Source organism: Microbacterium album (genome assembly GCF_014643695.1).
Lineage (GTDB): Bacteria > Actinomycetota > Actinomycetes > Actinomycetales > Microbacteriaceae > Microbacterium > Microbacterium album.
In genome coordinates this window covers 170,190-214,946 of sequence record NZ_BMJY01000004.1, presented here as the reverse complement: position 1 = coordinate 214,946, position 44,757 = coordinate 170,190, and the positions used below count along the sequence as shown (strand labels likewise).

Annotated in this window: 48 protein-coding genes (1 of these 48 cut by a window edge); 28 read left to right on the top strand and 20 right to left on the bottom strand. The window is 70.8% G+C overall.

The window, feature by feature from the left end; all coding sequences use genetic code 11:
* Positions 1-470: 470 nt before the first annotated feature.
* Positions 471-1,682: a Fic family protein gene (locus IEX37_RS07510; RefSeq protein ID WP_188755629.1), complete on the bottom strand. Its 1,212-nt coding sequence runs from the start codon at positions 1,680-1,682 to the stop codon at positions 471-473.
* Positions 1,683-2,027: 345 nt separating this feature from the next.
* Here IEX37_RS07510 and IEX37_RS07505 point away from each other — a divergent pair, with 345 nt between their 5' ends.
* Both IEX37_RS07505 and IEX37_RS07500 read left to right on the top strand, forming a co-directional pair.
* Positions 2,028-2,555: a gluconokinase gene (locus tag IEX37_RS07505; protein WP_188755628.1), complete on the top strand. Its 528-nt coding sequence runs from the start codon at positions 2,028-2,030 to the stop codon at positions 2,553-2,555.
* A 41-nt stretch (positions 2,556-2,596) separates the two neighbouring features.
* A complete protein-coding gene (locus tag IEX37_RS07500; RefSeq protein ID WP_188755627.1) occupies positions 2,597-3,712 on the top strand; it encodes a glycerate kinase in 1,116 nt (371 codons plus the stop codon).
* A 25-nt stretch (positions 3,713-3,737) separates the two neighbouring features.
* Here IEX37_RS07500 and IEX37_RS07495 read toward each other — a convergent pair whose 3' ends face one another.
* Positions 3,738-4,376 carry a hypothetical protein gene (locus IEX37_RS07495; RefSeq protein ID WP_188755626.1) on the bottom strand — a complete coding sequence of 213 codons (639 nt, stop codon included), beginning with the start codon at positions 4,374-4,376 and terminating at the stop codon, positions 3,738-3,740.
* A gap of 86 nt (positions 4,377-4,462) precedes the next feature.
* On the bottom strand, positions 4,463-4,918 hold the full coding sequence (locus IEX37_RS07490; RefSeq protein WP_188755625.1) for a MarR family winged helix-turn-helix transcriptional regulator: 456 nt from the start codon (positions 4,916-4,918) through the stop codon (positions 4,463-4,465).
* Positions 4,919-5,016: 98 nt separating this feature from the next.
* Between IEX37_RS07490 and IEX37_RS07485 the strand changes: the two genes are divergently transcribed.
* From IEX37_RS07485 to IEX37_RS07470, 4 genes are all read left to right on the top strand, one after another.
* Entirely contained in the window at positions 5,017-6,219 is a 1,203-nt protein-coding gene (locus IEX37_RS07485) for a cation:proton antiporter (RefSeq protein WP_188755624.1), read from the top strand.
* Complete coding sequence (locus IEX37_RS07480) at positions 6,216-6,524, top strand: hypothetical protein (RefSeq protein WP_188755623.1); 309 nt, start codon at positions 6,216-6,218, stop codon at positions 6,522-6,524. The genes IEX37_RS07485 and IEX37_RS07480 overlap by 4 nt, the downstream gene beginning before the upstream one ends.
* A gap of 147 nt (positions 6,525-6,671) precedes the next feature.
* Entirely contained in the window at positions 6,672-8,081 is a 1,410-nt protein-coding gene (locus tag IEX37_RS07475; RefSeq protein WP_188755622.1) for a hemolysin family protein, read from the top strand.
* Positions 8,078-9,106, top strand: a complete 1,029-nt coding sequence (locus IEX37_RS07470; RefSeq protein WP_188755621.1) for a CNNM domain-containing protein — start codon at positions 8,078-8,080, stop codon at positions 9,104-9,106. The genes IEX37_RS07475 and IEX37_RS07470 overlap by 4 nt, the downstream gene beginning before the upstream one ends.
* Positions 9,107-9,205: 99 nt before the next feature.
* Here IEX37_RS07470 and IEX37_RS07465 read toward each other — a convergent pair whose 3' ends face one another.
* Complete coding sequence (locus IEX37_RS07465) at positions 9,206-10,483, bottom strand: ABC transporter substrate-binding protein (RefSeq protein ID WP_188755620.1); 1,278 nt, start codon at positions 10,481-10,483, stop codon at positions 9,206-9,208.
* A gap of 206 nt (positions 10,484-10,689) precedes the next feature.
* Here IEX37_RS07465 and IEX37_RS07460 point away from each other — a divergent pair, with 206 nt between their 5' ends.
* The 3 genes from IEX37_RS07460 (at position 10,690) to IEX37_RS07450 (ending at position 13,503) form a co-directional block, all read left to right on the top strand.
* Complete coding sequence (locus tag IEX37_RS07460) at positions 10,690-11,631, top strand: LysR family transcriptional regulator (RefSeq protein ID WP_188755619.1); 942 nt, start codon at positions 10,690-10,692, stop codon at positions 11,629-11,631.
* Positions 11,632-11,756: 125 nt separating this feature from the next.
* Complete coding sequence (locus tag IEX37_RS07455; protein WP_188755618.1) at positions 11,757-12,965, top strand: acyl-CoA dehydrogenase family protein; 1,209 nt, start codon at positions 11,757-11,759, stop codon at positions 12,963-12,965.
* Between the two features lie 7 nt (positions 12,966-12,972).
* On the top strand, positions 12,973-13,503 hold the full coding sequence (locus IEX37_RS07450) for a flavin reductase family protein (protein WP_188755617.1): 531 nt from the start codon (positions 12,973-12,975) through the stop codon (positions 13,501-13,503).
* Positions 13,504-13,558: 55 nt separating this feature from the next.
* On the opposite strand, the gene IEX37_RS07445 is transcribed toward IEX37_RS07450, so the two are convergent.
* Positions 13,559-14,419 (bottom strand): IclR family transcriptional regulator, encoded by an 861-nt coding sequence (locus IEX37_RS07445; RefSeq protein ID WP_188755616.1) that lies wholly within the window; start codon positions 14,417-14,419, stop codon positions 13,559-13,561.
* Between the two features lie 117 nt (positions 14,420-14,536).
* Here IEX37_RS07445 and IEX37_RS07440 point away from each other — a divergent pair, with 117 nt between their 5' ends.
* On the top strand, positions 14,537-15,907 hold the full coding sequence (locus IEX37_RS07440) for an aminomethyl transferase family protein (protein ID WP_188755615.1): 1,371 nt from the start codon (positions 14,537-14,539) through the stop codon (positions 15,905-15,907).
* Between the two features lie 73 nt (positions 15,908-15,980).
* Here IEX37_RS07440 and IEX37_RS07435 read toward each other — a convergent pair whose 3' ends face one another.
* The 7 genes from IEX37_RS07435 to IEX37_RS07405 form a co-directional block, all read right to left on the bottom strand.
* Complete coding sequence (locus tag IEX37_RS07435) at positions 15,981-17,660, bottom strand: thiamine pyrophosphate-dependent enzyme (protein WP_188755614.1); 1,680 nt, start codon at positions 17,658-17,660, stop codon at positions 15,981-15,983.
* Between the two features lie 292 nt (positions 17,661-17,952).
* Entirely contained in the window at positions 17,953-18,363 is a 411-nt protein-coding gene (locus IEX37_RS07430; protein ID WP_188755613.1) for a hypothetical protein, read from the bottom strand.
* 465 nt (positions 18,364-18,828) lie between these two features.
* Positions 18,829-19,233, bottom strand: a complete 405-nt coding sequence (locus IEX37_RS07425) for an arsenate reductase ArsC (protein WP_188755612.1) — start codon at positions 19,231-19,233, stop codon at positions 18,829-18,831.
* Between the two features lie 78 nt (positions 19,234-19,311).
* Positions 19,312-20,964 (bottom strand): ABC transporter permease, encoded by a 1,653-nt coding sequence (locus tag IEX37_RS07420; protein ID WP_188755611.1) that lies wholly within the window; start codon positions 20,962-20,964, stop codon positions 19,312-19,314.
* Positions 20,961-21,884, bottom strand: coding sequence for an ABC transporter ATP-binding protein (locus IEX37_RS07415; RefSeq protein ID WP_188755610.1), 924 nt, complete (start codon positions 21,882-21,884; stop codon positions 20,961-20,963). The genes IEX37_RS07420 and IEX37_RS07415 overlap by 4 nt, the downstream gene beginning before the upstream one ends.
* A complete protein-coding gene (locus IEX37_RS07410; RefSeq protein WP_188755609.1) occupies positions 21,881-22,606 on the bottom strand; it encodes a TetR/AcrR family transcriptional regulator in 726 nt (241 codons plus the stop codon). Before IEX37_RS07410 ends, IEX37_RS07415 begins: the two co-directional genes overlap by 4 nt.
* A 91-nt stretch (positions 22,607-22,697) precedes the next feature.
* The gene (locus IEX37_RS07405; RefSeq protein ID WP_188755608.1) at positions 22,698-23,567 is read right to left on the bottom strand and encodes a metalloregulator ArsR/SmtB family transcription factor; all 870 of its coding nucleotides are present in this window, start codon (positions 23,565-23,567) and stop codon (positions 22,698-22,700) included.
* Positions 23,568-23,667: 100 nt separating this feature from the next.
* Between IEX37_RS07405 and IEX37_RS07400 the strand changes: the two genes are divergently transcribed.
* The 4 genes from IEX37_RS07400 to IEX37_RS07385 are packed head-to-tail and all read left to right on the top strand — an operon-like array spanning position 23,668 to position 25,487.
* Positions 23,668-24,018: an ArsR/SmtB family transcription factor gene (locus IEX37_RS07400; RefSeq protein WP_188755607.1), complete on the top strand. Its 351-nt coding sequence runs from the start codon at positions 23,668-23,670 to the stop codon at positions 24,016-24,018.
* Between the two features lie 5 nt (positions 24,019-24,023).
* Entirely contained in the window at positions 24,024-24,773 is a 750-nt protein-coding gene (locus IEX37_RS07395) for an aquaporin (RefSeq protein WP_188755649.1), read from the top strand.
* Positions 24,774-24,826: 53 nt separating this feature from the next.
* A complete protein-coding gene (locus IEX37_RS07390; protein WP_188755606.1) occupies positions 24,827-25,036 on the top strand; it encodes a hypothetical protein in 210 nt (69 codons plus the stop codon).
* Positions 24,999-25,487 (top strand): DUF6098 family protein, encoded by a 489-nt coding sequence (locus tag IEX37_RS07385; RefSeq protein WP_229663133.1) that lies wholly within the window; start codon positions 24,999-25,001, stop codon positions 25,485-25,487. The genes IEX37_RS07390 and IEX37_RS07385 overlap by 38 nt, the downstream gene beginning before the upstream one ends.
* A gap of 3 nt (positions 25,488-25,490) precedes the next feature.
* Here the strand turns inward: IEX37_RS07385 and IEX37_RS07380 are convergent, their stop codons facing one another.
* The 3 genes from IEX37_RS07380 to IEX37_RS07370 all read right to left on the bottom strand — a co-directional run bounded on the left by IEX37_RS07380 (position 25,491) and on the right by IEX37_RS07370 (position 28,794).
* Positions 25,491-26,441 (bottom strand): carbohydrate ABC transporter permease, encoded by a 951-nt coding sequence (locus IEX37_RS07380; RefSeq protein WP_188755605.1) that lies wholly within the window; start codon positions 26,439-26,441, stop codon positions 25,491-25,493.
* A complete protein-coding gene (locus IEX37_RS07375; RefSeq protein WP_373286256.1) occupies positions 26,438-27,328 on the bottom strand; it encodes a carbohydrate ABC transporter permease in 891 nt (296 codons plus the stop codon). The genes IEX37_RS07380 and IEX37_RS07375 overlap by 4 nt, the downstream gene beginning before the upstream one ends.
* Before the next feature lie 77 nt (positions 27,329-27,405).
* Complete coding sequence (locus tag IEX37_RS07370; RefSeq protein WP_188755603.1) at positions 27,406-28,794, bottom strand: ABC transporter substrate-binding protein; 1,389 nt, start codon at positions 28,792-28,794, stop codon at positions 27,406-27,408.
* A gap of 237 nt (positions 28,795-29,031) precedes the next feature.
* Between IEX37_RS07370 and IEX37_RS07365 the strand changes: the two genes are divergently transcribed.
* The gene (locus IEX37_RS07365; protein WP_188755602.1) at positions 29,032-29,514 is read left to right on the top strand and encodes a YciE/YciF ferroxidase family protein; all 483 of its coding nucleotides are present in this window, start codon (positions 29,032-29,034) and stop codon (positions 29,512-29,514) included.
* 56 nt (positions 29,515-29,570) lie between these two features.
* On the opposite strand, the gene IEX37_RS07360 is transcribed toward IEX37_RS07365, so the two are convergent.
* Together IEX37_RS07360 and IEX37_RS16055 are read right to left on the bottom strand one after the other, a co-directional pair.
* Positions 29,571-30,242, bottom strand: a complete 672-nt coding sequence (locus tag IEX37_RS07360) for a DUF6766 family protein (protein ID WP_188755601.1) — start codon at positions 30,240-30,242, stop codon at positions 29,571-29,573.
* 1 nt (position 30,243) lies between these two features.
* Positions 30,244-30,375, bottom strand: a complete 132-nt coding sequence (locus tag IEX37_RS16055; protein ID WP_268236526.1) for a hypothetical protein — start codon at positions 30,373-30,375, stop codon at positions 30,244-30,246.
* A gap of 180 nt (positions 30,376-30,555) precedes the next feature.
* On the opposite strand from IEX37_RS16055, the gene IEX37_RS07355 reads away from it, so the two are divergent.
* Both IEX37_RS07355 and IEX37_RS07350 read left to right on the top strand, forming a co-directional pair.
* Positions 30,556-31,020 (top strand): SRPBCC family protein, encoded by a 465-nt coding sequence (locus IEX37_RS07355; protein WP_188755600.1) that lies wholly within the window; start codon positions 30,556-30,558, stop codon positions 31,018-31,020.
* Positions 31,021-31,140: 120 nt separating this feature from the next.
* Positions 31,141-31,464, top strand: coding sequence for a DUF7882 family protein (locus IEX37_RS07350; RefSeq protein WP_188755599.1), 324 nt, complete (start codon positions 31,141-31,143; stop codon positions 31,462-31,464).
* A gap of 60 nt (positions 31,465-31,524) precedes the next feature.
* Here IEX37_RS07350 and IEX37_RS07345 read toward each other — a convergent pair whose 3' ends face one another.
* Positions 31,525-31,875: a DUF7882 family protein gene (locus tag IEX37_RS07345; protein ID WP_188755598.1), complete on the bottom strand. Its 351-nt coding sequence runs from the start codon at positions 31,873-31,875 to the stop codon at positions 31,525-31,527.
* A gap of 163 nt (positions 31,876-32,038) precedes the next feature.
* Between IEX37_RS07345 and IEX37_RS07340 the strand changes: the two genes are divergently transcribed.
* From IEX37_RS07340 to IEX37_RS07330, 3 genes are all read left to right on the top strand, one after another.
* Positions 32,039-32,743: a GTP pyrophosphokinase gene (locus tag IEX37_RS07340; protein ID WP_188755597.1), complete on the top strand. Its 705-nt coding sequence runs from the start codon at positions 32,039-32,041 to the stop codon at positions 32,741-32,743.
* A gap of 73 nt (positions 32,744-32,816) precedes the next feature.
* Positions 32,817-33,923 (top strand): 5-methyltetrahydropteroyltriglutamate--homocysteine S-methyltransferase, encoded by a 1,107-nt coding sequence (locus tag IEX37_RS07335; RefSeq protein ID WP_188755596.1) that lies wholly within the window; start codon positions 32,817-32,819, stop codon positions 33,921-33,923.
* A gap of 129 nt (positions 33,924-34,052) precedes the next feature.
* Positions 34,053-34,547, top strand: coding sequence for a glutaminase (locus IEX37_RS07330; protein WP_188755595.1), 495 nt, complete (start codon positions 34,053-34,055; stop codon positions 34,545-34,547).
* 28 nt (positions 34,548-34,575) lie between these two features.
* Here IEX37_RS07330 and IEX37_RS07325 read toward each other — a convergent pair whose 3' ends face one another.
* A complete protein-coding gene (locus tag IEX37_RS07325) occupies positions 34,576-35,292 on the bottom strand; it encodes a substrate-binding domain-containing protein (RefSeq protein ID WP_229663132.1) in 717 nt (238 codons plus the stop codon).
* Between the two features lie 49 nt (positions 35,293-35,341).
* Positions 35,342-35,752 carry a transferase gene (locus IEX37_RS07320; protein ID WP_188755594.1) on the bottom strand — a complete coding sequence of 137 codons (411 nt, stop codon included), beginning with the start codon at positions 35,750-35,752 and terminating at the stop codon, positions 35,342-35,344.
* A 310-nt stretch (positions 35,753-36,062) separates the two neighbouring features.
* Between IEX37_RS07320 and IEX37_RS07315 the strand changes: the two genes are divergently transcribed.
* From IEX37_RS07315 to IEX37_RS07280, 8 genes are all read left to right on the top strand, one after another.
* A complete protein-coding gene (locus IEX37_RS07315; protein ID WP_188755593.1) occupies positions 36,063-37,400 on the top strand; it encodes an aminotransferase class I/II-fold pyridoxal phosphate-dependent enzyme in 1,338 nt (445 codons plus the stop codon).
* Positions 37,401-37,554: 154 nt separating this feature from the next.
* Entirely contained in the window at positions 37,555-39,168 is a 1,614-nt protein-coding gene (locus IEX37_RS07310; protein WP_188755592.1) for an ABC transporter substrate-binding protein, read from the top strand.
* A gap of 51 nt (positions 39,169-39,219) precedes the next feature.
* A complete protein-coding gene (locus tag IEX37_RS07305) occupies positions 39,220-40,254 on the top strand; it encodes an ABC transporter permease (RefSeq protein WP_188755591.1) in 1,035 nt (344 codons plus the stop codon).
* Positions 40,251-41,216: an ABC transporter permease gene (locus tag IEX37_RS07300; protein ID WP_229663131.1), complete on the top strand. Its 966-nt coding sequence runs from the start codon at positions 40,251-40,253 to the stop codon at positions 41,214-41,216. The genes IEX37_RS07305 and IEX37_RS07300 overlap by 4 nt, the downstream gene beginning before the upstream one ends.
* Positions 41,197-42,096 carry an ABC transporter ATP-binding protein gene (locus IEX37_RS07295; protein ID WP_188755590.1) on the top strand — a complete coding sequence of 300 codons (900 nt, stop codon included), beginning with the start codon at positions 41,197-41,199 and terminating at the stop codon, positions 42,094-42,096. Before IEX37_RS07300 ends, IEX37_RS07295 begins: the two co-directional genes overlap by 20 nt.
* On the top strand, positions 42,093-42,932 hold the full coding sequence (locus IEX37_RS07290) for an ABC transporter ATP-binding protein (RefSeq protein WP_188755589.1): 840 nt from the start codon (positions 42,093-42,095) through the stop codon (positions 42,930-42,932). The genes IEX37_RS07295 and IEX37_RS07290 overlap by 4 nt, the downstream gene beginning before the upstream one ends.
* 100 nt (positions 42,933-43,032) lie before the next feature.
* Positions 43,033-44,148 (top strand): LLM class flavin-dependent oxidoreductase, encoded by a 1,116-nt coding sequence (locus tag IEX37_RS07285; protein WP_188755588.1) that lies wholly within the window; start codon positions 43,033-43,035, stop codon positions 44,146-44,148.
* Positions 44,148-44,757: the 5' portion of an alpha/beta hydrolase gene (locus IEX37_RS07280; RefSeq protein WP_188755587.1), read on the top strand. 119 nt of this gene lie beyond the right edge of the window; 610 of the gene's 729 nt are visible here — the first part of the coding sequence; the start codon lies at positions 44,148-44,150; the stop codon falls past the right edge of the window. Before IEX37_RS07285 ends, IEX37_RS07280 begins: the two co-directional genes overlap by 1 nt.

Here is a 44,757-nt window from a genome sequence, read left to right as displayed (position 1 = left end):
CCACTTCACAACCGGAGGCCCTCACCCCAGCACAAGCTCAGCCCCGTGTCGGGAAACAACGTCCCTGGACATCACACCTAGGGAACGCAGAGCGGCCGCCTCGCGCGTCGGCGGATGTTCGTCGGCGAATGCAAGCAGAACGCCTTACCGGCGAGAGTCCTGTTCCGTATCGACGTAGAGCGCATGGTAGCTCGCGAAGGCAGCACACTGTAGTGGACGCTCGGCGGCCCGGATCGCGAGGGTCGACGTGACATGAATTTGAGAAGATTCGGACGGCATCGGGCGCGGATGAGACTCGCCACGAACGTCCTCGAACCGCGGAGAATCGAGGCGAACCCATCTAAACGTCGGTGACCGGAAGTCTGAGGCGTGGGTTCAAATCCCACCGTCACCGCCATCCGAAACCCCCGCCGATTCCTTGGAAACACAGGGATCGCGGGGGTCTCGTCACGTCCGGGAAGCGTCCCGTACTAACGCGGTGCTCGCATAGCGTCCTGGACGCGGCGGTCGAGGTCGTCGAGCTCGGCAATCACTTCGGAGGCCGCCCAGACGCGGTCCTTCTTGCGCCCCGTGATCTCCTCGATGAAGCCCGCGTCGACGAGCTGGTCGATAACGCGGTACGCCTGGCTGGTGGTGCCCGTGGTGGCGGTGTCGATCTCGCGCACCGACATGACGGGGTGGTTGTAGAAGGCGGTGATGAGGAGTTCGGCGACGGAGCCGGCGCGCGGCTTCAGCTCCTTATGCCAGTCGGCAGGCATCGCCTTGAGGCGTGCGATGGTCTCGCGGGATGCGGTGGCGGCCACGCGCGCCGACCGTGCGAACAGGAGGACGAGCGGCGCGGGGTCACCCTGGCGGTAGGAGCCGAGAGCGGCGAAGTACTCGTCGCGTCTGGCGAGCAGCCCGCTGGCGAGCGGGACGACCGCATTCTTGGTGACGCCCCGGCGTCGGAGCACGGCGGACACGAGCGCGCGCCCGATGCGCCCGTTGCCGTCGGTGAAGGCATGGATGGACTCGAACTGAGCGTGGCCGATCGCGGCCTGCACGATTGAGGGGACGTCGTTGCGGTTGAGGTACGCGGTGAGGTCGTCCATCAGTTCGGGCACGCGCTCGGGCGCGGGCGGGACATGCAGCGCACCTCGAGGGGAGTGGTCGCTCCCGCCGATCCAGTTCTGCATGTCGCGCAGGCGCCCGGCGTAATCGGACTCCGTCGGGTCGTCGGCCATGAGCGCGCGGTGTGCGCTGATGAGGTGGTCGAGCTCGAACCGTCCGGCCGCGCCTACCGTGGTGATCAGTTCATGCAGTGCGCGGGAGGCGGCGACCATGCTGGTCGCCGATGGGTTGCCTTTATTGCCCGCGATCGCCTTGGCGTAGTCGCGGGCTGATGCGCTGATGCGCTCGATCTTCGACGAGGCGGCAGACTCGCTATGCACCATGAAGCGGCTGAGCGCGGCCGAGTGACCCTCAGCGTCGGTGTCGGCCTGCGCGACGGCGAGCAGCGCTTGCTCGGAGGCGAGCATCTCCTCGAGGGAGGGCGCGTAGTCGAGGCCGGCTATGAAGGGAGGAATGGTGACGTCGACGCTGCGCAGCATCCGGTCCTCACGGGTGCCCCCGCGGACCTGCTGCTGCCACGGCAGGGTCTCGACCTTGTGCGCCGGCCACCTGGTGCTCACTTCACCGCTCATGCACGCGATTCTACCCACGCAAAATCGCATTTAGAGGGGTTAGATGCGATTTAGCCGAGCAAGAATCGTATTGCCAACCGCGAAATGCGACTCCGCCGGAGCGTTCTCGCGCTGGCCACCCCCCGCGGCAAGCAGGGCGCTTGATGATGTGAGGGCCGTCTACGATGAGCGAAGCCGGTTCGCGCATGATTCGCTGATCCAAAGCGCCTTCCTCATGGAGGGCGACCGTTCCTCGGTCATGTTCGAGGAGTTCGGGGACGCGATCCCCAGCCGTGTTCTGGCAGCCCTCGGTCTCGAGGCGCCGCGGACCGGTTCGAATCCGGGCGAGCAGTACACGGTGGGAGTATGCAGAACGAGCCCTCGAGCGGATCCTCTTGCGCGATCGTCGTGATGGGTGTGTCCGGAGCGGGCAAGTCCACGGTCGCCGCGCTCCTCGCTGACCGCGTCGGCGGCCTCTACATCGACGCGGACGACCTCCATTCCGACGACGCAAAGCGCCGGATGGCGCGCGGACTGCCGCTCGCCGACGAGGATCGTGCACCGTGGCTCGCGCGAGTGGCGGATCGGATGAGCTGGGCGGTGCGGGAAGGCCACCGGCCCGTCGTGGCCTGCTCCGCGCTGCGGCGGAGTCACCGCGACGCGTTGCGGCGGGCGTGTGCGAGCGTGCTGTTCGTTCATCTGGTCGGATCACGCGAGCTCCTCGAGGCCCGTTTGAACGAGCGTGCAGGTCACTTCATGCCGAAGACGCTGTTGGCCTCGCAACTGGAGACGCTCGAGCCGTTGGAGCCGGACGAGAGCGGCTTTCGCATCTCGATCCACGCACCCGTCGCGGAGATCGTCGAAGCCGCGGCCCGGCGATGCGCGGTGCCATGACCGACCGCGGCCGCGACGCTCGCCGAACCTAGGATGGCCGCGTGAGCAGACGTGTCGTGATCGCACCGGACAGCTTCAAGGGGACGTGCGCGGCCTCGCGGGCGGCGCGCGCGATCGCCGAGGGGTGGACCTCCGTCGAGCCGGATGCCGACGTGGTGCTGCGTCCCATGGCCGACGGCGGGGAGGGCACGCTGGAGGCCTTCGCGTCTGCGTATCCCGAGGCGCGGCGCGTGCCCGTGCGGGTCACGGGGCCTGCCGGCTGGCCCGTCGATGCGGCGTGGCTGCTGCTGCCGCCCGACGACGACGCGCCGTCGGGCACGGGAGTGGTGGAGTTGGCCTCCACCTCCGGCATCGAACTGCTGGGCGGTGCCCTGCGGGGCCGCGACGCCTCCACGCTCGGGTTCGGTCAGGCCGTCCGCGCGGCCCTGGATCACGGTGTCTCCCGGGTGATCCTGGGGATCGGGTCCAGCGCGTCGACGGACGGCGGCATCGGTCTGCTCACCGCGCTCGATGCGCGGTTCACGGATCGCCATGGCGTGTCGGTGCCGCCGGGGGCCGCGGGTCTCGATGAGCTCGACCGGGTCGACCTGACGCGCCTGCGGGCACTGCCGGAGCGGGGCGGGACCGTTCTCGGCGATGTCACGAATCCCCTCACGGGTCCGCGCGGAGCCGCGACGGTTTTCGGGCCGCAGAAGGGGCTCGACGCATCGGAGGTGGCGCGCGCCGACGCCGGGCTCGCCCGCCTCGCCCGGCTGCTCGATGCCGACCCGGACGCCCCCGGCGCGGGCGCCGCGGGCGGCACCGGCTTCGCGCTGCTGGCGTGGGGCGCCGGCCTGGTGGGCGGTGCGGCCGAGGTCGCCGCGCTCACCGGGCTCGAGGGCGCGATCGCCGGCGCGGACGTCGTGATCACGGGCGAGGGCTCCTACGACGCGCAGTCGGCCGACGGGAAGACGCCCTCGTTCGTGGTGCAGCGGGCGCGCGAAGCGGGTGCGCGGATCGTGATCATCGCCGGTCGTGTCGCGGACGACGCCGCCGCGGCGGGGATCGAGACGCTGTCGCTCACGGAAATCGCCGGGTCCGCCGAGGCAGCCATGGCCGATCCGCTCCGCTGGCTCAGCGAGGCCGGCCGGCGGGCCGCGCGGGCCGAGCAGGGGTAGGTACGGCCGTCACGGCCCGCCCGGCTCAGCCGCCCGGTCCGCTCGGGTCGATCGGCGCGCCGTCGCCGTGATCGGGCAGGTCGCCGCGCTCGACGGGGCCCGCCGGGTGCCGCGGTGCATCCGAGAAGAGGCCTTCGAGCTCGGCCTCCGACGGCACGCGCACCGCCTTGGCCGCCGCCAGCAGTTCCGCCTGCGGCGCGTTGTTCATCCCGGTGACGCGGATCGACGCGCCGTCCCGGACCGCGACATACTCGTGCGTGCCGTCCAGGGTCCGGTGCCAGACGCCCTCCTGCTCGGTGCACGTCACCGGCCCTCCCAGGGCATCCCACAGGGGCGTCTCGGGGCAGGACGCCGCCGTCAGCTCACCGTGCTCGCTGCGGATCGTCAGCACGGCCCCCGTGGCCTCGTTGAACCAGCTCGCCGAGAGCCCCTCGGCGCCGACGACTCCGACGGACTGCGGTGCCAGTCGGTAGCCGTCCAACTCGGTTGTGTACACCAGCTCAGGCGCGACGCCCACGGCGTTCGCGCGTTCGGCGATCGCACCGAGGTCAGCGGGATCCTCGCCGGGAGCGGCCGACGCGCACCCGCTGAGCGACACGGCCAGGAGGGCGACGTCGGCGCTCAGGGCCGAAGCCGCTGCGCGCGCGGAACGTGTGGAGCGCATGACAGCATCCTTCCGCATCCGCGAGGCCGCCGCGCCGGGACGTCCTCCGGCTGAGCAGTCGTGCCGGCGGGGCGTGCCCGGCGCGGTCACCGCTCTCCGTCGGTCCGCCGTTCCAGGGCGCGGCGCAGCGCGGAGGTGCCGCGCACCAGCGCGGCGAGGTCCTCGAGGGCGAGTGTGGCCACGAGCTCGTCCGACTCCTCGTGGCGCGCGAACAGCCGGTCGTAGAGCTGCTGCGCCTTGGCGGTGGGGACGAGTCGCTTGACGCGACGATCCGAACCCGCTTCCGAGCGAACGAGGTAGCCGAGGTCGACAAGCTTGTCCACGCTCGCCGAGATCGTCGGAGGGGAGACGTGCAGCGCTGACGCGAGCTGGCTGCCGGTGACGGCCGTCCCCGCGGTGACGAGCAGGACCGCCTTCAGCTGCCGGAGCGTCAACTCGAGGCCGAGCAGCGGGCGGAGCCGGTCCGACATGACGAGCCGCGCGAGTTCCTGACGGTCCTCGGCGAACTGCGCGATCAGAGAATCTTTGCTTTCGCTGGACATCCGCTATCCCCCTCCTGCGAATCTATCAGCGCCGTAACAGTTAGATACAGGCTAACTGTTAGATTGAACGCAACTATAACCCGAGTACGGAGGACCGCGTGGCAGAGACGATGATGATCCTGGGGCTGCTGCTCGTGCTCGCCACCTTCCTGGGGCGAGCGGCGAGACGGATCGGATTGCCGAGCGTTCCCGTCTACATGCTCGTCGGGCTCGCTGCCAGTCCAGCGGTGGACGTCATCCCCGTGGAGCTGCCGCATCACGAGATCGAGCTGCTCGGGGTGATCGGTCTCGTCCTGCTGCTGTTCCATCTCGGCCTGGAGTTCGACACGGCGGCCTTCGGAAAAAACGCGCGGACTCTCGTCCTCGCAGGCATCGGCTACATCGTCATCAACTTCGGCGCGGGGCTCGTCCTCGGCTTCGTGCTGGGCTGGGGGACGGCGGAGGCGCTCGTGATCGCCGGCATCACGGGCATCTCGTCGTCCGCGATCGTGACCAAGCTCATGCTCGACCTGCGGAAGATGACGCGACCGGAAGCTCCGCTCATCCTCGGCATCATCGTGATCGAGGACATCTTCCTGGCCGTGTACCTCGCGGTGCTCGGTGTGGTCGTGAACCCCGGATCCGGCGTGTGGGATTCCGTGCTCCGGTTCGCGGTCTCCGTCGGCTTCCTGGCCGTCCTGTTCGTCCTCGCCCGTCGGGGAAGCCGGATCGTCAGCCGCATCGTCGGGGAGAAGTCGGCCGAGCTGTTCGTCGTCGGACTTGTCGGGATCTCGCTCCTCGTCGCCGGAGTCGCGGAGGAGGCCGGCGTCTCGGACGCGATCGGCGCCTTCATGGTCGGCCTCATTGTCGCCGGGACGAACGCGCGGCACCGCGCCGAGACGATGGTCACGCCGCTCCGCGACACGTTCGCAGCGGTCTTTTTCATCGGCTTCGGCCTCACGCTCGATCCCGCGCAGTTCGGCGCCGTGCTCGTGCCCGCCGTAGTCGCCGTCGCCCTTGCGATCGCGGCGAACGTGGCGGCGGGCGTCGTCGGCGCGCGCCTGCAGGGCTTCTCCGCGCTCACCGGGGTGGAAGTCGGCCTCACGCTGCTCAGTCGCGGCGAGTTCGCCCTGATCCTCGCCACGATCGCGGCCGGGGCGGGCCTGGACCCGCGCATCACGTCCTTCGCGGGACTGTACGTGCTGATCCTCGCGATTCTCGGCCCCGTGCTGGCGACCTACGTGCCGCGGATGTGGGCGCGGGAGGACGCGGCGCCGGCCCCGCCGGGGCGCGAAGCGGTTGCGAGCGGAGAGTGGCGATGACGCCTGCTCCTCCGCTCCGGGTCACCCTCACCGACGACGCACAAGGGGTGCGGCTGGCCGCCCGGCTTCTGGACCGCGGCGTCGCGGTCGCGGTGATCACGGAGCACGCGGCGCCCTATGCCATGCTCGTCAATCGCCACGGCGATCTCGTCGAGATGATCGAACTCGACGCTCGCTCCGGGTGCACGGTGGACGACGCCCTCCACTACCTCGACGGCCACGGCATCGAAGCGGACGCGCTGCTCGTCGTCCGGAGTGGTGGCTGGCGGTCGCACATCTACCGCGGTCCCACGATGGGCGGATAGAATCGTGGGCCACAGCCGGTGAAGGAGAGTTCCCTTGAGTTGCGCGTCCCGCGTGCCCAATTCCACGGAAGACCCCGACCATAGACGCGAGCGCGCCCGCCACCGGCGGGTGCGCGCCTGCACCGTCCCGAAGCCTGGGCGAGCGAGATGCTAATCGCCGCGCTGACCCTGCTTCTGGGAATCATCGTGATCCTCGCGATCATCGTCGCCAACGGCTTCTTCGTCGCGCAGGAATTCGCCTACATGTCCGTCGACAGGTCGAAGCTCGGCGCGGCGGCCTCGGCGGGCGACGCCGCCGCGAAGAGGGCGCTCGCCGTGACGCGCCGCACCTCGTTCATGCTCTCGGGCGCCCAGCTCGGCATCACCATCACGGGTCTGCTCGTCGGCTTCGTCGCCGAGCCGCTCGTCGGGGAATCCCTCGGCGTCCTGCTGGGTGGCGCCGGCATTCCGCCGGCAGTCAGCGTGACCGTGGGCACGGTCGGTGCGCTCGTGATCTCGACGGTGGTCCAGATGATCTTCGGCGAGCTGTACCCGAAGAACCTCGCGATCGCGAATGCGGGTCCGCTCTCGCGCGCGTTGGCGCGGCCGACGCTGATCTATCTCGCCGTGTTCGGGTGGCTGATCACCGTGTTCGATCATGCCGCGAACGCGTTGCTGCGGCTGCTGCGGATCGAGCCCGTCCACGATCTCGACAGCAGCGCCACCGCCGACGACCTTGAGCACATCGTCGCCGACTCGCGGCAGAGCGGAGACCTGCCGGAGGAGCTGTCGGTGATGCTCGACCGGATCCTCGACTTCCCGCACCGTGACGTCGAGCACGCGATGATCCCCCGGTCGCGGGTCGGCGTCGTGCGCTCCGACGCCACGATCGCGGAGGTGCGCGAGCTCATGGCGGGCGCGCACACGCGCTACCCCGTGATCGACGGGGACGAGCAGCCCATCGGCGTCGTCCACCTCATCGACCTTCTGGCATCCGAGCCCGGGTGGGAAGGGGCAGCCGTGACCGAGCTGATGCGGCCGGCGACCGTGTTGCCGGAGCTGATGGCGCTTCCGGACGCGCTTCAGCTGATGAGCCGGGAGCACAACGAGCTCGCGTGCGTGATCGACGAGTACGGCGACTTCACGGGCATCCTGACGCTCGAGGATCTCGCCGAGGAGGTCGTCGGTGAGATCACGGACGAGCACGATCAGGAACGTCCCGTGTGGGTGGAGCCCCAGGAGGACGGGAGCTGGCGCATGGGCGGCGACGTCCACGTGGATGAGGCCGAGCGCGCGATCGGGCACGAACTGCCCCGGGGCGACTACGAAACGATCGCGGGTCTCGTCATCGCCGAGCGAGGCGGGCTGCCCGAGGTGGGCGACGAGCTGATCGTCGATCTGCCGGACGACCCCGCCGACCTCGTGTGGGACGAGCCGACCGTGCGCTGGCTCGACGTGCGCGTGCTCGAGGTCGCCCGGCATGTCCCGACGCTGGTCCACGTCACTGTGCAGGAACGACGCGGCGGCGAGGACGTCGCGTCCGCTGCCCCGATCGAGGACGGGGGGATGACGCGATGACCGCCCCGTGGATCATCGTCCTCGTCACGGCCGCCCTGATCGTGCTCAGCGCCTTCTTCGTGGTGATCGAGTTCGCGCTGCTCGGCGCGCGCCGCCACCGGCTGGAGGAGATGGCGCGGTCCAGCCGCTCGGCGCGCGCCGCCCTGCGCGGATCCAACGAGCTGACGGTCATGCTGGCCGGCGCCCAGCTGGGCATCACGGCCTGCACGTTCGCCCTCGGCGCCGTGACCAAACCGGCCGTCGACGCCTGGCTGCTCGCGCTCTTCTCGCCGTGGCTCCCCTCCTGGAGCGCGGATGTCGTCGCGTTCGCCCTGGCCCTGATCCTCGTCACCTTCCTGCACCTGGTCGTGGGGGAGATGACGCCCAAGTCGTGGGCCATCGCGCACCCGGAGCGTTCGGCGCTCCTGATCGGGATCCCGGCGCGCGGGTTCATCTGGGTGTTCAGGCCCTTCCTCAACTGGATCAACCGGGTCGCGAACCGGCTCGTCGCCGCGAGCGGCGTCGAACCGGTGGAGCGGGCCGCGGCGGGGGGATACGACGCGGCGAGCCTGCGCCACCTCGTCGCACACTCCGCGAACGTCGGGGCCCTCGACGCCTCGTTCCAGAAGTCCTTCGCCGGCGCCATCGAGCTCGAGACCCTGAAGGTCGACGACCTCGTCCCGCGCGAGGCGCGGGCCACCGCGGTGCCCCTGTCGGCGACCGTCGCCGACGTGCAGGACACCGCGCGACGCTCCGGGCATCTGCGGATCCTCGTGGGTGGCGACGGAGCGCCGTATACGGGGGTCGTGCACGTGCGCGACACCCTCCTCGAAGACGCGGAGTGCCCGGCGATCGACCTGGCTCGGAAGCCTTTCGTGCTGAGCTCCGGCACCCCCGTGCATGAGGCGCTGGCGCAGATGCGGCGCGCGAGCGAGCAGTTCGCGATCGTGATGGAGGGTGACACGTTCCTCGGCGTCGTCACGCTCGCCGACGTGCTCCGGAACGTGCTCCCGGGACCCGACGGCGCACCTCCTGCCGCACGCTGACGAAGCCAGGCGCAGGGGGGCGTGCACCTTGTCGGCGCCTGGGGGGCAAGATGTGGCCGACCGTCGCGGGGTCAGCGCCGCGTCGGCCGGCCACACCAGCTAGTCGAGAGCGTCCACCGGGATGAAGCCCGGAGCGTCGTACCTCTGGACGACGACGCTGCTCATGGCGGGCAGACCGTTCTCGGTCGTATCGATGACGCCGCCCGGGAGCAGCAGGGGCGCCTCGAAGTCGGAGACCGAGCGCAGCGCATCCATGAAGCTCTCGCGCGTCGGCTCCGTCATCGTGCGAAACGCCTGCTCGATCACGGAAGCTCCGATCCAGCTCCACACGCACTGAGGAAAGGAGGGGACACCGGTCTGAGAGGTGTGCTCGTGGAGAGCCGCCAGGAACTCCGCTCCGTCTTCCGTCTCAGCGAATCCGGGTGCTCCGGCGGACTGGGACGATGCCGTGGTGTAGATCGCGGGGAAGCGGTCGGCGACACCGGAGGGCTCCAGCAGAGCGGCGGGGCTGGAAGAGGTGGAAGGGAGGAACCAGCTGGGTCGCCAGTCCACGGCGTCAGCCTGCTGCAGCGACCCGATGACGAGCGGCGCGAGCGACGACATCGCGTTGAAGAAGATGTCCGCTCCGGACGACGCCAGTTCGGTGACCTGCGCGGAGACGTCGACCGCGGTGGCCTCGAAGGGCAGCTCCTTGACGATCTCGACGTTGGCCGCGCCCTCGACGGCCTCCTTGAAGCCCTCGACGTAGCCGAGCCCGAAGTCGTCGTTCTGGTAGAGGATGGCGACCCGGTGGTGCTCCCCTGAAGCCAGGAGCAACTCGCCGAAGGCCGCGCCCTCCTGCTGGTAGATGGGCAGCAGGCCGAGCTGCCAGGGGCTCTCGTCCGGGTCGCTGAACAGCGGGTCGCCGGTCTGCACGAGCACTTGCGGAACCTCCTCGTCGATCGCGGCCTCCCTCCACGCGCGATTGGTGGGCGTGCCCAGGCTGAGCGCGGCGGCGAATATGCCGTCGCCCACCATCTGCTGGAAGTTGCCGAGCGCTCGCTGCGGGTCGTAGCCGTCGTCGTAAGCGACGAACTCGACCGTGCGCGTCTTCCCGTCGCCGAACTCGATCCCGCCGTCTGCGTTCCTCGCCTCGAAGTACGCCACCGCGCCGTCAACGGCGCAGGTGCCGACACCAGCCGCATTGCCCGAAAGCGGCGAGGTCGTGCCGAGTGTGATCGTGGTGTCGGTGATGCCCGGCGACGGCGCGACGGCGCCATCCGCATCGGCGGGAGCTGGGCCGGCGGAACGGCCACAGGCCGTCAGCAGCAGCGCGCCGGCGAGCACGGTCGCGATGGCGGCCGGAGCTCTGCGGCCGCGCGAGTCGGTGATGATCATCGGACGTTGGCCTCCATGAACGCGGTGACGCACCGCCGCAGCGCTCTGCGTTGAGCGGGCGTGACGGCACTGTCAGCGCTGTGGTCCTGAGTGCAGGGGGTCCACGCGGGTGTGGGCCCGGTCTCAGGTTGGCCGCCCTGCTTTCGTTGGTCAACCGCGATAAATCGCGGAAGAAGCACGAGCCAATCGTGTTATAGGGTCGGGCCATGTGGGAAGCAGAGGCGCTTCTGGTCTCGGACGCGCGGGGGGAATTGACGCTGAGGCAGCTCGCGCATTTCCTGGCCGCGGCCGAGGAGGGGACGATCGTTGGTGCCGCGCGCCGGTTGAAGTTCTCGCCCTCGGCGGTGTCCGCGTCGATCACCGAGCTTGAGCGCGCGCTCGGGGCAGAGCTGTGCATTCGTCGGCGCGCCCAGGGTCTCTCCCTCACTCCCACCGGTCGTCTCGTCGCCGCTCGCGCACGCCGCCTGCTGCGCGAGGTGGCGGAGCTCGGCTATGCCGTGCGCGGCGACGGCACGGCGCTCGCCGGGCCGCTCGTCGTGGGCTGCTTCGTGACGCTGGCCGCGAACCACCTCCCGCGGATCCTCGGAGAGTTCGAGCAGCTGCATCCCCGGGTCACGGTGGACTTCGTTGTCGGCGCGCAGGACGAACTGGTTCGGGATCTCGGATCCGGCGCGATCGACGTCGCGATCATGTATGACATCGGCGACATGGAGCGCATCGACTCGTTCACTCTCCACGACGCGCGCGGCTACGCCCTGTTCGGCGCGGGCCATCCGCTCGCAGACGCCGAGATGGTCACTCTGGAGGAACTGGCGCCCATGCCGCTCGTGCTCTACGACCAGACCCCGAGCACGCGCTACGCGATGGCGATGTTCGAGGCGCGGGGCGTGACGCCCAACGTGCGGCACCGGACGCACGCGTTCGAACTGACGCGCTCGGTCGTGGCCCGCTCCGACACCGCTTACGCCGTGCTGGTCCAGCGGCCGGCGAACAAGCTGAGCTACGAGGGGCTGCCCATCATCGAGAAGGAGATCACGCCGGCTCCGCCCGCGGTCCCCGTCGTCTTCGCCTGGGCGAGAGACGCGGAGCTCTCGTCGCGCGCGCTCGCGATGGCCGACCTCGTCCGCAAGCTGTATGATGTCACCTAAATGCGTCCTGGCCGTGTTTATTGCTCGAGAAGTTCTGGTTGACCGTGCTTTCGCTCCCGCACAGGATGGGTGCCGTTCCCACTTGATGCGACCGCGGCGGCGTTGCCGCGGGAGAGGCAGTCGACATGAACCGTCCGATCACCGAAGACGCGAGCGCCGACATCCGGCCCGCGCCGCCGACCACTCTGACCGCGGACGACATCGTCCAGGCGGCCGAGGATCTGGTCCCCCTCCTGCGCGAGCGCGCGGCGGAGGTCGACAGAGAGCGACGGATCTCGGAGGACACGTACCGCAGGCTCGGCGACGCGGGGTTCTTCCACATCCTGAAGCCCAAGAAGTACGGCGGTCTCGAGCTCAGCGAGCACGAGCACGCCCGCGTGGCCATGACGCTCGCGCGGGGCTGTGCGTCGACGGCCTGGATCGCCTCGATTCTCAGCTCCGACAACATGGCGGTCCTGGCCTTTCCCGAGGAGGTGCAGGAGGAGATCTGGGGCGAGGACACCTACGTGACCCTCGCCGGCAACACCAATCTCAATCCGAAGGCGACGGTCAAGCGTGTGGCGGGAGGCTATCGACTCACAGGCAGCTGGGGCTTCTGCAGCGGCTCGGATTTCTCGGAGTGGCTGATCTTCAACGCCCCGGTCGGCGAGGACGGCGAAGGGCACATGTTCCTGGTCCCGCACGAGGACGCGGAGACGATCGACGATTGGTTCCCGACGGGGATGCGCGGAACCGGAAGCCGCACGATGGCCGTCAAGGACGTGTTCGTTCCCGAGCACCGCGTGCAGGCGACCAAGGACACCGTCCGGAAGCTGAAGGAGCGTCGCGCGCTTCACCCGACCTTCGACACGATGTACGCGACGTGGCCGTCCAACGGCCGATTCCCGTTCGCGTCGTGTGCCGTCGGAGCGGCCCTCGGCGCCGCGGAGCACTTCGCCGAGACGGTCAGTACGAGCACGCGCGTCGCCAATGCGCTGGGCGGGGCCGTGCGCCTCTCCGAGCAGGAGTACGTCGCGTCGGAGTTCTCGCAGGCGCAGGGTGACATCGAGATGGCACGGCTGCTCGTGGAGAGGCGCAGCTTCGAAGCTTCGGAGCGCGCGCGTCGACGCGTCGAGTCGTCGGAGGCGGACGTCGCCCGCGAACTGAGGGACAACGCCCTCGTCACGCGGACCGCGCTCCGCGCGGTGCAGCAGATCTTCTCGCTCGTCGGCGCGCGCGCCGGCAGCGCCGAGCACCCGGTCTCCCGGGCCAAGCGTGACATCGAGATGATCTCGCACCACGTCACGCTCAACTGGCGGCAGGCGGCCGTGCGCTACCTCGCCGCAGTGTCGTGAGGGCGCCATGATCGGCTCCGAGGACTTCAAGGCGGCGTTCCGCCTGCACCCGGCCGGTGTGGCGCTTATCACGGCGGACCCGGGCGGCGCGCCCGTGGCGTTCACGGCTTCTTCCGTGTCGGCGGTGAGCGCGGATCCGCCGCTGGCGATGTTCTCCGTGTCAGTCCTCAGCTCGAGCGCAGAGGTTCTGCGGCGGACCGACACCGTGGTGATCCACCTCCTGTCGGCGAAAAACCTCGATCTCGCGCAACTGGGCGCTGCTCGGGGCGTCGATCGCTTCGCCGACACGACACGGTGGCACCGCCTGCCCACGGGGGAGCCGGTGTTCGACGCCGCGGACACCTGGCTCCGGCTGCGCATCCTCCACCGGGTGGATGCGGGAGGCTCCGCCGTGTTCGTCGGCACGGCGATCGAGTCGCAGGTCGCGCAGGATGCCGACAGCGACGGGCTGGTCTACCGAAACCGCACGTGGCATCGCCTCGGGGCGGCGAGCGCGATCCGCGTGCCCGAGCTGGCGGATGCCGCGGGCAGGCGTTGAGTTCCCGAACAGCTGCAGCTCAGGGGAAGCTCCACGCTCTGGTCGGCGCCCTGTCTCACCGCCGCTGCGCCTTCCGCTCGAGGTAGCGCATCGACTGCTCGGATGAGCTGACCAGCGCGCGCAGCGAGCCGCCCGGCAGCGCGCGGGGGTGGCCGGCGGGGAGATAGGCGCGCAGGAGCGCGTGGGAGATCTGGCTCGCCGTCTCCAGCAGCAGGCTCGTGTAGCGGCGGGGGGAGCTGCCGTCGTTGGGGACGACAGCGCCGAGCGCGCCGACGACGACGTTCTCCGACCCGCGCACGGGCACCGCCAATCCCCGAGAGGCGGGATGGATCCATCCGTCGGCGATCGCGTATCCGCGCCGCCTGGTGGCGGCGACGGCGGCGCGGAACTCCTCGGGCGTGCGCGGGCCAGCCGAGGTGACCGGGCGCAGCCCCTCGGCGAGCACCGCGTCCAGCAGCTCTGGCTGGCCGAAAGCGAGGAAGACGAGTCCGCTCGAGGAGTGCTGGACGGGAATCCGGCCACCGACGATGGAGCCGTTGACCACGCCGTCGGGCGCGGAGAGGCGCTCGATGAGCAGCACGTCCGTGTCGATCGGCACGGCGAGCTGCACGTGCTGGCCCATCGCGTCGTGCAGGCGGCGCAGGTACGGCTCCGCGATCTCTCGCAGCCCCAGTGCGCCGGGCGTCTTGCTGCCGATCTCCCACAGCCGGTTGCCCAGGCGGTACCGCCGTCCCGCGACGGGCTCGAGGAGGCCGTGCTCGACGAGCTCCGCCACGATGCGGTGCACCGACGACAGGGGAACGCCCGCACGGCGGTGGATGTCCGTGAGCGACAGGAACGGCGCATCGGCCGTGAACGCGTCGAGCACCGCCAGCACCCGTGTCAGCGCCGACACTCCGCGCGAGGATCGCGCCATCCGGTCTCCTCCTTCGCAACAACGGAAGGAACGCTACCTGGTCGATCCGGCCGATTTCTAGGCTGGCCCCGCAGCGCGAAGCGCGCTGTCAGCCCACCCGGTCGAAGGAGATCGCACATGTCAGAGTCCCTCGCTCAGGCGCTCGCTCGCGTCGGAGACCCCGTCGAGCTGCTGCGCAATGTCGACTACCCGGCGTTCACGTTCCCCGTGCACCCGGAGTTCAGCAACTGGCGCAGCGAGTCGCGATCGTGGAACGAGACGGTCGCGCTGATGGATCAGTCGCACCACATGACCCAGCTCTTCCTCGAGGGCGAGGACGTCGTCGAGGTGCTCAGCGGGATCGCCGTCAACACCTTCACCAACTTCCGCCCGGGCGTCGCCAAACAGCTCATCTCGGTCAATCACGAGGGCTACGTCATCGGCGACGGCATCCTCTTCCACCTCGCTCACCCGACGGCGCAGGGCGAGCGGATCGTCCTGATCGGCCACCACGTCCTGATCGACTGGGTGCGGTTCCACGCCGAGCGCTCGGGCAAGGACATCCGCACCCGCCTCGAGGGCAACTCGCACATGCGTGAGGGCGATCCCACGTTCTACCGCTACGAGCTGCAGGGACCGCGCGCCCACGACGTGCTGGAGAAGCTGCTGGGCGGTCCGGTGCCCGAGGTGAAGTTCTTCCACATCCACGACTTCGCCTTCGCGGGCACGACCGTGCAGGGCCTGCGCCATGGCATGGCGGGCCAGCCCGGCTTCGAGTTCTTCGGCCCGTACTCCGAGGGCGAGCGGGTGCGAGCGGCGATCCTGGAGGCGGGTGACGAGTTCGGGATCGTGCGGATCGGTGCGAAGGCGTACTCGGTGACCCCGCTGGAGTCGGGCTGGGTGCCCACGCCCTTCCCGGCGATCTTCACGGACGACCCCGACGGCCTGTTCGCGGAGTACCGCGAGTGGCTTCCCGCCGCACGTGCGGGATCGATCGGCGGCTCGCTGTACGGGGCGGTCGAGGACTTCTACCTCACGCCGTACGACCTGGGTCTCGGGCGCTCGGTGAACTTCGACCACGACTTCATCGGCAAGGAGGCGCTGCAGCGCATCGCCGCGTCCCCGGCCCGCCGCAAGGTGACGCTCATCTGGGACGCCGCGGACGTCGCGAAGGTCGTCGAGTCGCAGCTGACGCCCGGCGCGCCGGCCAAGTACCTCGAGTTCCCGAAGGCGCGATACGGCTTCTATCAGTTCGATGAGGTCCGCCAGGGCGACCGGCGCGTGGGCGTGTCCACCGACGCCGGCTACGTCGCGTTCGACCAGCTCTACCTCTCGCTCGCCTCGCTCGACGTCGACGTGCCGGACGGTGCGCGCGTGGAGGTGCTGTGGGGCGAGGAGCCCAACTCCCGCAAGAGCAACGTCGAGCCGCACGAGCAGGTGCGGATCGGTGCCACGGTCGCTCCGGCGCCCTACCACGAGTACGCGCGAACGACCTACCGCGACCTCTGAGAGCCGCCATGCGGGTGGTGACCTGTGCCGGTCACCACCTGCGTGGCGGATGATGCCAAGGAGGCCGTGAGCGTCAGTACGCCTGCTCGCGCTGGCCGACGATGAGATGGATGAGCGCGAATCTTCCATCGCCTTGCGCTGCTAGCGCTGCGTCCACTGCGGCCGGGATGTCTGCATCCCGCTCCACGCGCACCCCGAAGCCGCCGAAGGCGGTTGCCATGGCGGAGAAGTCGGGATTGACGAGCTGTGTGCCGGACACACGGCCGGGATGATGCCGTTCCTGGTGCGTGCGGATGGTGCCGTACTCCTGGTTGTCCATGACGACGACAAGGGGGGCGGCCCCGTGCTGTCGGGCCGTGGCGAGCTCTTGGCCGTTCATGAGGAACTCGCCGTCTCCGGCGATCGTCACGATCTGCCGCTGAGGAAACCGCAGCGCGGCCGCGACGGTCGAGGGGATCGAGTACCCCATCGAACCATTGCCAGCGCTCACCATCGCGGGGTACTGGCGTACGGGGAAGTACCGGTGCGCCCAGTTCGTGTGCTCGCCGGCACCGAGCGTCACGAGCGCGTCCTCGTGCAGCTTCGGCACGAGGTGCGCCATCAGGGTGTCCATGCGCGCCGGCCCTTCGGCATCCGTTCGTGGCTCGGGCAGTGCGGCGAACTGGTCCTGCTGGGAGCGCATGCGCGCCGTCCACTCGCGCCATTCCGGTTTGGTGGGGACGTCGAGGGCTACAAGGTCGCGGACGAATGCGGGGGGCTTGGCGACGATCTGGTGGGAGACGGCACCTGAGCGGCCTCGCAACAGCGGATCCATCGAGACGAGGAAGTTGCGGCGGTGCCAGCCCTGCCGAGCGATGTAGCCGCTCGTGAGGACGTCGCCTGGCACAGTTCCGACGAAGATGAGAAGGTCTGTCTCTTCGAACAGGTCGTACGTCGGCTTGGGGCGCCCGTACCCGATCGGACCGACGTAGCTGGGCGAGTCGAAGCCGACCACGCCCTCCGTGCGCCACTCCGCCGCGGCGGCGATACCATGTTGCTCGAGCCAGGCGGTCAGTTGCAAGGATGCGGCTGACGTCCAGTCGCTGCCGCCCGTGACAACAAGGGGCTTGTCGCACCCGCGTAGCGCCTCGACAAGGGCCGCCGCGTCCGACCGGGCAATGCCGCCCTCGGCGATCGGGATGGGCGGGTGCACGGTCGTCGGGATCTCCTGGCGGATGACGTCCTCCGGCAGGCCCACGACGACGGGACCGGGACGACCGGAACGGGCGGCGAAGATCGCTTCCGCGACTGTCTCCGCGGCGCGTTCTGCGGAGTCGAGCACGAGCACTCGCTTGGCGCCCTTGTCGAACCAGCCGTGGATATCGAACTCCTGGAAGGCCTCGCGGTCTCGATGGTCGACGGGGATCAGCCCGACGAAGAGCACGAGCGGCGTGGAGTCCTGCCATGCCGTGTGAAGCCCGACGAGCGCATTGGCGGCCCCGGGTCCTCGTGTGACCATGACGATACCGGGCAGATCGCCCAGCTTGCCCTCGGCCTCCGCCATGTATGCCGCCCCGCCCTCGTGGCGGCACACGATCGTCTCGATGGACGAGCCGTGAAGCCCGTCGAGCACTTCCAGATAGCTCTCACCCGGGACGACGTAGGCGCGCGGGATGCCGTGCTCCTCCAGCGTGCGGACGATGGCGTGTCCGGCTGTCTCGGTGACGGGGGCGGCGGTCGTTGTGGCAGGTGCTGTCTCCAGCGTGGTGGTCATCTCTGCTCCGAGGTGTGTGGTGGGGTCGCCCCAAGCATTCACCTCGAAGTCAAGCGCGAGCACGTCCAGGACAAAGAAAGAACTCGCGTTCTTCCGGTTTAGGTGCCAGTAGGCGGACTTCTCTGAGGAGAGAAGCAGAAGATCTGGCCCATCTTGCGGCCGGATCGAGCGCGATTGGGGGCGCGCCAGAGCCGTAGATATGGGTGGCTGTCCGACCGCTGACACGCGTGCAGTGCGGCTGACACGCGTGCAGTGCGTCGCCGCGTGGCGCCGACGCACTGCACCGCCCACGTCAGGCGTCGTCCGGGTCCTCGCCCTCCGCCTGGGATGGGTGTCCCTCGGGGCCCGGCGCCTCCGGTCCCGCAGGGCTGTCGGGGTCCTCGCCCTCCGCCTGGGACGGGTGCCCGCTGGCGCCCGGCTCGCGGGCGTCCGACTCGTCGCCCACGGGCGCCGTCTCGGCGTCGACGGGCGGGTGCTCTCCGCCCACGGGGTCCTCGCCGGCGGGGAGGTCGGGCTGGTGACCGATGACGGGATTCTGGCCGAGCTCCAACTCGGGGTCCTCGCCCTCGCCCTCCGTGCCGTGCCCGGCGCTGCGCGCTTCGGCGGGCTGCTCGCCGCCGATCGACTCGCCCGAGTCGTCGGGCGACAGGTCCGGGTCGACGTCGATCTCGGCGTCCTCGGGGCCTCGGGGTGTGCTGCTCATGATGCGCCTCCAGTCGTCGCTTACATCCAGGCTCGCGCACAGGGACGTTCGGCGGGAGGGGATTGACAGTGTTCGAGCGCCGGACAGCGCCTCGGAACGGGACAGGGCGGCGCGCTCCGGCTGAGCCGGGCGGGCCGCCCTGCGGGGGAGGGGGCTTACCAGTCCTCGCCCTCGGCCTGCGACGGGTGCTTGTCGAACCAGTAGGGCCGCCCGTCGTGCTGCGTCGCGTCGACATCGATGTCGTTCATCCGACTCTCCTTTGCGTGTCCTGCGTCTCCGCGCGGGCGCCGGGAGGCGTCCAGCTCTCGCGAAGACTCCTCCAGGATCGCTCCGGAGGGACCGGTGGGATCGACCGATATAGCGGAAAGATCATCGAGTCTTTACAAAATGGGATGCGCTGCGGCGGTTTTGCAGATCTCTCCGGTGGAGGCGTGCGTGATTCTGCGGCCGGTGCCGTTTTGTCCGTCAGGCGGGGGCGATCTCGGCGAGCAGCGCCTGCACCCGCGCGCGGATCTCGTCGCGGATCGGGCGCACCGCCTCGATCCCCTGCCCCGCCGGGTCGTCCAGCTCCCAGTCCTCGTAGCGCTTCCCCGGGAAGACGGGGCACGCGTCGCCGCAGCCCATCGTGATCACGACGTCCGACTCCTTGACGGCGTCGACCGTGAGCACCTTGGGCGTGTTGCCCGCGATGTCGATGCCCTCCTCGGCCATCGCCGCCACGGCGACGGGGTTGATCTGGTCCTTGGGCGCCGAGCCGGCGGAAAGGACCTCGACGCGGTCTCCCGCGAGCGCCTGCAGGTAGCCGGCGGCCATCTGGGATCGGCCGGCGTTGTGGACGCAGACGAAGAGCACGGTGGGCTTGGTGGTCATGGATCCTCCTCGCGCAAAAGCATAGATGAGCATCTATGAATCCGGAAGGGGCTCGGCGATCGCCCAGCCCCTTCCGTCTCATCCGCTGAGCGCGTCGCGGCGCCGGAAACCGACGATCCCGACCAGGAAGAGCGCCGCCGCCACCGCGGTAAGCCCGGCCAGGCCAGCGCCGTCGACACCGTCGCCGAAGCTCTCCGGCACCCAGTGGAACGGGGAGATCCCGAGCACCCACTCCGGCAGCTCGAACAGCGCGCCGAACATGCCCGCGATGAAGACGAAGGCGAGCAGCAGCCACGCCAGGCCCGTCGCGCGCGGCGCCCAGCCGTACAGGGCGGCGGTCAGGCCGAGGAAGACCAGCACGGCGGGGGTGTAGGAGACGAACACGGCCGTGTAGTCGCCGAGTCCCGGGTCGTCCACGCCGACAAGTGCCGCGCCCGCCCACAGTCCGTACACGGAGGCGGCGAGCAGGACGAGCGTTCCCAGACCCGCCACCGTCAGCTGGCCGCCCAGCCACCGGGCGCGCGAGACGGGAGCGGCGAGCGGCAGCTCCAGGCGGCCCGCGGTCTCCTCGCCCTTGGGACGTTGGCCCGCGACGATCGCGTAGGCGGCCGCGCACAGCGAGATGTACAGCATCATCACGCCGAGGAAGGATGTCGTGAACTCCGACGGATCCGTGCCGAAGAGCTGACCGATGATCGGGTTGGTCTCGACGAGATCCGACACCATGTCGTCCAGCGTGCTCATCATGGTGCCGCTGGCGAACCAGAGCAGGCCGAGGCCCAGCGTCGACCACAGGAGCGCGCCACGCTGCTGGAGCCACGCGAGCGCCATCGGGGAACGCAGCGTGGTCCTGGCGTCCCGGCGGCCGGGCCGCGTGGCCACCAGGCCCGCGCCGATGTCGCGCCGTCCGGACAGGAGCGCGGCGACGACCAGCAGTGCGACGACGGCCGCCAGGGAGAGCAGCAGGGGCCACCAGCGCACGTCGACGAAGGCCCGCAGCTGCTGCGCCCAGGCGATGGGCGAGAGCCACGACAGGGCGGACCCGCCCCTCTCCTGAAGGTCGCCCGCGGCGCGGACGACGAAGGCCAGCCCGAAGACGGCGAGGGCCAGCCCGATCGCGGTGCGGGCGTGGGACGTGATCTGACTCGTCACGAGTGCCACAGCGCCGAACACGAACGCGGACAGCGCGCATCCGAGCATCATGGCCGCCGTGTCGGCGAGGGGTGCGTCCGGGGCGCCGAGGAGCATCGCCCCGGTGGCGACCGCGGCGGTCACGAGCAGGTGGGCGCCGAGCGTGAGCATCGCGGCGACGCCCGGAGCGCGCCGGCCGACGGCGCTCGCGAGCACGAGCTCGGATCGACCGGTCTCCTCCTCCAGTCGCGTGTGACGCACGACGTGCAGGATGCTCATGATCGCCAGGGCGAGCACGATCCAGGTGATGCCCTCGTTCGCCATCGCAACGGCGGGCGTGTAGTCGTCGAGGCCGTACCCCGGGCCGCCCATCACGATCCCGCTGGGCGTCTCCATGACCGCGGCCCGCGCGCGCAGCGCCGCCTCGTCGAAGATCGTGGTGAGCGCGAACGCGAAGTAGAGCGTGAACGCCGCGATCGACAGGGTCCACACGGTGAGACGGATGCGGTCGCGGCGCACGATGTGGCGACACAGCTCCCCGAGGCCGGCGAGCGGCGAACCGCTGAGCGTGCGCGCGGCGGCGGTCGAGGTGGTGCTCATCGCCGCGACCCGCCCTCGAGCGCGGCGAGGTCGTCGCCGTAGTGCCGCATGAAGAGGTCCTCGAGCGAGGGCGGCGTCGCCGTGAGGCTCTCCACGCCCCGTGCGGTGAGGGCGGCGAGCACGTCGCCCATCGCCGAGTCGTCCGCGTCGAACGTGACGCGGGAGCCGCCGTCGACGGCCTCCGTCACTGCATCGTGCACGCCGGGGAGCGCCACGACGCCCTCGGCGTCCCGCTGCACGACCGCGACGACGCGTGTGCGCGTCAGGTGGCGCAGGCTCGTCAGGGTGCCGCTCTCGACGGACCTGCCCGCGCGGATGATCGTGACGGTGTCGCACACCTTCTCGACCTCGCTCAGGATGTGGCTGCTGAGCAGCACGGAGCGTCCCCGCGCTCGCAGCCGGCGCACCTCATCCGTGAAGACGGCCTCCATGAGCGGATCCAGTCCGCTGGTCGGCTCGTCCAGGATGAACAGCTCGGCGTCGCTCGCGAACGCCGCCACGAGGGCGACCTTCTGCCGGTTGCCCTTCGAGTAGGTGCGCGCCTTCTTGGTCGGGTCGAGTTCGAACCGCTCCAGCAGCTCGGCCTTCCGCCGGCGGTCGGGCTTGCCGCGCAGCCGCGCGAGGTAGTCGATCGCCTCTCCGCCGGTGAGGTTGGGCCACAGCGACACGTCGCCCGGTACGTAGGCGAGCCGCCGGTGCAGCGCGACCGCATCGCGCCAGGGGTCGCCGCCGAACAGGCGCACCGTGCCCGCGTCGGCGCGCAGGAGCCCGAGCAGGATGCGGATGGTGGTGGACTTCCCCGAGCCGTTGGGGCCGAGGAAGCCGCGCACCTCCCCGGGCGCGACGGCGAGGTCGAGCCCGTCGAGGGCGGTGAAGGAGCCGAAGGACTTGCGGAGCCCTCGGATGTCGATCGTGTTCATTTCTGTTCCTTGTCTGCGGGGTCGGAATCCGCCGGATCCGTCGGATGCGGCGCGGGCGAGCCGTGCGGCTGTCCGCCCGGAGGATCCGAGACGTAGAGCAGGTAGTCGTCGAGCAGGCGCCGGGTCGTGAACAGCCCCTCGGTGAACAGCTCGAGCATGGGGAGCGTGCTCTCGGCCTGCAGGCGGCGGGAGACGGCGGGCAGGTCGCCGGGATCTGCGGGCGGGTCGAGCTGCAGCGACAGCAGGAAGGAGCCCATCGCGCTCATGACGAGGTGGCGGGCCCGTGCGGCGCTGTCTCGGCTCGGCCGGACGATGCCCTGGGCCTCCGCGACGGCCAGGTATCCCTCCGCGTCGGCGATCATCTGCTCGACGAACTCGCGGCCGAGCGGCCCGCCGGCGACCACGGACTTCATGGCGTACGCGACGATCGGCGCGTAGACGTCGCTCTCGGCGAGCACCCCGAGGAGGCGGCCCTCGGTCGCGCCGGCGATGTTGCGCTCCTTGGCCCGCCGGATGACGTCGAGCACGTGCGCGTCGCACGCCGCCCTGAGCCCGTCCTTCGACCCGAATCGCTTGATCACGAGCGCGGCGCTGACGCCCGCGTCCTGGGCGATGGCGCGCAGAGGCGCGTCGAAGCCCTCCCGTGCGAAGCGCGACACCCCCGCGGCCACGATCGGGTCATCCGGGGGCGGGATGGGGATCACCGACGCTCGCGTGAACATGTGTTCACATCCATGCGATACACCGTAAACGCTCGTTCACGGTCGCGCAAGCGGATGCCCGCGACGCGTCGCAATTGGATGGCCGCGCGGCTCAGAGCAGCTCGTCGAGCAGGCCTCGCACGCGGCGCTCGATGTCGTCGCGGATGACGCGCACGTCCTCCAGCGGCCGGCCGGCCGGGTCGTCGACCTCCCAGTCGAGATAGCGCCGACCGGGGTAGATGGGGCACGCGTCGCCGCAGCCCATCGAGATCACGACGTCCGCGGCGCGCACGGCCTCGTCCGTGAGCGGCTTGGGGAACTCGCCCCCGATCGGCACGCCGATCTCGTCGAGCGACATCACGATGGTCGAGCGCATGTCGGCGGCGGGCATCGAGCCCGCGGTCCGGACGACGACGCGATCGCCCGCGAGATGGCGCAGGATGGCGGCCGCCAGCTGCGACCGGCCGGCGTTCTTCACACACACGAACAGCACCTCGGGACGTTCGGTGTGCGGGCCGTCCGCGCGCGCCAGCGCCTCGAGGCGGGATGCCGCGAAGGCCGCGGTGCGCGATGCGAGCTGGCGGGGCGGCGCCTCGCCGTGGGCGAGGAGGTCGAGGCTCTCGCGCACGTAGGCGTCGATCGTCTCGCGGTTGAAGATGCCGCGGAAACGCACGGCGAGGTCGTCGACGATCCGTCCGAGGTCCGGTTCGTGCGGGGCGGGTGTCACGCCGACCAGAGATGCGACGGCGTCGGCGTGATCCGGCGAGACCGAGAACCATGCTCGGCGGCCGTCCTGCTGGCGCGACACGACGCCCTCGGCCAGCAGGGCCTTCATGTGGTGGCTCACCGTCGGCTGGCGCAGCCCCAGCTCGTCGGCCAGCTGGCCGACGCGGGCGCGCCCGCCCGGAGCGGACAGGATCAGGCGCAGGATGCGCGTGCGCGTCGGGTCCGCGATCGTCGCGAGCGGGTTCCCGGCATCCATAGACCAAAGCCTATGTCCGCGGGGTGCTCGCTGTCCGGCCAATCCTCGCTCTCGCACCGCGAAGGCATCGACAATGATGAATATCGATTACTCTCGATGCATGCCCGCCTCGCTCGATGTCACTCCCGTCGCGTCGCCCGCGGTCTGCTGCGCCCCCCTGGTTCGCGAGCCGCTCGGAGCGGAGGAGGCGGAGCGGCTGGCCCGGGCGATGAAGGCGCTCGCGGATCCTGCGCGCCTGCGGCTGCTCTCGATCGTCGCGGCGACCCCCGAGCGGGAGGCGTGCGTGTGCGACCTCATCGAGCCGGTCGGGCTCGCGCAGCCAACCGTCTCGCACCACCTGCGGATCCTGACCGAGGCGGGCTTCCTCACGCGCAGCAAGCGGGGCACGTGGGCCTTCTATGCTCTCGTGCCGGACGCGCTCGAGCGCGTCGCCGCGGTGCTCGAGCCGTGAGCGCGATGGCCGCGGGAGCGCCCGCGCGGAAGGTCCCTGGGCGTGCGGCCTCTCCCCGCGAGCTCGCGGGCGAGTTCCTCGGCAGCCTGTTGCTCGCCGCGATCGTCGTCGGCTCGGGGATCATGGCGCAGCGCCTGTCGCCCGGCGATACCGGGCTGCAGCTGCTCGAGAACGCGTTCGCCACGGCGCTCGGCCTGGGCGTGCTGATCGTGGTGTTCCAGCCGATCTCCGGCGCGCACTTCAATCCGGTGGTGTCCCTCGCCGATGCGGCGCTCGGCGGGCGCGGGTGGCGCATCGCCGCGGCGTACGTGCCCGTGCAGGTCGGCGGGTGCATCGCCGGGGCGCTCCTCGCGGATGCGATGTTCGCGGTGCCGCGCGCCGGCTGGAGCACCACCCACCGCGCCGAGCCCGGCCTGCTGCTCGCCGAGGCCGTCGCGACGGCCGGCCTCGTCCTCGTGATCTTCACGCTGGTCCGCAGCGGCCGGGCCGCGCTGGTCGCCCCGTCGGTGGGCGCCTACATCGGGGCGGCCTACTTCTTCACGGCCTCGACGAGCTTCGCCAACCCCGCCATCACGATCGGACGGATGTTCTCGGACACGTTCGCGGGCATCGCGCCCGCCTCGGTCCTGCCCTTCGTCGCGGCCCAACTCGTGGGCGGTGCCGTCGGCGCGTTGCTGGCCGGCTGGCTCGTGCGCGCGGCCGCCGCGCCCGCGGGTGCCGACGTGTCGCCGCCGGAGGCGATGTCAACCCGTTGAGCCGCGCGCGTGCGGAGGCCTAGCTTCGGTGCAAGCGAGGAGAAGGGGGAGCCATGACCGCCGAACTGCCGTCGATCCACGAATGGTGGCCGCGCCTGTCGATCTCGACCAAGCACGCGCTGCGAGAGCACCCGGGCGACGCCCTGCCGAGCGAGGCGCGCGAGGAGATCGCGGAGATCACGGGCCGCGACGTGCCGGAGGGCGCGACCCTGAGCGAGGAGGACCGTGACTTCATCTCCACCCAGTCCGAACAGGTCGACTGAGACGGGTGCCGCGGGAGAGCCGGCGCCCGACGACGGGCTCCGGCTGCTGACCAGCATGGCCGAGCTGGTCGACCTCGTCCGCTCACGGCCCGAGTCGTATGTGCGGTACTCGGCCGGGCCCGAGCACGACGCATCGGAGCAGAGTCGCGACACGGAGAGCGGGCTGGACCTGCCGGGCCTGTCCGTGAACCCCCTGCATCCGGAGGCGTGGTGGACCCGTCCCCTCGAGGACTGGCTCGCGCGTCAGGTGTGCCAGTACGCCGAGCTGGCGGAGAAGAACCGGGACCGCTTCGCGTGGGTGCTCGACGGCCGCATGGTGGGTCGGGGGCCCGATTGCGAGCCGCTCCTGGCGGACATCCAGCCCCTCGCGATCCTCACCCCTCGGCTGCTCGACGAGGCGACCGCGCGCTACGAGCGCAACTTCGACGCGCACCGCGGCCCCGAGGACTGACCGCTACCCCTTCACGCCGCCCGCCGCGACGCCGTGGATGATGTGCCGCTGGGCGACGAAGAACAGGATGATCATCGGGATCGTCGTGATGACGCTGGCCGTCACCAGGATCTCCCAGTGCCACTCCCCGCCGAACCCGAAGGTGTCCACGAGCGCCTTGAGACCGCGCGGCACGGTGAACGTCGCCGAGTCGCGCAGATAGATGAGCGCCCGCATGAGGTCGGTCCACACGGCCTGCACCTCGAACACGAGCGTCACGGCGAGCGCCGGCCGGCACAGGGGCAGCGCGATGCGCCAGAACACCTGCCACGGGCTCGCGCCGTCCACGCGAGCCGCGTCGAACAGGTCGCGCGGCAGCGACAGCATGAACTGGCGCAGCAGGAAGATGTAGAAGGCGCTCCCGAACAGGTTGTGCGCCCACATCGGGGTGAGGGTGTTGACGGCGCCGAGGGCGTTCCAGATGAGGAAGGTCGGGATCATCGTCACGGCGCCGGGCAGCATCATCGACCCCAGCACCAGGGCGAACAGCGGCCCGCGCCCCCGGAAGCGGTAGAACGCGAACCCCCACGCCACCATCGCGCTCGAGATCGTCACCGCGACGGCGGCGAGCACGGTCACGATGAGCGTGTTGAGCAGCCAGACGGCGAGGGGCGCCTGCTGCCAGACCTGGACGTAGTTGTCGAGGATGAACGTCTCGGGGATGAGACGGTTGTCGAACACCTGGCCGCGTGGCTTGAACGAGGCGCTGACGAGCCAGACGAACGGGTACACGAACACGATGCCGATCGCGACGAGCGCGACGATCGTGAAGACCCGCCCGATCCGCGTGCGACGGCGCTGAGACGGCCGCCGGCCCTCGGCCGTGGCGCCCGCCGCCGCCGCTCCTCTGTCGCCCAGACCGCCCGCGGCGGCCGCGCCGCGCGCGCCGGTGAGGCGTTCGGTGAGCGTGCTCATCGCGTGTTCCCGCCTTCGTAGTGCACGAGCCGGCGCGAGACGAAGGCCTGGATCGCGGTGACGATCATGATGACGAGGAACAGCAGCCAGGCCATCGCCGACGCGTATCCCATGTGGAGGAACTGGAAGGCCTGCTGGAACAGATAGATGACGTAGAAGAGCGCCGCGTCGTTCCCGTAGGTGGTGTTGCCCGCGCCGAAGAACGCGGTGTAGGCCTCATCGAACGTCTGCAGCCCGGCGATCGTGTTCACGACGACGACGAAGAACAGCGCGGGGCTGATCATCGGAAGCGATACGTGCCGGAACTGCCGCCAGGCGCCCGCGCCGTCGAGGCGCGCCGACTCGTACAGCTCCTCCGGGACCCCGCGCAGCGCCGCGAGAAGGATGAGCACGGACGAGCCGACCGTCCACAGGCTCATGATCACCAGGCCTGGCTTGACCCACGACGGATCCGTCGTCCACGAAGGCCCGTCGATGCCGATGGCGCCGAGGCCCGTGTTGATGAGGCCGCTCTGGCCGTTGAACAGCAGCAGGAACAGGATTCCCACCGCCACGGGCGGCGTCATCTTGGGGAGGAAGAAGACCGTACGGAAGAAGCCGGAGGCGCGGCCCGCGCGTGCCAGGAGCAGCGCGAGCGCGAGAGAGACGATCACGTACAGCGGGACCTGTACGGCCGTGAAGAAGAGCGTGTTCGTGAGCGCGAGCGAGACCTTCGGGTCGGCGAAGAGCCGCGCGTAGTTGTCGAAGCCGATGAACGTCGGGTCGTTGATGACGTCGTAGTCGGTGAGCGACAGGTAGGCGCTGTAGATCAGCGGCCACGCCGTGAACACCGCGAAACCGATGATCCACGGGCTGAGGAACAGCAGGGCCGCGCGCGTCTCGCGCATCCTCGACCGCGGGCGACGGGGGACGCGCCTCGCCGCCCGCGGTCGAGCCGGTGCGGGCGCGGCCGAAGGGGAGGCCGTCATCCCTCGTCCGAGCCGATGCGACCCCACGCCTCGTCCAGCGCGCTCTGGGCTGTCTCCTGCGCGCGTGCAAGGGCGTCGGTGGGCTCGGCCTGCCCGGACAGCACCGAGTTCACGGCGTCCTGCATGGCGGTCTCGAACTCGGCGTCGGCGGGGTTGGCCGGCAGGGCGAATGTGTGGTCGTTGGCCTCGTACATCGCCGCCACGGCGGTGTCCCAGGGCTCGCCGCCCGGGGTGACCATCTCCCGGATGACCTCGTCCGCCTCGGCGTTGCCCGTGAGGATGCCGGTGAACGGCTTGCCCTCCTCGGTGCGCAGGTCGAGGCGCGCCTGCGCGGCGGCCTGCCAGGCATCGACCTCCGTCATGGCGCGCGCCCACCGGCACGCCGCCTCGGGGTCCTCGGCCCCCGCGGGGATCGCCCAGGCGGACCCCGACGCGTACGCCAGCGGCTCGCCCTGCCGGTCCTTGACCGTGTCGAACGCCATCGGGGCGTCCGGGGAGACGTCGTTGAGCACATTGATGTACCACTGCTCCATCGGCATGGCGCCGAGAGTGCCGCTGGCGAACTGATTGCCCTCGCCGAAGAAGTCGGCGGAGTCGCGGTACGCCTTCACCGCGCCGAAGCCGCCCTGTGCGTCGTAGATGGAGACGGCCCACTCGAGTGCTTCGATCGCGGCCGGGTCGTCCAGGCGCGCCTCGCGCCCGTCCTCGCTGATGAGGTCCGCGCCGTTCGCCTTGGCCCACAGCGGGAAGAACTCGGGCAGCTTGCTGTCCACCCCGATCACGCTGAGACGTCCGCCGTCCGAATCGGTGAGCGCCTCGTTCGCCGCGGACATCGCGTCCCAGTCGGACCCGTCCACGTCCGACAGCGACAGCCCCGCGGCCTGCAGCAGATCGGCGTTGGCCATGGTCACCTGCACGACGTTGAACTCCGGGATCCCGTAGATGCGGTCGTCGAGCGTGACCTGCGCGAGCGCCGACTCCACGTACATGCCGGTGTCGATGCCCTCGCCGTCGATGCAGCGGTCGAGGGGGAGGATCGCGCCCCGCGCTGCCAGGGAGCCGATCTGGTCCCGGTTGGCGTAGATCAGATCGGGCGGGGAGCCGGTGGCCACCGCGGAGAGGAACTGCTGCAGATCGAGCTCCCCCTCCGTGAGCCTGACCTCGACGCCCTCGCCGAGGAGCTCCTGAGCGCGGTCCATGCGGGCGGTCGCGACCTCGTCGACGCCCGAGAACCCCATGACGTCGAGCCGTCCCTCGAGCTCGGCCGACGCGTCGTACTCCGCGTCCGCGTCGTCGGCGCCACCCGTGCCCGCGGCGCAGCCGGAGGCGAGCGCGATGACCCCGCTTGCGGCGATGACTGCGGATAGTGCCCGATACCGTCTCACGCTTCACTTCCTTCGTGTCGTTCCCCTGCGGGAACGGTAGGCACGAGGGGGTGGGAGGAGAAGCGGCTTGACACCGTCGCGGTGCGGCTCTACCAGGGCGCGGGCTGCCGGACGCCGGCCGGGCGGAGGATATAGCGGGCGCCGGGAGCCGACGCAATCCCCTCGGGCGGCGAGCGGGGGTCGTCATAGCGTCGGCTGAGTCGGCCCGGGATCGGGTCGGTGAGACGAAGGAGGACCATGAGCCAGCTCAATCTCGAAACGCCCGAAGACCTGCTGCGCTTCCAGCTGCGAACGGCGATGACGATGGAGGAGGACTCTCTCGCGGCCCTCGGCGAGCTGAGCGAGGCGGCGCAGTCGCCCGACATCAAGAAGCTGTTCCGGCACCACGCCGACGAGACCAAGGAGCAGATCGAGAACCTCAAAAAGGTGTTCCAGCTGCTCGAGGTGCCGGAGTCGACCGCGGCGTCGCCCAGCACCAAGGGGATCAGCAAGCAGGCCGAGTCGCTGATCGCCCGCAGCGCCCCGGCGCTGCGGGACCAGGTGACGCTGTCGGCCGCGCTCGGCAACGAGCACTACGAGATGGCGGCGTACGAGGGTCTGATCCTGCCGGTCACGGCGATGGGCGCGACGGAGGCGTTGAAGCTCCTGGAGGCCAACCGCGAGCAGGAGGTCCACACCAGCGAGGAGCTGTCGACGCGCCTCAAGGAGCTCGTGGGCTGAGGCGGTTGGGCGAAAGAGGGGACGCGAGCGCGTCCCCTCTTTCCGTGCGCCGATCGCTAGTCCGACTCGACCGAGGTCGTGGCGTGCGGCGTGCCGACCGGCTTGGATTCCGCCGAACCGCGCTGACGCAGGTAGATCGAGAACGCCACCATGCATCCGACCGCGAGCAACTCCGACTGCCAGTTTTGCAGCGTCCGGTTCCAGAAGTCCGGTGTGACGACGTATGCCGCCCAGGTCATGGGCGGCTCGCCGTGCTGCGCGGCCTCGTCGTTCGCCACGGCCACGCCGCTCAGCGACTGCGCGAGCCACGAGAGCGCGAAGAGCCCGCCCATCACGAACAGCATCGAGTTCGAGTACAGGGTCGTCCGCCAGTCCCCGGCCCGGGCCCAGAGCGGGGTACCGCGCCCTGGGCCGATCTGCTGGTCCTCCGCGCTGCCGGGCCCCTCGTCCCCCGGCTTCTTGGACTCCGGCGAGCCGCGCTGGACGAGCCATACCGTCGCGAGGATGAACACGAAGAACTGGAGGAACTCGGACTGCCAGTTCTCGGAGACGTCGACGATGAACTCGGACGACGTCACGAACTGCCACAGGGTCACGCCGGGCAGACCGTGGCTGGCGAGCTGTTCGTTCTCGTAGGCGTGGCCGACGACCGCCTGGCCGACGAGGGACACGAGGAAGGCGGCGAGGAAGAAGAAGGTGAGGCCGTTGTCCCGGAGCGCGCGGCGCATGTCAGCGTCCCATCAGCGGCAGGGCAATCATGACTGCAAGGCCCCCGATGACGAGCAGCGCCCACGCCCAGAACGCCGCGCGCATTCCGCCCGTGTCGCGCTCGCGATCCCCATCATGTGCTGCATCTGGCATGTGAGGACGATACGGCGGCGGCGCGAGCTCGCACCAGCGGCTTGACTTCCCGGCGGGAGGCTCCTCACCACGGTCTCGGCGCTACATCGAGACCCTCGGAGAGTCAACCCCATTAGCGTCCTCCGAGCCGCGACGTACCGTCGGACCACATTGCGAGACGGAGATTCACTAGGAGGCATCATGACGGCAACGCTGACTGCAGAGATCGATGTCGAGGCTCCCATCGACACCGTCTACAACCAGTGGACGCAGTTCGAGTCCTTTCCGAACTACCTGGGGGCGGTGAAGTCGGTCCAGCAGATCGACGATGTGCGCACGCGTTGGACGGTGAGCATCGCGGGGCGGGAGCACGACTTCTACGCCGACATCGTCGACCAGGTCCCGGACAAGCACATCGCGTGGCAGAGCACGGACGGCACGTTCCACGCCGGTCGCGTCGAGTTCGAGCCGCACGGCACGGAGACGCATGTCAAGCTCCGCATGGAGTGGGAGCCCGAGGGCGTGATCGAGAAGATCGGCGCCGGGCTCGGCATCGACGACGCACAGGCGCAGATGGACCTGCAGCGTTTCAAGAAGTTCGTGGAGGAGCGTGGCGAGGAGACCGGAGGCTGGCGCGGCGAGGTTCACGGACGCACCGTGGAGTGAGCGGACGTGCGGCGCGGGAGGGCCCCGCCAGCCCGCGCCGGACGCGCGTTCAGCGCGCGCCGCCCGCGCGTCGCGAGGGAAGACCCTGTCCGGGACGCCTAACTCGGGTATCGTCGCATTGTGGGGCGATTCATTTACGGCGCGGCGGCCGACTCCGTCGACATCGATGACCGAACTCTGGCGCATCTGCGCATCGTCGTCATGAACAAGCTGCGCCGAGGCGAGCCGTTCATGTTCGACACCAAGCTGGGCGACGGCATCGGACGCCGCAGCTTCTGGCTGCATCCGGCCGTGCCGCTGCAGTTCCACTTCTCGGGCGGCCGTGCGCCGCGGCTCAACCGTGTGTGGCTCGACGAGCTCATGAAGGCGGCGAGCGGGCCGAACGGGCTCACCGTGATGCCCGAGCCGCCGGACCCCACGTCGGGCGGCGGCGAGGAGAGCTGACCGGAGAACAAGAGAAAGAGGGTCGCGCCCACGGGCGCGACCCTCTTTCTCTTGTCGGGGCTACTTCTTCGCTGAGGCGTCGTCCTCGTCGTCGCAGATGTCCTCCACCGGGCCGACGTGCTCCGCGATCAGCGTGATCCCGCCCAGCGCGTTGGCCGAGTGCGCGAGCTCTTCGATCCACTCGCGGTTGAGCTCGGGCGCGACCGGCTCGTCGAACTCGAAGCGGACCGGGATCGAGGGGTGCACCCAGATGGTGCTCCGGCCAGGACCATCGTCCTCGGGATGCTGCCAGGAGACGGTGAAGCTCTCGCTCCGGCGCAGCTTGCTGACGACGACGACCTTGAGGTGCGCGAGCGCGCGGTCGTCGATGTGGATCGGGGTCGCGGCCGACCCATAGTGGAGGATGCCCATGCGCTCAACATAGATCGAATATGTTCGCGCACAAAATGTTCTCCCACCTCCTGGCGCGTTCCCGGGATACCGGCTGGCCGGCTCAGGAGCCGCTGGAAGGCTCATCTCGCGTCCATCAGGGGCTCACAGGACGCTCGTAGCAGCCACCCCTAGCGTGGCATCCATGACATCTCTGCCGGTCGACGGCGACCTCATCGAGCACGTGCGCGGACTGCGCGACGAGATGAACCGCTTCCTCAACGAGTACAGGTTCGGCATGCGCGAGATCGAGACGAAGATGTCCATCCTGCGCGAGGACTTCGAACACACCCACTCCTACAACCCCGTGGAGAACGTCTCGTGCCGCCTCAAGTCTCCTGACAGCATCGCCGAGAAGGTCGTCCGCAAGGGCATCAGCCCCGACCTGGAGGACATCCGCCGGAACATCACCGACATCGCGGGCGTCCGCGTGACGTGCAGCTTCGTCCGCGACGCGTATCGCCTGTTCGACCTGCTGGCGGGCCAGGATGACATCACCGTGCGCGAGGTGAAGGACTACATCGCCCGGCCGAAGCCCAACGGCTACAAGAGCCTCCACGCGATCGTCGAGGTGCCCGTCTTCCTCTCGACCGGCACGGTCACGGTGCCGGTCGAGGTCCAGTTCCGCACGATCGCGATGGACTTCTGGGCGAGCCTCGAGCACAAGATCTACTACAAGTACGACAAGCAGGTGCCCGGCCACCTGATCGACAGCCTCCGTGAGGCCGCGGAGACGGCGGCGGAACTCGACGCCCGCATGGAGCGGCTGCACGGCGAGATCCACGGACCGTACCCTCGGCCGGTCGGACCTCTGATCGCGCTGCCGGGCGGTGCCGCGACGGAGGCCTGACGACGCGCGGCCCGGCATGACGGCGGATGACGTGCCCGCAAGTCGCCCGCCGGCCCGGGGATAGGCTGACGGGGTGACCGTGAATCCTCCCTATCGCGCCGACATCGTCGGCTCTTTCCTGCGTCCCCAGGCTCTCAAGGCGGCCCGCGCGGACCATGCCGACGGCCGCATCGACGCCGACGCGCTGCGCGCCGTCGAGGACGCCCACATCTCCGAGCTCGTGGCGAAGCAGGCCGAGAACGGACTGCGCCTGGGAACGGACGGCGAGTTCCGGCGCGCGTGGTGGCATTTCGACTTCTTCGACGGTCTCGACGGCGTCGAGATCGTCGAGTCCGACCACGGCCTGCCCTTCCAGGGTGCCCAGACGAAGCAGCGGGCCGTGCAGATCAGCGGCCGCATCGGCTTCAGCGATCATCCGCACCTGGCCCACTACCGCTCGATCGCCGAGCTCGCGCAGGCCGCCGGCATCCAGCCCAAGTTCACGATCCCGTCGCCGACGGTGCTCGACTTCCGGCTCGAGCCGCAGAACATCGTCGGCGCCTACGGGCACCGCGACGACTACGTCGATGACCTCGTCGAGGCGTATCGCGGAGCCGTGCGGGCGTTCTACGACGCCGGGGCGCGATACCTGCAGTTCGACGACACCGCGTGGGCGTATCTGTGCAGCGACGTCGAGCTCGAGCGGGCGCGCACCGAGCGCGGCATCGAGACCGACGGCCTCGGGGAGCGGTACGCCTCCATCCTGAACCGCGTGCTCGAGGGCAAGCCCGACGACCTCGTCGTCACCACCCACGTCTGCCGCGGCAACTTCCGCTCCACGTGGATCTCCTCGGGCGGCTACGAGCCCATCGCCGAGAACCTCTTCGGCGTGGCCTACGACGGCTTCTTCCTCGAGTACGACAGCGACCGCGCGGGCGGATTCGAGCCGCTCCGGTTCCTGTCCCCGGGAGAGCAGACGGTGGTGCTCGGCCTCATCACGACCAAGACGGGGGAGCTGGAGGACGCGGACGAGATCAAGCGTCGCATCGAGGAGGCGGCGCGTTTCGCCCCGCTCGAGCAGCTCGCGCTCAGCCCCCAGTGCGGCTTCGCGTCCACGGAGGAGGGCAACGTGCTGACCGAGGACGAGCAGTGGGCGAAGATCCGCGCGGTCGTGGACATCGCCGCCGACGTCTGGAAGTAGCCGCCCCACCCCGACAATCCGTACCCGCGCCGAGAATGCGTGTGCCCGACGCATTCTCGGCGCGGAGTCGTATTCTCGGCGCGCAGGCGCATTGTGGAGGTGCGGGCGGGGCGGGTTAGCGTGAGACGCATGGCGGAGGATGTCGCGCAGCTGTTCGTCGACGCGAGGCGTCGGCTCGCCGGCGTTCCGCGCGAGGCGCTGGGCGAGGTCGCCGAGCCCGGCAGGATCCGCGCCGTGCTGGGCGCCCGACCGCGGATCGTCCGGGTGGGGGATGCGTGGCGCGTGGGCATCCTGCTCGTCGATGACGGCGCTGTGTACGAGACGGGCGAGGTGCTCCGCGCGGCCGATCCCGGCCGGCGGGGCTACGCCGCCGAGTCGGCGCGTCAGCGCGCGGAGTTGCGCGCGATGGCGTTGCGCGGCGGCTTCGCCGAGGGGGAGACGGTGCACATCGGCTGGCGCCGCCTGGACCTCGAGGCCGTCGCAGCGGGACGCGCCGACGGTCCGCTAGCCTGGGTCGGGGATCGCGTCACCATCCGCTGGACGTCCACGGGCGGACGCATGCCGCTGTCGTCCTACCTGTCCGAGCGCATCGATCTGCTCCTGAATCCCCCCGCCGGCGCATAGCCCGGCACGGGCTGCGCGGAGGGGCCGGTCAGCCGCGGGAGGAGTGGGCGGTGCGGCCGCGGACGATGCCGACGAACGTCTGGACGTCGGGGGTGTCGCGCGCGACGGGCCACGCGAGCGCGACGGTCGAGGTCGGCGCGCCCCGCAGGGGCCGGTGGGCCACATCGCGGCGGTGGTGCAGGCGCGCGAGCGACATCGGCACCACGACCACACCGACGCCGGTCGCGACCGTGGCGATGGCGTCCGCCGTGGTCTCGGGCGCGTCGAAGCGAGGAGCTTGCGTGCCGGGCAGCGGAATCGGCCCGAGGACGTCGTCGTGCGGCACGATCAGGACCTCGCCCGCGAGGTCCTGGGGCTCCAGCTCCTCGACGGCGGTCAGCGCCGAATCCGCGGAGGCGACCACGACGGCCTCCTCGGTGTAGAGCGGGATCACGTGGAGGTCGGCGTCGTCGATCGGCAGGCGCACGAGGGCCGCGTCGACCTCGCCCGCGAGCAGCGCGTCGCGCTGCCCGGACACGGTGAGCGGTACGAGCTCCAGCGGCACGTGCGCCCGGCGCTCGCGCCAGCGGTCGATCCACTTGCCCGGTGTCGCGCCGGGGATCGCGCCGAGCCGGAACACGCGCGGCTCCTCCGGCGCGACGGGGGCGGCGCCCTTCGCCGCGGGGGGTCGCGCCGCGGGGCGCGCGGGGGTGCGGCGCGGCCGACCGCGGCCACCCGGTGCGCCGCCGCGGCCCTTACGCATCATCCCGTCAGGCTACGGCAGGGCGCGTGGGCGCGTCACGGCCGCCGGCGGCTCAGGCCGCCAGGTGCAGGCCGCCGCGGCGGTCGGTTGCGACGCTCCCGCCGGCCGGAATGGTCTCGTCGTCGCCGATGCGCGCGCCCTTCGCGACGCGCGCGCCCGCGCCGACGCGCGTGCGGACGCCGATGTGCGCCTTGGCGCCGATGGCCGCCTTCGGGCCGATGTGCGCGCCCGCGTCGATGTACGCGTGCGGACCGATCAGCGCCTCGGGCTCGACCCAGGCGCCTCGCGCGATCACCGCACCGGCGGCCACCTGGACGCCGGGCTCGATGTACGCGCCGGCCTCCACGCGCGCGTCCGGGTGCACCTTCGCGCCGTGCGCGACGAGGCCCCGGCCGTTGACGTGCTTCCGATAGCGCAGCGTCTCGCCGTGATCGTTCTCGATGTCGACGTAGTTCTTGCCCACGATGCCTTTCCTCGGCCCCGGTCGAGGCCGGACACTGGGGACAACGCATCCCCGCGGGAGGTATTCCCTGCTCACCCCCGGCCCGCCCGCTCAGCGGGACGACCGGTTCGGTCTCCATCGTGCGAGACGGAACAGTGAGCCGCCCGACCGCGCGCTGGCATTCGCGTGGGAACGGAGCCGAGTCCGGCCGGTCGCCGCTTCCCGCGCCCGGTGACCCGCGGCGACGAGGAGCCGGTGTGTTCAGTGTCGGTAGGCTCCTGGTGAACATATCCGTCGCGGGTCCGGGATCCGCGCGTCCGCGGGAGGTGCCGTGACCGACTCGTCGTCCGTCGAGCTCGTCGACCGGCTCACCGCCCGTACGGCCACGGGGTTGGCCGCGGAGATCTCCGAACTGATCCGCTCCGGTGATCTGCTTCACGGTGCACGGCTGCCCACCATCCGGTCGGTCGCCGACGCGGTGGGGGTCAGCGTGGGAACGGTGGCGGAGGCCTGGGCGACGCTGCGCCAGGAGGGGCTCGTGGAGACCCGTCGTCGCGGTGGCACGCGCATCGTCGGCGCCGAGCGGCGGTCGGCATTCCCCGGCTGGGCCGGCGTCGATCTCCTGCTGTGCAGCCCGGACACCCGCCTGCAGCCGCCCCTCGAGCCGGCGCTGCTCCACGCGCTGCGCCAGCCGGGCGTCAACGCGTGGGGGCGCGAGCACATGGTCGGCGCCCTGCAGGAGCAGGTCGCGCCGCTGTGGCCGTTCGCCGCGGAGGCCTGGACGAGTGCGGGAGGCGGGACGGAGGGACTGTGGCTCGCCACGCGCGCCGTGATCCGTCCGGGACGTCCGATCGCCATCGACGAGCCGGCGCCGCCCGGATTCCTCGCGACGCTCGCCGAGCTCGGCGTCGAGGTGATCGGGATCCCCGTCGACGATGAGGGCGCCCTGCCCGGCGCGCTCGAGTCGGCTCTCGCGGCGGGCGCCGCTGCGTTCCTGCACCAGCCGGGCGGCCCCTTCTCGCCCCGGGCAGTGCTCAGCGAGGCCCGTGCGCAGGCGCTGGCAGATGTGCTCGAGGGTTCCGACGCCGCGATCGTCGAGGACGACTCGCTCGGTCTGCTCTCGACCGCCCCGGTGCGCACCGTCGGGGCGCGCCTGCCGCATCGCACGGTGCGGGTGCTGAGCTTCTGCAAGTCGTTCGGGCTCGATCTGCGCACGTCCGTGATCGGCGGTGCGCGCCACCTCGTCGACCGGGCGATCTCCGCACGCAGCGGCGGTGTCGGTTCCAACAGCCGCATCCTCCAGCACGCGCTCGCCGCGATGCTGCGGGACGAGGCGGCGCTGCGCACCGTCGAAGCCGCCAAGGAGCGCTACGCGCTGCGGCGCACGCTCGCGGTGTCGGCGCTGCGCGATGCCGGCCTCACGGTTCGTTCGGGCCCGGGGAGCCTGGTCGCGTGGGTGGAGGTGCCGGACGAGCGCGCCACCGCGCTCGCCCTCGCGACGCGCGGGATCATCGTGGACGTCGGCGCCACGGCGTTCGTCTCGCCGCAGCCGGTCGGGCTGCTGCGGCTGTCCACCGCGCAGCTGCCCGAGGACCCGGGCCTGCTGGACGAGCTCGCGCAGCTCATCGCGCGCGCCGTCGACGGGGACCTGCGGGTCCGGTTCGACTGACCGCGCCATTATGTTCAGTCGTTAAGTTCGATTCTTACGACTTGTGTCGGAAACATACTGAAACGGACGTAGGCGCGGCGCGCTCGCGCCGATAGCTTCCTGACTCAACACCCCGCATCCCCGGGCCTGGCCCGCCGATCGAGAGTTGACGTCCGTGAACCGCACCGCGTTCCGCCTTCCCGCCGCCCGCCCGTCCGCGCGGGGTCGCGTGGCGCCCCTCCGCGCGGTATCCCGCCGCACGACGACCCGCCGCGCGGTGCGCAGCCTGGCCGCGCTCGCGATCGGAGCCTCGCTGGCCCTTTCGGGCTGCGCCGCGGGAGGAGCGCCCGGTGCGGGCTCCGCCGCCGCCGCGTCCGCGGGCACGATCACGTGGGGATGGGCGCTCCCCTCGACCTGGGACCCCGTGACTTCAGCGATCGGCAACGACCTGCACGCGCTCGCGCTCGTGTACGAGCCGATCACGCAGCAGACCGCGGATGGCGACGTCGCGCCCGGGCTCGCGGAGAGCTGGGAGTACAACGAGGCCGGGGACGAGGTCACGTTCCACCTCCGCCCGGGTCTGACTTTCTCCGACGGCACGCGCCTCGACGCCGAAGCGGTGCGGCAGAGCCTGCTGCGCGGCCGAGACGGCGCCGACTCGACGGTCGCCGCTCAGCTCGCGGTCGTGCGGGACGTGGTCGTGGACTCGCCGACCGACGTGCGACTCGTGCTCGACCAGCCGGACTTCCAGATCCCCCTGTTGCTGTCGGGCAAGACGGGCCAGATCGTCAGCCCCGCAGCCATCGCCGAGGACACCGGCGCGCTCGCCACCCGCCCCGTCGGCGCCGGGCCGTTCATCCTCGAGGAGTATGTGCCCGACTCGCACGCCACCCTCCGCAAGAACCCCGACTACTGGAACGCCGAGCACATCCGCGTGGACGAGTTCGTCCTGAAGCCGACGCCCGACCCGTCCGTCATCGTCGCGGGGCTGCAGAGCGGACAGTACAACGTCGTCAGCATCCCCGCGTCGCAGGTCGACAGCGTCGAAGCCGCGGGCTTCGAGGTGCTCAAGCAGGAGGTGCTCCCCGTGCGCGTCCTCGACGTGAACAACACGGTCGAGCCGTTCGACGACCCGCGCGTGACCCAGGCGATCAGCCATGCGATCGACCGGCAGGAGCTGATCGACGTCGCGAACTTCGGATACGGCGAGCCCCTGTGGCAGCCGTTCCCCGACGGCTACGTCGCTCACAGCGACGCGCTCGACGACCTCTACCCGCACGATCCCGACCGGGCGCGGGAGCTGCTCACCGAGGCGGGCTACCCCGACGGCGTCGACATCGAGCTCGCCATCTCGGCCGAGTCGGATCCGCTCGCCGAGCTCATCCAGCAGCAGCTCACCTCTGCCGGCATCCGTACGAGCCTGGTGGTGCAGACACCGGGCGAGGTCAACTACATCACCCGCAAGTACCCGTTCGTCGTGGACCAGTTCAACGCACGACAGTCCCCGGTGCAGGCGCTCGAGGTGCTGTTCGGCGAGGAGGGGCTGATGAACCTCGGCAGGAACACCCCCGCCGATCTCCCCGCCGCCGTGGACGCCGCCCGCGCTCTGCCGCTGGATCATCCCGACTACCCCGCGGCGATCCAGAACGCCACGGAAACGGCCGTCACGCAGATGCCGAACGTCTTCCTGTTCTCGGTCACGCGCTTCTTCGCCTACACCGACGAGGTCAAGGGCCTGCGCGGGTACGTCGACACGTGGCGCTTCGAGGACGTCACGGTCGGGCAGTAGCCGCGGCCCCGAGACATCACGACGGCACGAGACCACGACGGAGACGACGCCATGACACTGCTCGCGGCCCCGCCCGCACCGGACGCGGTGAGTCCCGCCCGGTTGCGCGCGCGGAGCGCCGGCCGGTTCGCCGTCGGCCTCGCCCTCGCGTTGGCGCGCAGCCTCGCGATCGTGCTCCCGGTGCTCCTGATCGCCACGCTGATCACGTTCCTGCTGGGGTCGGTCACCGGGCAGGACCCCGCGTCGCTCGTGCTCGGGGATCAGGCTCGGCCCGAGGACATCGAGCGGATGCGGGCGCACTTCGGGCTCGACCGGCCCGTGGCCGTCCGCTACGTGGAGTGGCTCGCGGCCGCGTTCCAGGGCGACCTGGGAGAGTCATGGTTCACGCGCATCCCCGTGGCGGACAGCATCGCGACCCGCCTGCCGGTGAGCTTCTCGATAGCCATCTACGCGCTTCTGCTCGGCACGGTCGCGGGCGTCGCGCTCGGGATCGTCGCCGCGCTGAACGAGGGCGGGTGGATCGACCGGGGCGTCACGCTGCTCGCATCGGCGCTGTCGACGATCCCGGGCTTCGTCGCGGCCGTCGCCCTGGTGGTCTTCCTCTCGGTGCTGGTGCCGGTGTTCCCGTCCGGAGGGTACGTGCCGCCGCAGCAGGACGTCGGCCTGTGGATCGGGTCGATCACGCTGCCCGCACTCGCCCTCAGCCTGGACGCGGCGTCCGACATCGCGCGGCAGCTGCGCACGGGTCTCGTGGGCGCCCTGCAGGAGAACTACGTCGTCGGCGCCACGGTGCGAGGCTTCAGCCGCCGCCGGGTCGTGCTGGTCCACGCGCTGCGCAACGGCTCGGGGCCCGCCGTCGCGCTGCTCGGGATGCACCTGCCGCGGCTGATCGGCGGTGCCGTGGTGACCGAGACGGTGTTCGCGATGCCGGGGCTCGGTCTGCTGACCAAGCAGGCGGCCCTGCAGGGGGACATCCCGGTCGTCCAGGGCGCCCTGTTCGTGTCGATCCTGCTCGTGGTGGCGTCGTCGGCGATCGTCAATGTCTTGCTCGTCGTGCTGCGGCCCGCCGCGCGGAGGGAATCGTGAACCGGGGTCTGCTCTCCGCGCTGCGCACACCCGCGGGCACGGCCGCCGCTGTCGTGCTGCTGGTCGTCGCCGTGCTCGCGCTGTTCGGGCCGGTGCTCGCGCCCTATCCCCCGAACCAGCAGGACGCGACCGCGGTGCTGCAGGGCCCGTCGGCGGCGCACTGGCTCGGCACCGACTACGTCGGCCGCGACGTGCTCAGCCGCATCCTCGCGGGGTCCACGCTGTCGATCCTCACGGCGGTCGAGGCGGTCGGCATCGGACTGCTGCTCGGCGTGCTCCCCGGCATCACGTCCGTGTACTTCGGTCGCGCATACGAGTGGCTCACCCTGCGACTCATGGACGGGCTGCTCGCGCTGCCGTTCATGATCTTCGCGATCGCGGTGGCCGCGCTGCTGGGCAACGGCCTCCATCAGGCCATGCTGGCGGTGGGGATCCTGCTCGCCCCCGGTTTCTATCGCATCACCCGCTCGGCATCGCTGAACTTCACCAACACGCAGTACGCGACGGCGGCGGAACTGTTCGGCTCGACGACGCTGCGGACCATCCGCGTGCACATCTGGGGCAAGATCGTGCCCGTGATCGTGGTCGCCACGGCGAACGCGATCGGCGGCGCGTTGCTGATCGTCGCGAGCCTGACGTTCCTCGGGATCGGCGTCCAGCCCCCCGAGCCCACGTGGGGCGGGATGCTGGCGAGCGACCTGGGCTATCTCTACCAGCGGCCGTACGGGCCGCTCATCCCGTCGCTGCTCATCATGGCGACGGTCGGCGCGCTCAACTGGCTCGCGGACGCGATCCGCGACACGAGCGGCGATCGTGGGCGTGCGCGCATCGCCGCGGCGGGCGCGGACGATCGGTTCGCGGTGTTCCGGTATCGCCGCAGCGCCGAGACGCCCGGTGCCCCGCATTCCGGCGCGTCCTCGCGCCCCGAGAAGGAGGTCGTCGATGTCCAGCACCGTGGTTGACCGGCCCGCAGTCCGGCTGCAGCCGACGCCTCGCGAGCGGGGCGACGCCCCGCTGGTGCGGGTGGCGGGCCTGCGCGTCGCGGTCGATGGAGGTCGCCGAGAGGTGGTGCGCGGCGTCGGCTTCGAGGCCCATCGCGGAGAGACGATCGGCATCGTGGGGGAGTCCGGCAGCGGCAAGACGCTCGCCTGCCGCTCGCTGCTGGGCATCCTTCCGCACGGCGCGGCCCGCACGGCGGGCGAGCTGACCTTCGCGGGCATCGACCTCGCAGCGCTGAGCGAGCGGCAGTGGCGTGAGGTGCGCGGCGCCCGCATCTCGGCCGTGTTCCAGGACCCCGCCTCGTACCTGAACCCGTCGATCCGCGTCGGCCGGCAGCTCGACGAGGTGCACCGCGTGCGCCTCGGGCTGTCGCGTCGCGATGCGCGCGTCGCGAGCGTGGCGGCCCTCGCGCGCCTCGGGCTCGTGGATCCGGAGCGCGTGGCCGCGCAGTACCCGTTCGAGCTGTCCGGAGGGATGCTGCAGCGCGTTCTGCTCGCGATCGCGCTCGCCGCCGAGCCCGAGGTCCTGATCGCCGACGAGGCGACGACCGCACTCGACGTGACCGTGCAGGCGGAGGTGCTCGACCTCCTCGCCGAGCTGCGCGCGTCCACCGGCCTGACCGTGATCCTCGTCTCGCACGATCTCGCGGTCGTCTCGCAGGTCTCCGACCACGTGTACGTCATGCGCGACGGCAGGGTGGTCGAGGAGGAGCCCACGCGCCGGGTGCTGGGGAGACCCGAGCACGCGTACACCCGGTCGCTCCTCGACGCCCATGCCCGGTACGGGATCGATCGACTGTACGGGACGCGCCCGCCGGGTGACGGAAGCGAGGCGGGGGCATGAGCGCGTTGCTGGACGTCCACGGCGTCGACGTCTCCCTGGGCCGTGCGCCGCGTCGCAGGCGCGTGCTGCACGCGGTCGACCTGGAGGTCGCCCCCGCACAGATCGTCGGGCTGATCGGCGAGACGGGGTCGGGCAAGACCACCCTGGCGCGCACGATCCTCGGTCTCGATCCGGTCGACGCCGGCAAGATCGTCGTGGACGGCACCGACACGACCGGGCTTCGGGGTCGCGCCCGGCGAGAGTTCCGTCGTGGGGGCACTGTGCAGTACGTGTTCCAGGACCCGCTGCGCAGCCTCGATCCCGACCGCACGGTCTTCGAGTCGGTCGCGGAAGGGCTCGAGGTGCGCCGCGAGCCGCGGTCCGCGGTGCGTGCGGCCGTCGCCGAGGCGCTCGACCTCGTCGGGCTCGTGCCGTCGCTCGCGGACCGGTATCCGGGACAGCTCTCGGGCGGACAGCGGCAGCGCGTCGCGTTCGCGCGAGCACTCGCGCCCTCACCCCGGCTGCTCATCTGCGACGAGCCGGTCAGCGCCCTCGACGCCTCGAGCCGTGTGCGCATCCTCGAGCTGCTGGAACGGCTGTGCGCTGAGCGGGGGCTGTCCATCCTGCTGATCACACATGATCTGGGGACGCTCGCGGGACTCGCCCACCGCGTGGCCGTCCTGTATCGCGGACGGATCGTGGAGGACGACATCACGCGCCGCGTGCTGACGGAACCCGCGCACCCGTACACGCGCCTGCTGATGGCCTCGGTGCCGACGATCGACGGCGCAGGCGCGACGCCGACCGAGCGCAGGGCCCTGCGCGCCGCCGTGCGTGAACTGGAGGCCGCTCGATGAGCGGCGCCCGCCGGCGGACGCCGCCGGACCTGGCGCTGCGGCGAATGCGCCGCCACGCCTCCCCGACCCCCTTCGCCCACATCCAGAACGGACAATCCAGATGACCATCGAGATCCTCGGAATGGTGTCCACGAGCTACGGCTCCGAAAGCGTCGGCTCCGCCGACGGCCCCATCGTGGACGAGCGCTATCTCACCGACTTCGCCCGGGCCCACGACGCCGCGGGCTTCGACCGCGTCCTCGTCGCGCACAGCTCGGCCTCGCCGGACGCGTTCGCCGTGGCGCAGCACGTGCTGCAGCGCACCGAGCGAGCGGGCGTCCTGGTGGCGCACCGCCCGGGCTTCGCGGCGCCGACGCAGGTCGCGCGCCGGCTCGCCACCCTCGATCACCTGTCGGGCGGAGGCCGTGTCGCGATCCACCACATCACGGGCGGAAGCGACGCCGACCAGGCCCGCGACGGCGACTTCGTCGCGAAGGACGCGCGTTACCGCCGCACGGCGGAGTTCATCCAGCTGGTCAGGCGCACCCTCTCCAGCGACGAGCCCTTCGACTTCGACGGCGAGTTCTACCGCGTGAAGGACGCGTTCAGTCCGCTCAAGCCCGCGACGGAACACGGGATCCCGAACTTCTTCGGGGGCCTGTCCGACGCCGCGGTCGAGACGGGCGCCGCCCACGCCGACGTGTACGCGCTGTGGGCGGAGCCGCTCGCGGCCACGAAGGCGCACGTCGATCGCATCCGCCGCCGCGCCGCCGAGCTCGGCAGGGACATCGGGTTCTCGGTGTCGCTGCGGCCGATCGTCGGACGCACCGAGGACGAGGCCTGGCAGCGGGCGGACGAGCACTACCGTGCCGTGAAGGCGCGCGTCGACGGCGGCGTACTGGGCGACAACCGGACGTGGCGGGTCGGGAAGGACGAACGCAACGACGCCGTCGGACGGCGCCTGCTGCACGCGCACGCCCTGCAGAAGGACGTCCACGACGAACGGCTGTGGTTCGGGATCAACCGGCTCACCGGAGCCGCCGGCAACTCCACGGGTCCCGTCGGCACGCCCGGGCAGGTCGTCGAGTCGCTGCTGAAGTACTACGACCTCGGGATCCGCCGGTTCCTGATCCGCGGCTACGATCCGCTGCGCGACGTGCAGGAATGGGGCGAGGAGCTCATCCCCCTGCTGCGCGAGCGCGCCGCGCAGCGCGAGCCGATCGCCGCGGTCGCCTGATGTCCGCCATCGATACTCAGACCAGGCCGACCGCATCCGAGCGGACGCCGGCGGCGGGCACGGCGCGCGGCGCCGTGCTCGTGCTCCCGGGGCGCGGCGACGAGCCGGCGTACTACCGGCGCCTGAGCGGCCGCCTGGCCGCCGACGGCTACGCCGTCGAGGTCGCGCCCCGTGCTCCCGAGACGGTCGAGGACGTCGTCGCCGCGTGGGCCGGGTCCGATGCCGCCGGCGCCCAGGGCGTGCGCCTCGTGCTGGGGGCGGACACCTCGGCCGGGCTGCTCGCGACGGCGCTCGCCGAGGAGCGGCTCGCCCCGCAGCCCTCCGGCGCGGTGTTCGCGGGAACCGCGACCGACGGCGGGACTCGGCCCCGCTCCGGCGACGACGAACTGGCCGAGCGCAGCGCCTGCCCCGTGCACCGCACCGTCGTGGCGGCCGCGCCGGCCGAGCCGCTCGCGGCATCCGGGATCCCCGTGGTCTGGCCGGAGCTGGCGGCGGACCTGCCGGTGCTCGCCGTCCACGGGGGAGCAGACCGCATCTCGCCGCCGGGGCGGGTCGCGGCCCGGCTGACCGCCTGGAACGCCGAGCTGGTCACCGTGCGCGACGGCCTGC

What these genes read in the sequence shown, in the direction of transcription:
- IEX37_RS07345 (WP_188755598.1), bottom strand. Translation starts at nt 31,875, where the DNA reads ATGGGCATCCTCCACTATGGGTCGGCCGCGACCCCGATCCACATCGAC.
- IEX37_RS07375 (WP_373286256.1), bottom strand. Translation starts at nt 27,328, where the DNA reads ATGCGCGAGACGCGCGCGGCCCTGCTGTTCCTCAGCCCGTGGATCATC.
- IEX37_RS07465 (WP_188755620.1), bottom strand. Translation starts at nt 10,483, where the DNA reads ATGATCATCACCGACTCGCGCGGCCGCAGAGCTCCGGCCGCCATCGCG.
- IEX37_RS07450 (WP_188755617.1), top strand. Translation starts at nt 12,973, where the DNA reads ATGATCGGCTCCGAGGACTTCAAGGCGGCGTTCCGCCTGCACCCGGCC.
- IEX37_RS07460 (WP_188755619.1), top strand. Translation starts at nt 10,690, where the DNA reads ATGTGGGAAGCAGAGGCGCTTCTGGTCTCGGACGCGCGGGGGGAATTG.
- IEX37_RS07340 (WP_188755597.1), top strand. Translation starts at nt 32,039, where the DNA reads ATGACATCTCTGCCGGTCGACGGCGACCTCATCGAGCACGTGCGCGGA.
- IEX37_RS07290 (WP_188755589.1), top strand. Translation starts at nt 42,093, where the DNA reads ATGAGCGCGTTGCTGGACGTCCACGGCGTCGACGTCTCCCTGGGCCGT.
- IEX37_RS07355 (WP_188755600.1), top strand. Translation starts at nt 30,556, where the DNA reads ATGACGGCAACGCTGACTGCAGAGATCGATGTCGAGGCTCCCATCGAC.
- IEX37_RS07435 (WP_188755614.1), bottom strand. Translation starts at nt 17,660, where the DNA reads ATGACCACCACGCTGGAGACAGCACCTGCCACAACGACCGCCGCCCCC.
- IEX37_RS07365 (WP_188755602.1), top strand. Translation starts at nt 29,032, where the DNA reads ATGAGCCAGCTCAATCTCGAAACGCCCGAAGACCTGCTGCGCTTCCAG.
- IEX37_RS07395 (WP_188755649.1), top strand. Translation starts at nt 24,024, where the DNA reads ATGGCCGCGGGAGCGCCCGCGCGGAAGGTCCCTGGGCGTGCGGCCTCT.
- IEX37_RS07360 (WP_188755601.1), bottom strand. Translation starts at nt 30,242, where the DNA reads ATGCGCCGCGCGCTCCGGGACAACGGCCTCACCTTCTTCTTCCTCGCC.
- IEX37_RS07400 (WP_188755607.1), top strand. Translation starts at nt 23,668, where the DNA reads ATGCCCGCCTCGCTCGATGTCACTCCCGTCGCGTCGCCCGCGGTCTGC.
- IEX37_RS07495 (WP_188755626.1), bottom strand. Translation starts at nt 4,376, where the DNA reads ATGCGCTCCACACGTTCCGCGCGCGCAGCGGCTTCGGCCCTGAGCGCC.
- IEX37_RS07445 (WP_188755616.1), bottom strand. Translation starts at nt 14,419, where the DNA reads ATGGCGCGATCCTCGCGCGGAGTGTCGGCGCTGACACGGGTGCTGGCG.
- IEX37_RS07440 (WP_188755615.1), top strand. Translation starts at nt 14,537, where the DNA reads ATGTCAGAGTCCCTCGCTCAGGCGCTCGCTCGCGTCGGAGACCCCGTC.
- IEX37_RS07325 (WP_229663132.1), bottom strand. Translation starts at nt 35,292, where the DNA reads ATGATGCGTAAGGGCCGCGGCGGCGCACCGGGTGGCCGCGGTCGGCCG.
- IEX37_RS07415 (WP_188755610.1), bottom strand. Translation starts at nt 21,884, where the DNA reads ATGAACACGATCGACATCCGAGGGCTCCGCAAGTCCTTCGGCTCCTTC.
- IEX37_RS07475 (WP_188755622.1), top strand. Translation starts at nt 6,672, where the DNA reads ATGCTAATCGCCGCGCTGACCCTGCTTCTGGGAATCATCGTGATCCTC.
- IEX37_RS07470 (WP_188755621.1), top strand. Translation starts at nt 8,078, where the DNA reads ATGACCGCCCCGTGGATCATCGTCCTCGTCACGGCCGCCCTGATCGTG.
- IEX37_RS07330 (WP_188755595.1), top strand. Translation starts at nt 34,053, where the DNA reads ATGGCGGAGGATGTCGCGCAGCTGTTCGTCGACGCGAGGCGTCGGCTC.
- IEX37_RS07505 (WP_188755628.1), top strand. Translation starts at nt 2,028, where the DNA reads ATGCAGAACGAGCCCTCGAGCGGATCCTCTTGCGCGATCGTCGTGATG.
- IEX37_RS07455 (WP_188755618.1), top strand. Translation starts at nt 11,757, where the DNA reads ATGAACCGTCCGATCACCGAAGACGCGAGCGCCGACATCCGGCCCGCG.
- IEX37_RS07425 (WP_188755612.1), bottom strand. Translation starts at nt 19,233, where the DNA reads ATGACCACCAAGCCCACCGTGCTCTTCGTCTGCGTCCACAACGCCGGC.
- IEX37_RS07405 (WP_188755608.1), bottom strand. Translation starts at nt 23,567, where the DNA reads ATGGATGCCGGGAACCCGCTCGCGACGATCGCGGACCCGACGCGCACG.
- IEX37_RS16055 (WP_268236526.1), bottom strand. Translation starts at nt 30,375, where the DNA reads ATGCCAGATGCAGCACATGATGGGGATCGCGAGCGCGACACGGGCGGA.
- IEX37_RS07510 (WP_188755629.1), bottom strand. Translation starts at nt 1,682, where the DNA reads ATGAGCGGTGAAGTGAGCACCAGGTGGCCGGCGCACAAGGTCGAGACC.
- IEX37_RS07390 (WP_188755606.1), top strand. Translation starts at nt 24,827, where the DNA reads ATGACCGCCGAACTGCCGTCGATCCACGAATGGTGGCCGCGCCTGTCG.
- IEX37_RS07490 (WP_188755625.1), bottom strand. Translation starts at nt 4,918, where the DNA reads ATGTCCAGCGAAAGCAAAGATTCTCTGATCGCGCAGTTCGCCGAGGAC.
- IEX37_RS07420 (WP_188755611.1), bottom strand. Translation starts at nt 20,964, where the DNA reads ATGAGCACCACCTCGACCGCCGCCGCGCGCACGCTCAGCGGTTCGCCG.
- IEX37_RS07380 (WP_188755605.1), bottom strand. Translation starts at nt 26,441, where the DNA reads ATGAGCACGCTCACCGAACGCCTCACCGGCGCGCGCGGCGCGGCCGCC.
- IEX37_RS07430 (WP_188755613.1), bottom strand. Translation starts at nt 18,363, where the DNA reads ATGAGCAGCACACCCCGAGGCCCCGAGGACGCCGAGATCGACGTCGAC.
- IEX37_RS07285 (WP_188755588.1), top strand. Translation starts at nt 43,033, where the DNA reads ATGACCATCGAGATCCTCGGAATGGTGTCCACGAGCTACGGCTCCGAA.
- IEX37_RS07305 (WP_188755591.1), top strand. Translation starts at nt 39,220, where the DNA reads ATGACACTGCTCGCGGCCCCGCCCGCACCGGACGCGGTGAGTCCCGCC.
- IEX37_RS07480 (WP_188755623.1), top strand. Translation starts at nt 6,216, where the DNA reads ATGACGCCTGCTCCTCCGCTCCGGGTCACCCTCACCGACGACGCACAA.
- IEX37_RS07295 (WP_188755590.1), top strand. Translation starts at nt 41,197, where the DNA reads ATGTCCAGCACCGTGGTTGACCGGCCCGCAGTCCGGCTGCAGCCGACG.
- IEX37_RS07410 (WP_188755609.1), bottom strand. Translation starts at nt 22,606, where the DNA reads ATGTTCACGCGAGCGTCGGTGATCCCCATCCCGCCCCCGGATGACCCG.